The organism is Rhizobium sp. BK379, assembly GCF_014193955.1.
Lineage (GTDB): Bacteria > Pseudomonadota > Alphaproteobacteria > Rhizobiales > Rhizobiaceae > Rhizobium.
The window spans coordinates 52,977-108,706 of the sequence record NZ_JACIAD010000001.1; the positions used below are offsets into that span (position 1 = coordinate 52,977).

55 protein-coding genes, 2 tRNA genes and 1 pseudogene (2 of these 58 cut by a window edge) are annotated in these 55,730 nt (G+C 59.5%); 27 read left to right on the forward strand and 31 right to left on the reverse strand.

Going from position 1 to position 55,730, the window contains the following annotated elements:
- A protein-coding gene (locus FHT93_RS00350) for an FMN-dependent NADH-azoreductase (protein ID WP_018115464.1) crosses the window boundary here: on the reverse strand, positions 1-382 show its 5' portion. It extends 233 nt beyond the left edge of the window; the window shows 382 of its 615 coding nt (coding positions 1-382); it begins with the start codon at positions 380-382; the stop codon falls past the left edge of the window.
- A gap of 140 nt (positions 383-522) precedes the next feature.
- Between FHT93_RS00350 and FHT93_RS00355 the strand changes: the two genes are divergently transcribed.
- Both FHT93_RS00355 and FHT93_RS00360 read left to right on the forward strand, forming a co-directional pair.
- A complete protein-coding gene (locus FHT93_RS00355) occupies positions 523-1,491 on the forward strand; it encodes a LysR family transcriptional regulator (RefSeq protein WP_183845869.1) in 969 nt (322 codons plus the stop codon).
- Between the two features lie 188 nt (positions 1,492-1,679).
- Positions 1,680-2,237, forward strand: coding sequence for a DUF2087 domain-containing protein (locus tag FHT93_RS00360; RefSeq protein WP_029616513.1), 558 nt, complete (start codon positions 1,680-1,682; stop codon positions 2,235-2,237).
- 43 nt (positions 2,238-2,280) lie between these two features.
- Here FHT93_RS00360 and FHT93_RS00365 read toward each other — a convergent pair whose 3' ends face one another.
- The 4 genes and pseudogenes from FHT93_RS00365 to FHT93_RS00380 all read right to left on the reverse strand — a co-directional run bounded on the left by FHT93_RS00365 (position 2,281) and on the right by FHT93_RS00380 (position 6,222).
- On the reverse strand, positions 2,281-4,269 hold the full coding sequence (locus tag FHT93_RS00365; protein ID WP_183845870.1) for a bifunctional 2',3'-cyclic-nucleotide 2'-phosphodiesterase/3'-nucleotidase: 1,989 nt from the start codon (positions 4,267-4,269) through the stop codon (positions 2,281-2,283).
- A gap of 138 nt (positions 4,270-4,407) precedes the next feature.
- Positions 4,408-4,722: pseudogene (locus FHT93_RS00370) on the reverse strand (PilZ domain-containing protein); the annotation flags it as partial.
- Positions 4,723-4,809: 87 nt separating this feature from the next.
- Positions 4,810-5,691: a DMT family transporter gene (locus FHT93_RS00375; RefSeq protein WP_113203006.1), complete on the reverse strand. Its 882-nt coding sequence runs from the start codon at positions 5,689-5,691 to the stop codon at positions 4,810-4,812.
- 69 nt (positions 5,692-5,760) lie between these two features.
- Positions 5,761-6,222, reverse strand: coding sequence for an Lrp/AsnC family transcriptional regulator (locus FHT93_RS00380; RefSeq protein ID WP_018115458.1), 462 nt, complete (start codon positions 6,220-6,222; stop codon positions 5,761-5,763).
- Between the two features lie 158 nt (positions 6,223-6,380).
- Between FHT93_RS00380 and ald the strand changes: the two genes are divergently transcribed.
- On the forward strand, positions 6,381-7,499 hold the full coding sequence (ald, locus tag FHT93_RS00385; RefSeq protein WP_112545185.1) for an alanine dehydrogenase: 1,119 nt from the start codon (positions 6,381-6,383) through the stop codon (positions 7,497-7,499).
- A 16-nt stretch (positions 7,500-7,515) separates the two neighbouring features.
- Here ald and FHT93_RS00390 read toward each other — a convergent pair whose 3' ends face one another.
- The 5 genes from FHT93_RS00390 to FHT93_RS00410 form a co-directional block, all read right to left on the reverse strand.
- The gene (locus FHT93_RS00390; protein ID WP_183845871.1) at positions 7,516-8,025 is read right to left on the reverse strand and encodes a DUF1203 domain-containing protein; all 510 of its coding nucleotides are present in this window, start codon (positions 8,023-8,025) and stop codon (positions 7,516-7,518) included.
- Between the two features lie 99 nt (positions 8,026-8,124).
- Positions 8,125-8,685 (reverse strand): GNAT family N-acetyltransferase, encoded by a 561-nt coding sequence (locus tag FHT93_RS00395; RefSeq protein WP_112545183.1) that lies wholly within the window; start codon positions 8,683-8,685, stop codon positions 8,125-8,127.
- Positions 8,686-8,689: 4 nt separating this feature from the next.
- On the reverse strand, positions 8,690-9,559 hold the full coding sequence (gene sseA, locus FHT93_RS00400) for a 3-mercaptopyruvate sulfurtransferase (RefSeq protein ID WP_112545182.1): 870 nt from the start codon (positions 9,557-9,559) through the stop codon (positions 8,690-8,692).
- A 26-nt stretch (positions 9,560-9,585) separates the two neighbouring features.
- The gene (locus FHT93_RS00405; RefSeq protein WP_113117181.1) at positions 9,586-10,323 is read right to left on the reverse strand and encodes an alanyl-tRNA editing protein; all 738 of its coding nucleotides are present in this window, start codon (positions 10,321-10,323) and stop codon (positions 9,586-9,588) included.
- Between the two features lie 6 nt (positions 10,324-10,329).
- Complete coding sequence (locus FHT93_RS00410) at positions 10,330-11,370, reverse strand: cysteine synthase A (protein ID WP_018115452.1); 1,041 nt, start codon at positions 11,368-11,370, stop codon at positions 10,330-10,332.
- Between the two features lie 211 nt (positions 11,371-11,581).
- Here FHT93_RS00410 and FHT93_RS00415 point away from each other — a divergent pair, with 211 nt between their 5' ends.
- Positions 11,582-12,241: a ChrR family anti-sigma-E factor gene (locus FHT93_RS00415; RefSeq protein ID WP_183845872.1), complete on the forward strand. Its 660-nt coding sequence runs from the start codon at positions 11,582-11,584 to the stop codon at positions 12,239-12,241.
- A gap of 98 nt (positions 12,242-12,339) precedes the next feature.
- On the forward strand, positions 12,340-13,173 hold the full coding sequence (locus tag FHT93_RS00420) for an SDR family NAD(P)-dependent oxidoreductase (RefSeq protein WP_183845873.1): 834 nt from the start codon (positions 12,340-12,342) through the stop codon (positions 13,171-13,173).
- Here the strand turns inward: FHT93_RS00420 and FHT93_RS00425 are convergent, their stop codons facing one another.
- The 5 genes from FHT93_RS00425 to FHT93_RS00445 all read right to left on the reverse strand — a co-directional run bounded on the left by FHT93_RS00425 (position 13,174) and on the right by FHT93_RS00445 (position 18,610).
- Positions 13,174-14,433: a cyclopropane-fatty-acyl-phospholipid synthase family protein gene (locus FHT93_RS00425; protein WP_112545178.1), complete on the reverse strand. Its 1,260-nt coding sequence runs from the start codon at positions 14,431-14,433 to the stop codon at positions 13,174-13,176.
- A 78-nt stretch (positions 14,434-14,511) separates the two neighbouring features.
- The gene (locus FHT93_RS00430) at positions 14,512-15,372 is read right to left on the reverse strand and encodes a DUF1365 domain-containing protein (protein ID WP_183845874.1); all 861 of its coding nucleotides are present in this window, start codon (positions 15,370-15,372) and stop codon (positions 14,512-14,514) included.
- Positions 15,369-16,706 (reverse strand): FAD-dependent oxidoreductase, encoded by a 1,338-nt coding sequence (locus FHT93_RS00435; RefSeq protein WP_183845875.1) that lies wholly within the window; start codon positions 16,704-16,706, stop codon positions 15,369-15,371. Before FHT93_RS00435 ends, FHT93_RS00430 begins: the two co-directional genes overlap by 4 nt.
- Positions 16,703-18,157, reverse strand: a complete 1,455-nt coding sequence (locus FHT93_RS00440) for a deoxyribodipyrimidine photo-lyase (protein WP_183845876.1) — start codon at positions 18,155-18,157, stop codon at positions 16,703-16,705. The genes FHT93_RS00435 and FHT93_RS00440 overlap by 4 nt, the downstream gene beginning before the upstream one ends.
- Positions 18,158-18,286: 129 nt before the next feature.
- The gene (locus tag FHT93_RS00445) at positions 18,287-18,610 is read right to left on the reverse strand and encodes a hypothetical protein (RefSeq protein ID WP_112545174.1); all 324 of its coding nucleotides are present in this window, start codon (positions 18,608-18,610) and stop codon (positions 18,287-18,289) included.
- A 198-nt stretch (positions 18,611-18,808) separates the two neighbouring features.
- On the opposite strand from FHT93_RS00445, the gene FHT93_RS00450 reads away from it, so the two are divergent.
- From FHT93_RS00450 to FHT93_RS00465, 4 genes are all read left to right on the forward strand, one after another.
- A complete protein-coding gene (locus FHT93_RS00450; RefSeq protein WP_183845877.1) occupies positions 18,809-19,105 on the forward strand; it encodes a hypothetical protein in 297 nt (98 codons plus the stop codon).
- A gap of 127 nt (positions 19,106-19,232) precedes the next feature.
- Positions 19,233-19,820, forward strand: a complete 588-nt coding sequence (locus FHT93_RS00455) for an alpha/beta hydrolase (RefSeq protein ID WP_113147986.1) — start codon at positions 19,233-19,235, stop codon at positions 19,818-19,820.
- A gap of 88 nt (positions 19,821-19,908) precedes the next feature.
- Positions 19,909-20,472 carry a methylated-DNA--[protein]-cysteine S-methyltransferase gene (locus tag FHT93_RS00460; RefSeq protein ID WP_183845878.1) on the forward strand — a complete coding sequence of 188 codons (564 nt, stop codon included), beginning with the start codon at positions 19,909-19,911 and terminating at the stop codon, positions 20,470-20,472.
- Positions 20,473-20,547: 75 nt separating this feature from the next.
- Entirely contained in the window at positions 20,548-20,937 is a 390-nt protein-coding gene (locus FHT93_RS00465) for a RidA family protein (RefSeq protein WP_112545171.1), read from the forward strand.
- Between the two features lie 156 nt (positions 20,938-21,093).
- Here FHT93_RS00465 and FHT93_RS00470 read toward each other — a convergent pair whose 3' ends face one another.
- The 6 genes from FHT93_RS00470 to FHT93_RS00495 all read right to left on the reverse strand — a co-directional run bounded on the left by FHT93_RS00470 (position 21,094) and on the right by FHT93_RS00495 (position 27,158).
- Entirely contained in the window at positions 21,094-21,675 is a 582-nt protein-coding gene (locus FHT93_RS00470; RefSeq protein WP_183845879.1) for an NAD(P)H-dependent oxidoreductase, read from the reverse strand.
- Positions 21,672-23,081 (reverse strand): FAD-binding oxidoreductase, encoded by a 1,410-nt coding sequence (locus FHT93_RS00475; RefSeq protein ID WP_183845880.1) that lies wholly within the window; start codon positions 23,079-23,081, stop codon positions 21,672-21,674. Before FHT93_RS00475 ends, FHT93_RS00470 begins: the two co-directional genes overlap by 4 nt.
- Before the next feature lies 1 nt (position 23,082).
- The gene (locus FHT93_RS00480; RefSeq protein WP_183845881.1) at positions 23,083-24,396 is read right to left on the reverse strand and encodes a cytosine deaminase; all 1,314 of its coding nucleotides are present in this window, start codon (positions 24,394-24,396) and stop codon (positions 23,083-23,085) included.
- Entirely contained in the window at positions 24,396-25,250 is an 855-nt protein-coding gene (locus FHT93_RS00485; protein WP_113206773.1) for an ABC transporter permease, read from the reverse strand. The genes FHT93_RS00480 and FHT93_RS00485 overlap by 1 nt, the downstream gene beginning before the upstream one ends.
- The gene (locus FHT93_RS00490) at positions 25,250-26,074 is read right to left on the reverse strand and encodes an ABC transporter ATP-binding protein (RefSeq protein WP_112545166.1); all 825 of its coding nucleotides are present in this window, start codon (positions 26,072-26,074) and stop codon (positions 25,250-25,252) included. Before FHT93_RS00490 ends, FHT93_RS00485 begins: the two co-directional genes overlap by 1 nt.
- Positions 26,075-26,141: 67 nt before the next feature.
- Entirely contained in the window at positions 26,142-27,158 is a 1,017-nt protein-coding gene (locus tag FHT93_RS00495; RefSeq protein ID WP_112968593.1) for an ABC transporter substrate-binding protein, read from the reverse strand.
- 183 nt (positions 27,159-27,341) lie between these two features.
- Between FHT93_RS00495 and FHT93_RS00500 the strand changes: the two genes are divergently transcribed.
- The gene (locus FHT93_RS00500) at positions 27,342-28,292 is read left to right on the forward strand and encodes a LysR family transcriptional regulator (RefSeq protein WP_183845882.1); all 951 of its coding nucleotides are present in this window, start codon (positions 27,342-27,344) and stop codon (positions 28,290-28,292) included.
- Here the strand turns inward: FHT93_RS00500 and FHT93_RS00505 are convergent, their stop codons facing one another.
- A complete protein-coding gene (locus FHT93_RS00505) occupies positions 28,293-29,090 on the reverse strand; it encodes a creatininase family protein (RefSeq protein ID WP_113206921.1) in 798 nt (265 codons plus the stop codon).
- Positions 29,091-29,367: 277 nt separating this feature from the next.
- Between FHT93_RS00505 and FHT93_RS00510 the strand changes: the two genes are divergently transcribed.
- On the forward strand, positions 29,368-30,027 hold the full coding sequence (locus FHT93_RS00510) for a peroxiredoxin (protein ID WP_183845883.1): 660 nt from the start codon (positions 29,368-29,370) through the stop codon (positions 30,025-30,027).
- A 300-nt stretch (positions 30,028-30,327) separates the two neighbouring features.
- Here FHT93_RS00510 and FHT93_RS00515 read toward each other — a convergent pair whose 3' ends face one another.
- The 5 genes from FHT93_RS00515 to FHT93_RS00535 all read right to left on the reverse strand — a co-directional run bounded on the left by FHT93_RS00515 (position 30,328) and on the right by FHT93_RS00535 (position 33,665).
- Positions 30,328-30,876, reverse strand: a complete 549-nt coding sequence (locus FHT93_RS00515) for a nuclear transport factor 2 family protein (protein ID WP_183845884.1) — start codon at positions 30,874-30,876, stop codon at positions 30,328-30,330.
- A 78-nt stretch (positions 30,877-30,954) separates the two neighbouring features.
- Positions 30,955-31,764 (reverse strand): SDR family oxidoreductase, encoded by an 810-nt coding sequence (locus tag FHT93_RS00520; protein WP_183845885.1) that lies wholly within the window; start codon positions 31,762-31,764, stop codon positions 30,955-30,957.
- A 37-nt stretch (positions 31,765-31,801) separates the two neighbouring features.
- Positions 31,802-32,203 carry a heme-binding protein gene (locus FHT93_RS00525; RefSeq protein WP_112545160.1) on the reverse strand — a complete coding sequence of 134 codons (402 nt, stop codon included), beginning with the start codon at positions 32,201-32,203 and terminating at the stop codon, positions 31,802-31,804.
- Positions 32,204-32,368: 165 nt separating this feature from the next.
- Positions 32,369-33,256: an AraC family transcriptional regulator gene (locus FHT93_RS00530; RefSeq protein ID WP_112968589.1), complete on the reverse strand. Its 888-nt coding sequence runs from the start codon at positions 33,254-33,256 to the stop codon at positions 32,369-32,371.
- Positions 33,257-33,590: 334 nt separating this feature from the next.
- Positions 33,591-33,665: transfer RNA gene (locus FHT93_RS00535), tRNA-Asn, on the reverse strand.
- Between the two features lie 118 nt (positions 33,666-33,783).
- Here FHT93_RS00535 and FHT93_RS00540 point away from each other — a divergent pair.
- Positions 33,784-34,077 carry a hypothetical protein gene (locus tag FHT93_RS00540; protein WP_113013667.1) on the forward strand — a complete coding sequence of 98 codons (294 nt, stop codon included), beginning with the start codon at positions 33,784-33,786 and terminating at the stop codon, positions 34,075-34,077.
- A 54-nt stretch (positions 34,078-34,131) separates the two neighbouring features.
- Here the strand turns inward: FHT93_RS00540 and FHT93_RS00545 are convergent, their stop codons facing one another.
- Positions 34,132-34,509 carry a KTSC domain-containing protein gene (locus FHT93_RS00545; protein WP_348649766.1) on the reverse strand — a complete coding sequence of 126 codons (378 nt, stop codon included), beginning with the start codon at positions 34,507-34,509 and terminating at the stop codon, positions 34,132-34,134.
- Positions 34,510-34,978: 469 nt separating this feature from the next.
- On the opposite strand from FHT93_RS00545, the gene FHT93_RS00550 reads away from it, so the two are divergent.
- Positions 34,979-35,052, forward strand: a tRNA-Cys gene (locus FHT93_RS00550).
- 70 nt (positions 35,053-35,122) lie between these two features.
- On the opposite strand, the gene FHT93_RS00555 is transcribed toward FHT93_RS00550, so the two are convergent.
- Positions 35,123-35,413 (reverse strand): hypothetical protein, encoded by a 291-nt coding sequence (locus FHT93_RS00555; protein ID WP_112545157.1) that lies wholly within the window; start codon positions 35,411-35,413, stop codon positions 35,123-35,125.
- 468 nt (positions 35,414-35,881) lie between these two features.
- Here FHT93_RS00555 and FHT93_RS00560 point away from each other — a divergent pair, with 468 nt between their 5' ends.
- The 5 genes from FHT93_RS00560 (at position 35,882) to exoR (ending at position 43,818) form a co-directional block, all read left to right on the forward strand.
- Positions 35,882-36,547, forward strand: a complete 666-nt coding sequence (locus FHT93_RS00560) for a protein-L-isoaspartate O-methyltransferase (RefSeq protein WP_183845886.1) — start codon at positions 35,882-35,884, stop codon at positions 36,545-36,547.
- 232 nt (positions 36,548-36,779) lie between these two features.
- Complete coding sequence (locus FHT93_RS00565; protein ID WP_113013566.1) at positions 36,780-37,667, forward strand: DUF2497 domain-containing protein; 888 nt, start codon at positions 36,780-36,782, stop codon at positions 37,665-37,667.
- Positions 37,668-37,786: 119 nt separating this feature from the next.
- Positions 37,787-40,630, forward strand: a complete 2,844-nt coding sequence (locus FHT93_RS00570; RefSeq protein WP_113202971.1) for a valine--tRNA ligase — start codon at positions 37,787-37,789, stop codon at positions 40,628-40,630.
- A gap of 390 nt (positions 40,631-41,020) precedes the next feature.
- On the forward strand, positions 41,021-42,301 hold the full coding sequence (locus tag FHT93_RS00575; protein ID WP_183845887.1) for an OmpP1/FadL family transporter: 1,281 nt from the start codon (positions 41,021-41,023) through the stop codon (positions 42,299-42,301).
- A gap of 713 nt (positions 42,302-43,014) precedes the next feature.
- Positions 43,015-43,818 carry an exopolysaccharide production regulator ExoR gene (exoR, locus tag FHT93_RS00580; RefSeq protein WP_112545783.1) on the forward strand — a complete coding sequence of 268 codons (804 nt, stop codon included), beginning with the start codon at positions 43,015-43,017 and terminating at the stop codon, positions 43,816-43,818.
- 76 nt (positions 43,819-43,894) lie between these two features.
- Here the strand turns inward: exoR and xth are convergent, their stop codons facing one another.
- Together xth and erpA are read right to left on the reverse strand one after the other, a co-directional pair.
- Positions 43,895-44,686: an exodeoxyribonuclease III gene (gene xth / locus FHT93_RS00585; RefSeq protein WP_112545782.1), complete on the reverse strand. Its 792-nt coding sequence runs from the start codon at positions 44,684-44,686 to the stop codon at positions 43,895-43,897.
- 118 nt (positions 44,687-44,804) lie between these two features.
- Positions 44,805-45,137 (reverse strand): iron-sulfur cluster insertion protein ErpA, encoded by a 333-nt coding sequence (gene erpA / locus FHT93_RS00590; protein WP_112545781.1) that lies wholly within the window; start codon positions 45,135-45,137, stop codon positions 44,805-44,807.
- Positions 45,138-45,357: 220 nt separating this feature from the next.
- Between erpA and FHT93_RS00595 the strand changes: the two genes are divergently transcribed.
- The 9 genes from FHT93_RS00595 to tatC form a co-directional block, all read left to right on the forward strand.
- Entirely contained in the window at positions 45,358-46,575 is a 1,218-nt protein-coding gene (locus FHT93_RS00595; RefSeq protein WP_183845888.1) for a deoxyguanosinetriphosphate triphosphohydrolase, read from the forward strand.
- A gap of 62 nt (positions 46,576-46,637) precedes the next feature.
- Positions 46,638-48,395, forward strand: a complete 1,758-nt coding sequence (gene argS / locus FHT93_RS00600; protein ID WP_112968514.1) for an arginine--tRNA ligase — start codon at positions 46,638-46,640, stop codon at positions 48,393-48,395.
- 61 nt (positions 48,396-48,456) lie between these two features.
- The gene (locus FHT93_RS00605) at positions 48,457-51,813 is read left to right on the forward strand and encodes an SPOR domain-containing protein (RefSeq protein ID WP_112545791.1); all 3,357 of its coding nucleotides are present in this window, start codon (positions 48,457-48,459) and stop codon (positions 51,811-51,813) included.
- A 108-nt stretch (positions 51,814-51,921) separates the two neighbouring features.
- On the forward strand, positions 51,922-52,935 hold the full coding sequence (gene nagZ, locus FHT93_RS00610) for a beta-N-acetylhexosaminidase (RefSeq protein ID WP_112545778.1): 1,014 nt from the start codon (positions 51,922-51,924) through the stop codon (positions 52,933-52,935).
- A gap of 25 nt (positions 52,936-52,960) precedes the next feature.
- Complete coding sequence (locus FHT93_RS00615; protein ID WP_112545777.1) at positions 52,961-53,821, forward strand: ScpA family protein; 861 nt, start codon at positions 52,961-52,963, stop codon at positions 53,819-53,821.
- Complete coding sequence (gene scpB, locus FHT93_RS00620; protein ID WP_112545776.1) at positions 53,818-54,540, forward strand: SMC-Scp complex subunit ScpB; 723 nt, start codon at positions 53,818-53,820, stop codon at positions 54,538-54,540. Before FHT93_RS00615 ends, scpB begins: the two co-directional genes overlap by 4 nt.
- A 183-nt stretch (positions 54,541-54,723) precedes the next feature.
- A complete protein-coding gene (locus FHT93_RS00625; protein WP_007813596.1) occupies positions 54,724-54,915 on the forward strand; it encodes a twin-arginine translocase TatA/TatE family subunit in 192 nt (63 codons plus the stop codon).
- 51 nt (positions 54,916-54,966) lie between these two features.
- Positions 54,967-55,608 (forward strand): Sec-independent protein translocase protein TatB, encoded by a 642-nt coding sequence (tatB, locus tag FHT93_RS00630; protein ID WP_112545775.1) that lies wholly within the window; start codon positions 54,967-54,969, stop codon positions 55,606-55,608.
- On the forward strand, positions 55,605-55,730 hold the beginning of the coding sequence (gene tatC, locus FHT93_RS00635) for a twin-arginine translocase subunit TatC (RefSeq protein ID WP_183845889.1). The gene runs 702 nt beyond the window's last position; 126 of the gene's 828 nt are visible here — the first part of the coding sequence; its start codon is at positions 55,605-55,607; its stop codon lies off the right edge, out of view. Before tatB ends, tatC begins: the two co-directional genes overlap by 4 nt.

Below are 55,730 nucleotides of genomic sequence, written 5' to 3' on the forward strand. Positions count from 1 at the left end.
GGCCGACCGGGCCGCTTTCGGTATACTTGAAGGTCAGACCGGCGCGGGCCACATTATCGATCCAGGTCTTCAGCGAAGAATAGATGTTGAAATTGATAAGGCCGGTGCCGATGACGATGCTGTCGGCTGCGAGCAGTTCATTGACCAACTCGTCGGACGTTTTTACGGCAGCAGCTTCCTGAGCCGTGCGGGCTTCCGGCGGCTTGCGAATAGCGGCGGTGAACAGATCGTCGATGTGCGGAAGCGGATTTGCGGCAAGGTCGCGGCGAACGACGACGCTACCCGGGGCTTGGGCCTTGAGCTTGTCGGCAAGCTCGACAGCAATCGACGTGGAAAGCGACTCTGAACGCGGGCTGGACGTCAGAAGAAGGATGGAAGACATGGTTGAATTTCCTCTCGAATTGGGTTTCAGCGGCGTTTGGGAACGGCAAACCGCTGTGTTCGAGAAAAGAAATAAGACTGGCCTGCTATCGAAAAAACTGGGATAATGTCGATCAAAATTATCGATGGATTGGATGGACGATGCTTCCCAACCCGACACTTGATCAATTGCAGGTTTTCCTGACTGTCGCCGAAACCGGCAGTTTTTCGGCCGCGTCACGCGTGCTGAACCGCGCGCAGTCGGTCATCAGCTATACGATCGCCAATCTGGAAGCCCAGCTTGAAATACCGCTTTTCGAGCGTTCAGGCGCCCGCCAGCCGAAGCTGACGGATGCCGGCAAGGCAATGCTGGAAGATGCCCGCCGCCTGATGGCCGATCTCGAGGTGATGCGCGCCCGCGTCAAGAGCATCAAGCAGGGGCTGGAGGCGGAGCTTTCTCTGGCGATCAGCGTCATGGTCCCGGCCAATGCCGTCATGATGGAGTTGCGCGAATTTCGCGAGAAATTCCCGGGCGTTGCGCTGAACCTCAACGTCGGCGAGCTCGGAATGGTCATGGACATGGTGCTGAACGGCAAGGCCGATATCGGCATTGGCGGCGCGCTCGTGCGGCAGGGAGATTCGCTGGTAGCCGAAAAGATCGGCTATTCCTTTATGGTTCCTGTCGTTGCGCCCGATCATCCGTTGGCGCGCATCGAACGGCCACTGACGCTGGCCGATGTGCGCGAAGAAATCCAGCTCGTCGTTTCCGATGCCTCTGGGTTGACCAAGGGCCGGGATTTCAATGTCCTGTCCTACAGGACATGGCGCGTCAGCGACATAGCAACCAAGCACCAGCTCATCAAAGGCGGGCTTGGCTGGGGTGGATTGCCGGTCTCTCTCGTCGGTGACGACATCATGAAAGGCAACCTCATCGCCATCAAGCTCGATGCCTACGAACAGGGCGAATACCCGATCTATGCCACGCACAAGGCGGCCAATCCGCCGGGCCCGGCGGGCAGATGGCTGGTCGAGGCTTTTCGCCGGCGGCTCTCAATGTGCCCGAGCCATGGCGAAATGGTCAGCATGCTCGGTATAGACGAACTGCATGCGATGCCGGAGGCCGCGGAATAGTCACAAGCTTGACGGGTTTCAGGCCTTTGTTATAACGGCGCCACGGTCTGCAGTTCACCGAGGCGTCGCCGTCCCGCAAGGGAAGCTAAACCTGCTCCAGAAAGATCATCAGCACTTGTCCTGTGCCGAAGTCGAAAGCCGGCGACCACCGACACCCTTTTGCGGAAGCGGCGCGTTGAGGATGAGACGTGACCAGATCTACCTTTCCAATGGAAATCGCCGATCTTTCGGCTTTTGCCAAATCTCTCCGCAAGCAGATCGAAGCGCTCGCTGACAAGCCGAGCCATGTCGATATGCTCAATCTGCTGACGCGCGCGGCGGGTTATCGCAACTACCAGCATTTCCGCAGCATGGCGCAGTCCGCCGAAGTCCTGAAGGACTGGAACCTGAAGCAGGATCCCGAGCCCTTGCCGGACGAGGATCGCGTGCTGAAGGCATCGCGCCATTATGATGGCAGCGGCAGACTGATCCGCTGGCCGGGCAGGAGAGGGCTACAGGAGCTTTGCCTTTGGGTTCTGTGGTCGAAAATACCGGCGGGCACGGAACTGACGGAGCGTGAAATCAGCGATTTGCTGGACCGCCTGCATCTCTTCAGCGATCCGGCGCTCTTGCGCCGCGAACTCTTCGATTTCGGGCTTGTCCACCGTACGCGGGACGGCAGACGATATCACCGCCTCGAAAAGAAGCCGCCGGCCGAACTTGGCCTGCTTCTCCGGCGCGTTGAAGCCAAGGCAGAGACGGCTTGAGCGAAAAAAGGAGCGCGGTTGATGAAACCGCGCCCCTGCGGCTTCAGAGAACCAGCCTGAACTTCGTGAATCCCTCGGCGCCTTCGCCGGCATCCTCGATCTTCACGCTCTTGACGTCGGCGAGATACTGTTTGGCTTTAGGGCCGCTTTCGAAAACGACCGTCGTGCCGGGCAGGGGCTTGAAGGTCCAGTTGCCGTCGGCTGTTGGATTGATCGTGCCCTGATCATGGACATAGCGCACGATAACATCCCGGTTGGTGTCCGGCGCCTGGAAGATCACCTTGTCGGAAGCGATGTCAGGGAAGCTGCCGCCGCCGCCCGCACGATAATTGTTGGAAACGACGACGAATTTCTGCGCCGGATCGATCGGCTTGCCCTCGAAGGCAAGGTTCTGGATTCGGTTGGAAGTCGGATTGACGGCCTTGCCAGACGAATCATATTTCGGCGGCTGTGACAGATCGATCTGATAGGTCACGCCATCGATCACGTCGAAATTGTAGGACGGGAAGTCGTTGTTGAGGAGCGCCGCATCCTTCGCGCCGGGCTCGATGTGGTTGAACATGCCGGCGGACATTTCCAGCCAGTTCTTCACCTGCGCACCGGTGATGGCGACGGCTTGAACCGTATTCGGATAAAGATAGAGGTCGGCGACGTTCTTGATGGCAATATCGCCGGCGGGAACGTCTGTATAATAGTCGGCACCGCCGCGACCGCCGGCCTTGAAGGGGGCTGCGGCGGAGAGAACCGGCAGATCCTTGAACTGCGTATCGGCCAGCATCTGCTTGATGTACCAGGTCTGAGCCTGCGAGACGATCTGCACGGAAGGATCGTCTGCGACCAGCGCAAAGTAGGAATAGAGCGGCGCGGAGGTTTTGCCGACCGGCGTGCGGACATAGGCAAGCGTTGCCTCGTGCTCTGCCTTCGCCGCTTCAACGACTTCCTTCTTGTCGGCGACGTCGGCCACGACTTTTTTCTTGTCGTCGCGATGATAGATCGGCCGCGCTTCCGACGTGAAGTCGACGATTTTCCAGCTGTTGCCGTCTTTCTCCAGCAGCAGGTCGATCAGGCCGAGATGCGAGCCCCAGAAGCCGGCCATGACGGCGGGCTTGCCGTGCAGCGTACCCTTGACCGGATCGGCATTGGCAATGCCATCCCAGGTTTTCGGGCCGGGGAAGACAAGATGCTGGTGACCGGTGAAGATCGCGTCGATGCCTTCGACGGCAGCGAGATGCAGCGAAGCATTTTCCATTTTTTCGGATGGGCCGGAACCGTCGATGCCGGAGTGGGAAAGGGCGATGACGATATCTGCGCCGGCTTCCTTCATGGCCGGCACCCAGGCCTTGGCGGCCTGGACGATATCGCGCGTCTGTGCCTTGCCTTCGAGGTTCTTGATATCCCAGAGCATGATCTGGGGTGGCACGAAGCCGATGAAGCCGATCTTGACCGGGCTTTCATTGCCGGAGCCGTCCTTGATCTGTTTTTCGACGATGATGTACGGCTTGAAGAACAGCTCGTCCTGCTTGGGATCGGAGGCAAGCTGACCCTTGGTCAGGTTGGCGCAGACGAAGGGGAAGTTCGCACCGTTCAGCACCTTGAACATGAAGTCCAGGCCGTAGTTGAATTCGTGATTTCCGAGCGTGCCGACGGTATAGTCGAGCGTATTCATGGCCTTGATGACCGGATGCACGTCGCCATCCTTCATGCCGTGCTGATAGGCCATGTAGTCACCCATCGGATTGCCCTGCAGCACGTCGCCATTGTCGATCAGCAGCGAATTGGCAGCTTCCGCACGTATCGTGTCGATGATTGTTGCCGTGCGCGACAGGCCCATCGTGTCGTTCGGCTTGTCTGCATAATAGTCGTAAGGGAAAACGTTGACGTGAATGTCGGTCGTTTCCATCAGCCGCAGATGCGCCTGGTTTGCGGCAGCGCGGGCGCTGAACGGATGAAGCAGCACGAGAGCGGAAGTAGCGGCAAGGCCGCCGAGCAGGGAACGGCGGCTCATTGCAGGCGCATCGAAAATGGAAGACATGGAAACACTCCTTTTGACATTACGCATCACCCGGTTCGGCGAACTTAGGATGATTGGCGAAGGAGTACATCTTGAAAATGACAGAACGGCAAAGACGGTGCCGCGAATGCGGCAAGCCTGAGCCTACCGGACGCGCGGCACGTCGCGATGGAAGAAGCGGAAGTAGGAGGCAATGAGCGCGCGCGCATTGGAATTGACATCGAACTGGATGCCGACGCGGCCATTGTGTTTCCAGCGAACGACCCCATCGAGCAGGCCGAGGTCTTCCGCTTCGATGCGTACCTTGCTGCCGGCGGCCGCATAAAGCGGGGCTTTCACCTCGAGTGCCGCACCCGTGGCGGAAAGATCGAGGATGCGGGCGTCTATCTGGCTGTTCATATAGCTGATCTTGCCGAAGACGCGGCAATTCCTGCGGTCCGCCTTGCGGGCGGTGATCTTGAGGTTACGTGTCATGCTTGTCCCCATGAAGAATTCGGGAAAAGCATAAACGCGGAAAATTGAAATGCCTTTAGAGGCTTGTTTAAAATTGCGCCGAAAATCTCAATTCGGCACGGCCGCCCGTCGCGCCACGACATGCTCGCGCCAGACCGTGAATATACCGGCCGCAACCACGATGATCGAGCCGACGATCATATTCAGCGTCAGCGTCTCCCCGTAGATCAATACACCGAGGATCGAGGCGTAGACGAGCTGGATATAGGTGAGCGGCTGGACGGCCGCTGCATCGAGACTGTCATAGGCGCGGATCAGGAAATAATGGCTTGATGTACCGGTCAGGCAGACGGCGAGCATCCAGATCCAGTCCCAGCCCTGAATCGGCGTCCAGTAAAAGGGGCCAGCAAGCGTCATGACGAAAGCGCCGACGATGCCTGTATAGAAGAAGCTCGTCATCGCCGAATCCTGCCGGCTCACGTAACGCGTGGCGATCACGTAAAGTGCGAAGTTGAGGCAGGAGACCACCGCAAGAAGCAAGTTCACGTCAAAGAACCCGCCTTCCGGCTTGAGGATCAGCAACACGCCACAAAGTCCGACGCCGATGGCCGTCCAGCGGCGCCAGCCAACCTTTTCGCCGAGCAGCGGAATGGCAAGCAACGCGACGATGATGGGGGTGGCGGCAAAGATTGCCTGCGAATGCGCCAGCCCGATCAGCGAAAAACAGGTGATTGCCAGTACCACCTGCGTGGCAAGCAGGATGCCGCGTGAGACCTGCAGAAATGGGTGCTTGGTGCGGGCGGTTGCGGCGATGCCGCCGCGCATTTTCGAGGCCAGAACCACGGTGAACAACCCGAAGGCCCAATAGCGCACCATCGTCACGAAGATAGGCGAATAGGCTGAACCAAGATGCTTCGAGATCGCGTCCTGCGCAGAAAAGATCGTCAGCGCGAGGAGCAGGAAGATATAGCCGTGAGTCTTGGATTTCATGTCTTGCCGTTGAAGCGGAATACCCGCGACGTCAAGCTAGGACAGGATTCCGGGGGGCTTTGCAAGGGCTCAGAGGCCTACATTCGGCCTGTCGATGATTTCGCGCAGCGCAAAGCTTGAGTTGATCTTCACCACGTGCGGCAGCGCCGAAAGCCAGTCTCGGTGGATGCGCTCGTAATCTTCCAGATCGCGGGCGGCGACCCGCAGGATATAGTCGTACTCGCCGGACATCAGATAGCAGACGAGCACGTTCGGGCAGCGCTTCACCGCCGCTTCGAATTCCGACAATGTCTTGGCGAACTGGCCAGACAGCGAAATGTGCACGATCGCGATCATCTTGTAATCGAGCGCCTTGTGCGAAAGCCGCGCATGGTAGCCGCCGATGACACCGCTTTTTTCAAGAATGTCGAGCCGCCGCGAACAGGCCGAAGGCGACAGCCCGACCTTATCGGCGAGTTCCGCATTGGTGATGCGAGCATTGATCTGCAATGCCTTCAGAATCGCAAGATCGATATTGTCGAGGTCTGACATTCGAAGAACCTTCGAAAATTGGGGCGACAACGCAATAATCTTCGAAACTTCATGTTTATGCAAATCCTCTTTGCAAGGACATTTCGTTGCAGCGGTGGGAGGATTTATCAGCAAGAAAACGCTCTGCGAAATGCGGACATAAAATGAGAGGAACGCGTATGCGTGTCGGTTGCCCGAAGGAAATCAAGAACCATGAATATCGCGTCGGCCTGACGCCGGCTTCGGTCAGAGAATATGTCGCCCATGGCCATGAGGTATGGGTGGAAACGAAGGCAGGTGCCGGCATCGGTGCCGATGATGCCGCCTATGTGGCCGCTGGCGCGAAGATCGCCGCCTCCGCCAAGGATATTTTCGAAAAGTGCGACATGATCGTCAAGGTCAAGGAGCCGCAGCCCTCGGAATGGGCGCAACTCCGCGACGGTCAGCTCCTCTACACCTATCTGCATCTCGCGCCCGATCCGGAACAGACTAAGGGTCTGCTCGCATCCGGCGTTACTGCAATCGCCTATGAGACGGTAACCGACGATCGCGGTGGCCTGCCGCTCCTGGCGCCGATGTCCGAAGTCGCCGGTCGACTTTCGATCCAGGCCGGCGCCACCGCGCTGCAAAAGGCCAATGGCGGCCTTGGCATCCTGCTCGGAGGCGTGCCCGGCGTTCTCCCGGCCAAGGTTGCGATCATCGGCGGCGGCGTCGTCGGCCTGCATGCCGCCAAGATGGCTGCCGGTCTCGGCGCCGATGTCAGCATTCTCGACAAGTCGCTGCCGCGCCTGCGCCAGCTCGACGATATCTTCAATGGCCGCATTCACACGCGCTATTCCAGCATCCAGGCACTGGAAGAGGAGGTCTTTACTGCTGATCTGGTCATCGGTGCCGTGCTGATCCCCGGCGCTGCCGCACCAAAGCTTGTGACCCGCGAAATGCTCTCCGGCATGAAGAAGGGCTCCGTCATCGTCGACGTCGCCATCGACCAGGGTGGCTGCTTCGAAACCTCGCACGCAACGACGCATTCCGAACCGACCTATGTCGTCGACGGCGTCGTGCATTATTGCGTCGCCAACATGCCGGGCGCCGTTCCCGTCACATCAGCCCATGCGCTGAACAATGCGACGCTCGTCCACGGCCTCGCACTGGCCGATCGCGGCCTGCGCGCCATTGCCGAGGACAAGCACCTGCGCAACGGATTGAACGTCCACCGGGGCCGCATCACCAACAAGCCGGTCGCGGATGCGCTTGGTTACGAGGCAGTGGCTCCTGAAAGCGCACTGAACGTAGCGTAAACCAGCTGACTCAAGGTCAGGCAAGGGCGCCAGCTTCCGCAAGGGCTGGTGCCTTTATTTTGTCGATCCGGCACTGATAGCAATTGTTGCGTGCGGAGCGTACATGCACGTAGGCGATATCGGGCCGTGCGAGCAATTCGGCCGCATAGGAAGGAATTCTGTCGATCGGCGTCACCGCGCCGGTGCCGTAGACGATCCTGTCGCTCTCGCCGTAGCCGCGGACAATGAAATCCGGGCTCGTAGTCAGGACGGGAGGCAGGACCTCGTCGGAAGAATAGCGCTGACAGGGCTGCTTGTGCAGGAAGACCGGCCCGGTTTCGGCATAGGGCTGCAGTTCCGGAAAGGGGCGATAGGCAAAGACGAACAGCTCTTCGCCAGCGCCGATATTGCGCAGACAATGCCGGCACGGGTGGCCCGGACCATCGGAGATCATTGTTTCCGGCAGACGTCCGTAGGCATCGCGGCCGCCGCTCCACAGCGCTTCTGCATCAGCTGTCGGCATGGCTGAAAATTGAATGTTGTTCATGGCAAATCTCCTCATGAGCTTTGCCATAGTGTCTGCCCTTGCGGCCGTCCAAACCACCCGATTCTTGCCTGAAACCGGGAAGGTTTGGGCGCTGCTCGATCAGCCGCGTCGGGCTATTTCCAGCAGTTCCTTGTCGCTTAATGGTCTGACGATCCCGGTGCCGGTGGAGACGGGAGAAAAACCGAACATCTGGTAGAGCTGCAATGCCCGCGGATGGTCGAGATTGTTGGTGGTCGTCGTGACCTTTTGCGGGTTCAGCGTCCAGATCGCGTAGAGAGCCTGGAGCAGGAACCATTTGCCGATGCCGAGGCCGAGCGCGTGCTCGAAGAGCCCGAAATGGCTGAGCTCGATCGTATCCTCGTCCTCGCAGAGATATTCGTAGAAACCGGCCGGCGCGCCATTGACGTAGAGCACGCTGATATTGTTGCGCTTGTCGTGCAGGGCGGCGGTCAACTCCTCGTCGCTCATCCGCAGACGGTCGACCCACTGCCAGCGCGCCCCGACCTGTCGATAGAGATAGCGATAGAAAGGCAGTGGAATGGCCGGTGCGCGCATGATCGCCGTCTGGATATTGACGGGCACGGGCAGGCTTGCCTTCGGCGGCGCGACCATTTCAAGCCGCGTGATATGGGCCTTGAGCGAGGCGGGCGTCTTTCCCATGGCGTCAGGCTTTGACCGCTGCAGGAGGACCGGTAACGACAGGCGTATCCTCGCGGCTGCCCCATTCGCTCCAGGAGCCGTCATAGAGCTTGTTGTCGGTATGTCCGAGCGATTCCAGCGCCAGCGTGATGATTGCTGCGGTAATACCCGATCCGCAGGAGGTAACGACCGGTTTCGAAAGATCGATACCGGCATCCTCGATCGTCTGCTTCAGTTCCGGCAGCGATTTGAAACGGCCCTGGTTTGCGAAAACGCCCGAAGGCAGGCTGCGGGCACCTGGCATATGGCCGGAGCGCATGCCGGCGCGCGGTTCCGGTTCGCTGGCCGCGAAACGGCCGGCGCTACGGGCATCGGCGATCTGCAGGGCGCCGCTTGAAACGATATCGCGCATCTGCTCGAGGTGAACGACGCGGTCGGAATCGTAATTCGTCTTGAAACTCGCCGGCGCATATTGTGGCGTTTCGATTTCGAGCGGCCGGCCTTCAGCCTTCCATCCGTCCAGTCCGCCGTCGAGCACGAAGACATTCTTTGCACCCATGACCCGGAACAGCCACCACACACGCGGGGAGGCGAACATGCCGATGCCGTCATAGACGACAATACGGTCATTCTCGCTGATGCCGAGTTTGCCGACTTCGGCGGCGAAATGATCGGGCGAGGGGATCGTGTGCGGCAGGTTCGTCGAGTGGTCGGCGATTTTGTCCTGATCGAAGCGGATCGCACCCGGAATATGGCCGGCGGCATATTCTGCATCGGCATCGCGCTTCTGCGCCGGCAGATAGAAGGATGCGTCGAGCACGCGCAGATCGGATTTGCCGAGTTCAGCCTGTAGCCAGTCGGCCGAAACGACGAAACGGCTCTTGGTGTCGCTCATGATGATCTCCCCAAAAATATCGTCTATCAGGCTTCGTCGCCGGGCGTGCCGAAGCGAATGCGGAAGCGCCTGTTCTCTTTGCCCTTCTTCTCGATCTTGGCAATATGAATCTGGCCGACTTCCTGAGTTTCCGAAACATGCGTGCCGCCGCAGGGCTGGCTGTCAATAGCTGAATTCTCTCCGATACAGACGAGGCTGACACGGCCAAGACCAACAGGAGGACGCACATTCTTCGACTTGACGATGCCGGGATTGGCGGCGAGCTCCTCATCCGTGATCCACTGAACATAGACAGGATGGTTCTGGTTGACGAGGTCCATCAGCCTGGCCGTCACCTCGTCCTTGTCGATCGTGTCGCTCATGTCGAAATCGACGCGGCTTTCATCCTCGCCGACAGCAGCACCGGTAATCGGATAGGAGCAGACGACTGAAAGAAGATGGCAGGCCGTATGCATGCGCATCAGCCTGTAACGGCGCGGCCAGTCGATGTGCACAACCAGCTTTTCGCCGACCTCCGGCCGCGGCTCGCCCTCCTGCGGCACATGAATGACGATGTCCTTGGTCGCACCATGTTTCGCCTGGCCAAGCCCTATCCTGGAGCCGTCAGCCCGTTCGAAGAAGCCTGTGTCGCCCGGCTGCCCGCCAGACGTCGCGTAAAAGCAAGTCTGGTCCAGCTCGATGCCCCCGTCCTCGTGGACGGCCGTGACGACCGCTTCACATGTGGAAAGGTAGAAGTCGTCACGGTAGAGGGCATTGACTGGCATGGAGGCTCACGCTGCGGGTTCGTAGGGTATTCTGATATCCGTCGAGCCGACCATCCAGGCAGGAATGGGAAGACCCTTGGACGAAAGGAAGTCCGGATTGAAAAGCTTGGACTGATAGCGGTTGCCATAATCGCAGAGGATTGTCACGACCGTATGGCCGGGACCGAGATCTTGGGCGAGGCGAACCGCACCGGCAATGTTGATCGCCGTGGAGCCGCCAAGGCAAAGCCCCTCATGTTCGACCAGATCGAAGAGGTAGGGGAGCGATTCGGCATCGGTGACGTGATAAGAGAAATCGGGCGTGAAGCCTTCCAGGTTGGCGGTAATGCGCCCCTGGCCAATACCTTCCGTGATCGACGATCCCTCCGACTTCAGCGCGCCGTTCGCGTAGAATTCGTAGAGCGCGGCACCCTCGGGATCTGCGATGCCGATCTTGATGTCCTTGTTGAAGCCCCTGAGGCCCGCGGCAACACCGGCAAGCGTTCCGCCCGAACCGACCGAGCAGATGAAGCCGTCGACCTTGCCATCCGTATCTTTCCAGATCTCGGGTGCGGTGGTTTCGATATGGGCCTGGCGGTTGGCAACGTTGTCGAACTGGTTCGCCCAGATCGCGCCGTTCGGCTCGCTCTTGGCAAGCTGTTCGGCAAGGCGACCCGAAACCTTCACATAGTTGTTCGGGTTCTTGTAGGGAACCGCCGGAACTTCGACGAGCTCGGCGCCGAGCAGGCGCAGCGCGTCCTTCTTTTCCTGGCTCTGCGTTTCCGGGATGACGATGACGGTACGATAGCCGAGCGCCTTGGCAACGAGCGTCAGGCCAATTCCGGTATTGCCCGCCGTACCCTCGACGATGACACCGCCAGGCTTCAGCAGGCCCTTCCTCTCGGCGTCACGGATGATATAGAGCGCCGCTCGGTCCTTCACCGACTGGCCGGGATTGAGGAATTCGGCCTTGCCGAGAATGGTGCAGCCGGTTGCCTCGGAAACACCCTTGAGCTTGATGAGGGGCGTATTGCCGATAGCCTCGATTACGGAGGGGTGGAAGGTCATGGAATCTGCCTCGTTTACGCATAGTTTAGGAACGGTCTTTTCCCTTCACAAGGCGGCGTTGGCAAGAAATCCTATTCCATGCCTTTCAGGCACGCGATAAAATTAGTCTTTCCCTTCCAGCCCATTGCCGTCTCCAGGCGCGCCGGTGATCCGAAGATTGACTTTCGGCGTATGGATGACGACAAAGCAAGCACGGGCGCAGGAACAAGGCGTGACCGAATCTGACATGGTTCACGAGCATATCGACACGATCGATGCATTGATGGCGCATTATGTTGCCGGCTCCCTCCCGGAGCCGGCCCGCGTACTCGTGGAATCCCATCTCGAAATGAAGGCGGACAATCGCGGCCTTGTGGCCGACCTTGAACGGTTGGCCGGAGACGCTCTGGAAAGCACGCCGGCAAGCCCGATCAGCGACCGAGATGCGAAGCTTGCGGCAATCTTCGGCTCGAAGGCTCCTGCGTCCCCTCCGAAGCCCCCGTCACGTCCGCGGGGCGCTCTTTTTCCACGTGCCTTGCGCAATCTCGTCGGTTTCGAAGCTGACGACGTGCCGTGGCGCAAGCGCCTTCCGGGCTTCAAGGAATATGCGACCGATATCGACGGCTGCGAAGTCAGCCTGATGTGGATACGGCCGGGCCGAGCGCTGCCTGCCCACACGCATGCGGGCATGGAACTGATCCTCATCCTCGATGGCGCCTTCCACGACGAGCGCGGCCGTTTCGGGCCGGGAGATATCTCGGTTGCGGATGCCACGATCGACCATCGCCCCGTCGCCGAGAAGGATCGGCCCTGCATCGCCTTTGCCGTTTCGGACGGTCCGATCAAGCTCACCGGCTCCTTCCGGCAGATCATTGGCGATCTCATCGGCTGAAAGCAGCCACAATGCTGTGATAGAGCCATTGTCCCGGGAGAGATGGGGGAGCTTCCGGACTGTGTTCGTATTCAAATCGGCAGACCGGAGGAAGTGTCATGCGTAATTTCATCGCGCGCCCGGAGCATGGTATCGTCTGGATTTCCGGCGCGAGTTCCGGAATAGGCCGAGCGCTGGCGCTGAAGCTCGCAGGCGAGGGATACGGGGTTGCCGTCACCGCCCGCAATCACGAAAAACTGGTGGAATTGCAGGCCGAGGCATCAGGATTGCCCGGCAGCATCATCGTGCTCGACGGCGATGTGACCGACGCCGAAGACATGGAACATGTCATGGCCTCGATCGAATACGAGCATGGCGCGCTCGCCATGGCCATCCTCTGCGCAGGCGTCTATCAGCCCGTTCACGGCGAGGATCTGAACAGAGCCGATTTCGAGGAGACTTTTGCCGTCAACCTGTCAGGCGTCGTCAATTGCCTCCTGCCGGCGCTCCGCCACATGAAGGGGAAGGGGCAGGGACAGGTCGCCATCGTTTCCTCGGTGACCGGCTACACGGGATTGCCGACCAGTGCCGCCTACGGCGCGACCAAGGCTGCCCTGATCAACATGGCCGAAAGCCTGAAATTCGACCTCGACAAGATCGGCATCCGTATCCAGCTGATCAATCCGGGTTTTGTCGACACGCCGGCAACGCGCAAGAATGCCTTTCCGATGCCGGCACTGATTTCGCCTGAGGTCGCCGCGGAGCGCATTGCGGCAGGCCTGAAGACGCAGGCGTTCGAGATCACTTTCCCCCGGCATTTCACCTACATGCTGAAGTTCCTGCGGATACTGCCTTACGGTCTCTATTTCCCGCTGGTCAACCGTTTCACAGGCTGGCGAGAGCGGCCTCTAGATAGAGGCCACCGGCCGGCGACACCGCATCCGGCTGAATGATCAGCGGCGCGAAAAAACCACCTGCCGCACATCGATATTGCGGGCGCGGAAGCCGGCCTCACAATAGAACAGGTAGAATTCCCAGAGCCGCTTGAACCGGTCGTCGAAACCCATCGGCCGGAGCTTGTGCCACACGGACCAGAAGCGCTCGCGCCATTCCGCGAGCGTACGGGCATAATCGAGGCCGAAGCCGAAGTCCCTGACCAGTGACAGGTCCATCTTCTTGCCGAGTTCGGCAAGGTGATGACGCGTCGGCAGCATGCCGCCGGGGAAGACGTATTTCTGGATGAAGTCCGGATTGCTGCGATACTGCTCGAAAGATTCGGGCCGGATAGTGATGATCTGCAGCCCTGCCTTGCCGCCGGGCTTCAGACATTGTCTGAGTTTGGAAAAATAGGCCGGCCAGTATTTCTCGCCCACGGCCTCGAACATCTCGATGGAAACGATGCGATCGTAGACACCGGTCTCGTCGCGATAGTCCTGGAACCGGAAATCAACCTTGTCGCCTAGCCCTGCCTTGCTGATGCGCTCCTGTGCGAAGGCAAGCTGCTCACGGCTGATGGTCAGTCCGGTCACCCGGCAGTTCAGTTCGCTGGCCGCGAATTCCGCAAAGCCACCCCACCCGCAACCGATCTCGAGCACATGATCACCGGGCTTGATGCCGGTCGCTTCCGCCAGCGCCCGATACTTGGCGCTCTGTGCCGATTGCAGGTCATTGGCACCGGTCGAATAAAGCGCTGACGAATAGGTCATGCTCGGATCGAGCCATTGCTTGTAGAAGTCATTGCCGAGGTCATAGTGGGCCGAGATATTGCGCCTGGACCCGGCCTTGGTGTTGGCATTCATCCAATGGCGGATGCGTTCCACGAAGCGGCCGACACCGCTCGTGCCATAAGAATAACTGTATGCGGCCTCGCCGTTCACGAGAAACAGCTCGAGGAAGGCGGTGATATCGGGGCTATCCCAGTCGCCATCCATGTAGGTCTCTGCGATCCCGATGGTGCCGCTGGTCAGAGCCCGGTCGGGAAGGTTCCAATTCCGGAGCGTGAGCGCTGCATTCGGTCCGGCGGCCTCGCCCCTGATCAACACCTTGCGCCCGTCGGGCAGCGTGACGGCAAGGGACCCTTGCTGTATGCCCAGCAAACCGCGCAGCGCAAGCTTCGCCTTGAACGGCAGGTCTCTGACGATGCGCGAAATATTCTCCGCCGTCAGCGTTACCGCGTCCCGGGTCGCTTGGTTCAAGTCCTGTATATTGCTCACCGTCCGTCCTCCCGTATTTTGGGGCCGGTCAGGACAATGCTTGCGCCTCTCCTCCGGCGATTGCGACAAACGCTAAATTCATTCCGCAGCTTCTGCAAGCCGGCTTGCCGGCTTCACGCTGACAGGCGGAGGAGGTGGTGGCCGGCGAACGTAGATAGCGCCTTTCAGCCAGAGTTTCAGAGCCTCCCAGTGAATGCCGGCCATGATCTTGACGGTCAGGAAGGGAGTGGTTGTGAGAAGAAAACCGAGCGTCCGGCCAGTCAGCGGCTTTTTCCGGCCGGCGAACGTTGCGGCAAGAAGCGGTCCGTCCGCATCGGTTTCCAGGATGCGCCAGCGGATTTCCTGGCCGGGCGGCAGCATGCGGAAATGATAGCGCATTCCAATGCCAATGAAGGGAGAAACGTAAAAGAGCTTTTCGCAGGTCTGACGAAGACCGCTTTCGAAGATTTCATCCTCCTCGACGGGGCAGACATAGCTATGCCGCTCGCCGAACGTGTTGCGCACCTCGTAGATCAGCGCAATCACTGAATCCTTCTCGTCATAAGCATAATAGACGGAAAGCGGATTGAAGACGTAGCCGAAGATCCGCGGATAGCAGACGAGCAGGATTTTGGCCGGTCGCTCGACACAGGCATCTGCAAGCAGGCCATCGGCATGGGAGCGCAGCTTTCCACCTGCTGCATGGTCTTCTTCATGGAACGAGACGAGATTGCTTCGGTTGACCGAAAACAGCGTCGATTGCCTGTCGGCTTCTTCCAAACGGTCGAGATCGATAGCAAGCGAAAACACCCGATACTGGAAGCGATGGCCAAACGGTTTCATGCGCTGATGCATGACATTGCCTACATAAAGCACTGCCGCTGCGTCCGGCGGACGACCGTTTCGCGTCACGCTGACGCCATATCTCGATGCGTCGGGGCTTTTGCGCGATGCCATCATGCCATCGCTTCCAGTATCGTTTCACGGGGGGAGGGTCGGTTGGTTCGCCAGGGTGTGATGCCGCCCAGAGCTTCCGCCGCCGCAAGGCCGGAGACAAGTCCATCTTCGTGGAAGCCATATCCGGTCCAGGCGCCTGCGAAATAGCAATTGTTCTTTCCCTGGATGACCGCGATCGCCTGCTGTGCTGCCATCGCTTCGGCGGAAAACTGCGGATGCTCATAGGTAAACTCGGCAAAGACCTTGCGGCTATCGGGTTCGCGATCCGGGTTCAGCGTAACGAAGAGCGGGAAATTCGGATCGATGCCCTGCAGCCTGTTCATCCAGTAGGTAACAGCTACACCCGCCCCACCGTCGCCATGGCTCGAGCGCAGATAGTTCCAGGAGGCCCATATCTTGCGCCGCGTCGGCATCAGACTGGCATCACGGTGCAGGATAACGCGGTTAGGTTGATAGGGGACGGCAGCGAGCAGGCGCTTTTCCTGATCAGCCGCATCGATCAGCAGGCGCGAGGTCTGGTCGCTGTGGCAGGCGAAGATCACCTTGTCGAAGAAAGCCTCGCCGCCGGCTTCGTCGATGAGGATGACGCCCTTCGCCTTGCGTATTACGCCGCGCACCCCGCAGCCAAGTCTTACCTTGTCGCCAAGCGGTGACAGAAGCCTTTTCAGATAGTTGCGGCTGCCGCCGGTGACGGTGCGCCACTGATGCTGGTGGCGGTAGATCAGCCGGTGATTGTCGAAGAAATTGACGAAATGTTCGGCGGGAAATTGCAGCATGCGCGCTGATGGCGTCGACCAGATCGCCGCCGCCATGGGCACCAGATAGTTGTTGGTGAAACCGGGCGAGAAGCCGCGCCAGTCGAGGTAATCGCCGATCGAGCGCGAGGCGAGATGCCCGGCTGCCCGATCTTCCAGGCAGGTCCGGTTGAAGCGCAGGATCTCGCGGATCATCCAGAGGAAGGAAGGGTTCAGCAGATTGCGCTTCTGCGCGAATATCGACGAGAGCCCGCCGCCGCTCCACTCCAGCCTGCCCTGATCGAGCGACAGCGAAAAGCTCATGTCGCTGGCATGCGTGTCGACGCCGAGTTCCGCAAAGAGCGCGGTCAGATTGGGATAATTGTGCTCGTTGTAGACGATGAAGCCGGTGTCGACTGGAATGCTCAACCCGTCATAATCGACATCGACCGTTGCCGTATGGCCGCCCGGCCGGACATCCTTCTCATAAAGCGTCACGTCATGAACAGGATTGAGCGCCCAGGCAGCCGATGCACCCGATATGCCCGATCCTATGACCGCGACCTTGAGCCGGCGTGGCAGCGAAGGAACATGCGCGTTCATGCTGCATCCTTTATGGCGTTATAGACCTTCAGCGCCCGCCGGCGCGCAGTGGCATGATCGACGATGGGTTGGGGATAGGTTTCACCAAGCGTGACACCAGCTTTTTCAAGCACGCTCGCGGGTGCCTCGAACGGCCGGTGGATATATTTGTCCTCCAGATTTTCGAGCTCGGGCACGAACTGCCTGATATAGCTGCCGTCCGCATCGAATTTTTCGCCCTGCAGAACCGGGTTGAAGATGCGGAAGAAGGGAGAGGCATCGGCGCCTGAACCTGCCACCCATTGCCAGCTGGCCGCATTGTTGGCCGGGTCCGCATCGACGAGTGTGTCGCGGAACCAGGCTTCGCCTCGGCGCCAGTCGACCAGCAGGTCCTTGATGAGAAACGAGGCTGTAATCATCCGGACGCGGTTATGCATCCAGCCATGGCGCCAAAGCTGGCGCATGCCTGCGTCGATGATGGGATAGCCCGTCTGGCCGTTGCACCAGGCATGGAATCCGTCTTCATCCTGTCGCCAGCCGAAACCGTCGAAACTGTCGTTCCAGTTGGCGCTTGCAAGTTTGGGAAAATGGAAGAGCAGGTGGTAGGAAAACTCCCGCCATGCCAGTTCCTTGCGAAAGCGCACGATATCGTCGGATGGGATGCTGCGGGAAAGGCCCTTTGTCGCCTCCCAGATACGCGCTGGCGAAATCTCGCCGAGTGCCAGATGCGGAGAGAGCAGGGACGTTGCCGCCTTGCCGGGGAAATCCCGGTCAGCCGAGTAACCCGGAAGAGCGTTTTCGACGAACTCCCGGAGCTTTTGGTGGGCAGCGGCTTCCCCCGGCGTCCACATGTCGGGGAAGGACTTCGCCCAGTTCGGCTTGCGTGGCAGAAACTTGAAAGAGGCGAGCGTTTCAGATGCGGGAAACTCTTTGGGGAAGCGGAAGCGTTGAGGCATGTCGACAGGCGCTTCCGGCTCTCCATCTTCTTCGAGTGCCCGCCAGAACGGCGTATAGACGCGATAGGGCGTGCCGCCTGATGTCTTGAGTTTCGTCGGTTCATGCAGGAGCTGGCCGCCGAAGCTGCGCACCTCGATTGCCTGCTTTTCGAGTTCATGCTTGAGGCGCGTGTCGATCGCAATGCCGGGCGGATCGTAGCGACGGTTCCAGAATACCGCTTCCGCACCGCTTCGCCTGACGAAGTCGCCCAGCACGTTTCGGGCATGGCCGCTGGCCAGGACGAGCTTGCCGTCACGTTTTCTAAGCGCGCCATCGAGCGCATGCAGCGAATGGTGCAGCCACCATGCCTGAGCCGAACCGAGCGGCCCGGTGCCGTCTTCCCCGTGTTCGCGAATATAAAGTGGAATAACCGGCCGCCCCGATGCGCATGCCGCCTGGAGTGCCCTGTTGTCGTCAAGGCGCAGATCCTTGCGAAACCACACGATCACCGGTCTTGCAACAATATCCCGTGCCAATGGCTGCTCCCTGTCCTGCCTCTCCTGTCTGTTACGGAAGTACGGGGCAATCGGATCAGGAGTTTCATGAAGCACGCATGAAAAAGGCCGGTCGAGCCGGCCTCTCTCAACGAACGGGTCTTTGCCCGATCAGTTGTCGTATTCGCGGCATGCCTCACTGATCGAAGCGCCGCTTTCGCCGCCGCGCGTATCGACACCCGTGTTCTGCTGCGCCATGCCGGGGCAATCGATGGCCTGGCCGCCGATGCTCTGTGTCGTGGCCGGATCGACCGCGCTTGAGGGAACCGGATGAATGCCGTTGCTGTCACTCGTATAATCCGAGGAGTAATTGCCCGAGCCCGGGTCCGTGGAGCCGCCGTTGGTCGGGCCGATAGTGTCGGGATTGGACTGGGCAAATGCCGACGAAGCCATGCCGATGGCAAGCAACGAAGCGGCGATAAGGGATTTACGCATGGGAGCTATCCTCCTTCGATTTTCATCTTTGGTGACATGTGCCTAACCCGCGAGGCGATTGCTTGTTCCGAAATTTAAGCGGCGCGGTTGAAGTGATTGCGATGGTTACGCGTAAACCTTAACCGCGAAAGCCGCTTTGCCTCCGCCCTTCCTTGCCTTACCTGCGCAGTGAATCCCCGTTTACGGCATGAGGCCGCCATGTTCATTTCACTGCGCGAGGCAGGCGATCTCTGCCTTCAGATGGTACTTGCTCTCGCCTTGACCTTGGGCGGCATGGCGCTCGCTTCCACCGTCGTAAAGGCCACCGAGCAGCGGGTTGCCGCCATCGATGTCAACCGCCCGTTGCTCTGGTCTGCCGGCCCCGTCCGCGTCGAAAGCATTCAGCTTTTTGCCGGGCGAGAAATGGCTGCGGGCGAGAGCACAGGCTGCCACGATGCAATCGGCCTCAGAATATCCTGCGACCTGGCGACTTTTTCGTCGAGCAGCAATTTCTGATCCGGCGATGGATTTTCCAGCTTTCTTCCGGGTTTTGGAGCTTCATTTCTTTAGTCTATAAAATTTATGGATAATTCTGGCCGAGATGCGTTGCAGCAGCCTGCTGCGCCTGCGCCAGGAGACAGCAATGACAAAAATCCTGATCGTGCCGGGTCTGTTCGGTTCCGACGAGGGGCATTGGCAGCACTTTTGGCTTGATGATGTGCCGCAGAGCCGGCTGGTCGGCCAGGACGATTGGAATCATGCTCGTCTGGACCGCTGGATGGAGCGGCTGGAACAGGCACTGCTGGAAGCTGGAGAGGCCTATATCATTGCCCATAGCCTCGGCTGCATCCTGACGGCGAGGCTTGCCGACCGGCCAGTGGCACGCAGGATCAAGGGAGCGCTTCTGGTTGCCCCCTGCGATTTGCCGGCCACGGAAAGGCTGCATCCCGGGTCGCTCGCTTTCGGCCCCATGCCGACTACCCCGCTTCCCTTTCCGAGCCTCACCGTCGGCAGTCTCGACGACAAATACATGTCGCTCGACCGTTTGAGCTTCTACACCCGCCTCTGGAAAACCGAAGTTCGCAATATCGGGCTTGCAGGCCATATCAATATCGCCAGCGGTTTTGGCCGCTGGACCGGCGGCTATACGCTGTTTGATGTGGTGAAAGGCAAGGCGAAGGCAAAGAGACCACAGATATCCCCGCATGCCACGACCGCGGCATCGGCCTGACATTTTATCGGGATACGCGCAAGAAACGGGTTGAACTTGCACCCTCGCGATACGATTCTGATACCTGATGGAATGTGAGGGCTTCACCATGGCTCAGAAAGTGCATCAATACCTGATCTTTGAAACCGCAGGCGGCTTTTGCGGCATCGCCTGGAGCGATGCTGGCGTGACGCGGTTCCAGCTGCCCACGAAAAGCGCCGATTCGACAGAACGCTTGTTGCTGCGTCGTCTGCCGGCTGCCGAACCGGGCAAGCCGACGCCGCAGATTTTGGACGCTGTTGCTGCGGTAAAGCGTTACTTCGAAGGCGAAGAAATCGACTTCTCCAGTGTCGCCGTTGACCTTGACGGCCAAGACGCATTTTTCCGCGATATCTATGCCGCCGCGCGCCGTATCGGCTGGGGCCGCACGACGACCTACGGCACCCTGGCGAAGGAGCTCGGGGTGGGACCGGAGGCAGCGCGCGACGTAGGCCAGGCGATGGCGAAGAATCCTGTCGCGCTCATCATTCCCTGCCATCGTGTGCTGGCGGCAGGTGGAAAGATCGGTGGCTTTTCGGCGCCTGGCGGTTCGACGTCCAAGCTTCGCATGCTGGAGCTCGAAGGCGTGCATGTCGGTCCACCGCCTCCTGCCCAGCAATCCCTCGATTTCTGAGATCTATCGCAAGCAAGTGCTTGGAATACGGCGGAAAACCTCGCTATAAATCTCTGTCTATAGCGAGGTTTTTTCATGAAGAAGATTTTCAACCCGCCATCCGTCCGCCGTCCCTTCGGAAATTACAATCACGGTCTGCTCATACCGCCGGGCGCATCCTTGCTGGTCACGTCAGGTCAGCTCGGCATCGGCCTCGATGAAAAGATTCCTGAGGATGTGACGGCCCAGGCCGAGCTCTGCTTCGAAGCGATCAAGGCGATCCTCGCCGAGGCCGAGATGAGTTTTGCTGATGTCATCCGCATTTCCGGCTTCGTGACGAAGCGGGAAGACTTCCCGGCCTATATGGCGGTGCGCGACCGCTTCACGCTCGATCCGAAACCCGTTTCGACGCTCATTATCATCAACGGCTTTACCCGGCCGGAATTCCTGGTGGAAGTGGAAGTAACGGCGGCGAAGGTTTTCTAGGATTTGATCGCAAGCTCCGCGGTGATCACGACGGGGCAGCGCACCGGCGCGGCAGCAGCGCCCATGGCGGTGCGCGCATGCTGGCCGATATCGGCGCCGAAGAGATCGACCACCATGCGGGGTGCGCCCGGTGAGGTGTACCGATGCAAGCCGCCCCTAAAATCGCTCCATCGCGTCCTTCACTTTCGCCAGGAACGCTGCCCGTGTCTCCGGGGTGCAGTTGTTCATGTCGTAATGGGCGAGAAAGGTAACCGGCTTGAACGGGTCGATCTGCGCCCGCAAGACACGCTTCACGATCTTCTTTGGCGGATTGCCGGCAACGAAGGCGCGGAAAGGTGTCGCGCCATAGGTCAGCACCGCCCCAAGCTTCTTGATATGCCGCAGGCGGGATTCGACCTTGCCGTTCACGAGCGCGAAGGAAACGCCGGGAAGCCAGACCCGGTCGAAATAACCTTTCAGGATCGCCGGGAAGCCGAAATTCCAGACCGGTGTGCAGATGACCAGCGCCTCGGCCCGCTTCAGCCTGTCGACATAGGGTTTCACCAGCGAAATATTGTCGGGATAGTCGTGGTAGACGAGCCGATCATGTTGCGACAGGACGGGATCGAAATTCTCGGCATAGAGATCGCAGGCATCCACTTCATGCCCGGCCTTGGCGAGGCTCTCCAGGGTCTGTCTGTAGAGCGCCTTGCCGTAGCTTTCCTCGACCGGGTGCGAGTGGAGGACAAGAACCCTCATGAAGCCTCCATGACGGCGGCAAGGCCGGGGAAAAGGTAGTTCCTGCCGGCATCGAAATCGAAATTGGGATTCTCCCAGGCGATCATCTTGCCAGGATTGAGCAGCCCCTTCGGATCAGTCTCATGCTTGAAGGCGAGCTGCACCTTGTCGGTGCGCTTCATGCCGCCCTCTTCGAGCGTATAGCGGTGCGGGTTGAAGATCGGGCAGCCATGATCCTGATGGATCTTGATGATCTCTTCCAGCCGCTCCTCTGTCGTATAGCGTACCAGCGGCAGGCCCGAGCACTGGATCTGCCCATCGAACTTGATGAATTCGAGATGACCCGGCACCTCATCGCCGAAGATCTCCACCATCTTTTTCACCTTGGCCACATGATCCGGTCCCGGATACTGCACCTGCAGATAGGTGAAGGTGGGATCGACCTTGAGCGCACGCAGCGTTGTATGGTTCCAGGCTAGCTCATAGGCGTGCGGAATGCCACGCATGCTCTCGACCTTATCGGAGCGGAACATGATTTCGCCCTTCTGCGCTGCCGTGAAAGCCAGGAAAGCATCCATGGAATGCGGCGCGATCATCAGCACGACGATCGACTGGCCCTGGCGGATATAGGGCTTATGGCGGGTGAAATAGTCATGGGGGATAGGGGCCGCGATCGGCGCGATTTCCTTGACGAGAATGCCGTTGCATTTCGCCAGCGCATCGGAGAAGCGCACTGCATCCATGAAGTCATCATAGCCGACCAGCACATCCACCCAGTCATAGGCGGGCGCGAGCGGCATCTCGATTTCCGTGATGATGCCGTTGGTGCCATAGGCATGGCTGACCTTCTGCAGGTCCCAGCCGGTGAGATCGAGCACCCGCGGCTCCGCCTCCATGGTCACGACCCGCAGGCGCAGGATATTGCCGAGATCGCGCAAGCCGCCCCAGGTGATCGAGCCGACACCGCCGGACCCGCCGGCAATGAAGCCGCCGACCGTCGCCGTTTGGGCGGTCGAGGGATGGAAGCGCAACTCCTGGCCGGAATGCGCCTTGGTCTGCTTGTCGAGTTGGGCAATCACGATGCCGGGTTCGCAGATGACGCGGCCGGGATGGATTTCCTTGATCCTGTCCATGGCGGCAAGGTTGAGCACGATACCGCCTGAGAGCGGCATGGCCTGACCGTAATTGCCCGTGCCGGCGCCGCGCGGGGTGACGGGCACGCCATGGGCGAAGGCGACCTTTAGCGTCTGGATGACTTCGGCCTCGTTTTTCGGCGTGACGACGATATCGGCCGTCACATTATCGAGCTGCGCCTTCAGGATTGGCGAATACCAGTAGAAGTCGCGGCTCTTCTGGCGAACGAGCGCCGGATTGTCCTCGATCGCGATACCTTCGAGTTCTTTTTTGATCTTCTGATAATCGGCCATGTCAGGCTCCAACGACGCTATCGAGTTCACGGTAATCCGGCAGGCTGCGGTCGATCACCTTGCCGCGGCGAAGCACAACGCGGTCAGACTGCGGACGAGAAAGGAATTCGCTCCAGCGACGGGCGCTGAAGAGCACGAGATCGGCGGGGCTGCCGACGGCAATGCGGCTCATCTGCGGCCTGCCGGCAATCTTGGAAGGTGACGTCGTGACGACGCGTGCCGCGGTGTCGAGCGGATGATCGAGATGCAGGATGCGCACGGCCTCACGAAACACTTCGACCGGATCGAGATCGCCATAGGCGTAGAAGGGATCGCGTGTATTGTCGGAGGAGACAGCCGTCTCGACACCGGCAGCCGCCAGTTCCTTGAACAGCGTGACACCGCGCCAGCGCGGCGTGCGGCCGGGATAGCGATCCTGCAGGTACATGTTGCACATCGGCAGCGAGATGACCGAAACCCCGGCCTTTTGAACCAGTTCGACCGTCCGCTGCGCGATATCGTCATCGTGCCGCGCCAGCGAGCAGCAATGGCCTGCCGTCACCTTGCCTTCGAACCGGTTGCGCAGAACGGCTTCAGCGATCGCCTTCAATGTTTCTGCGCGTGGATCCTCGGTCTCGTCGACATGCAGATCGACATCGAGGCCGTTCTCCGCCGCGGCGCGCAAAAGCGTATCGAGCTGCCAGTCGAGTGCTGGTCCCATCTTGGTGACACCGCCAAGCAGTCCACCCTTGTCCTTTACGACAGCAACGAGATCAGCGAAAAATGCCTCGTCGACCATGTTGTCCAGCGGGAAGAGAGCGACCGCCTGCAAGGCGATTTTGTCTTTCCATTCCTCCCGGATCTCGGCAAAGACCTCGAAGGAGATACGGTGCTGGGGTGCCAGCGAATCCAGATGCGTGCGGATCAGGCCGGTGCCGTGCACATAGGCTGAGCGCAACGAAAATTCCATGCGCTTGCGCACATCCGCCGCCGACCAGTTTGCCTCACGGTCCCGGCCGACCGCCTCCAGCGCACCCATGAAGGTTCCGTCCGGATTGGGCTTGCGCGGCCAGATATGGCCCTTGTCCAGATGCGTATGGATATCTGCAAAGCAAGGCCACACCATGCCTTCCCGCATGTCGGACTTGGCGAATTCGGCTGGCGCTGTTCCGGGAGGCAGGATTGCCGAGACGAGACCGTCGGCGATCACGATATCCGCCTTGACGAGGCCTTCATTGGCGACGGCAGCAAAGCCGCTGATGGCGACAGCCGGAAGCGTTGCGTTGGCGAGCACGAAACGGCCCGCATTCGGGGGGGACATGAAGGAATAGGTCATCAATTTTCCCGCTTCAGGCTGCTCTCATGCCAGCGATGCAGGCTGAGCCATGAAATGAAGGAGGTAATGGCAAAGATCGCGACGCCGAGCATGGACAGCATGAAGAGCGCGGCAAAAAGGCGGGGAATGTTCATGCGATATTGCGATTCCAGCAGACGGAAGGCGAGGCCGGAACCGGCACCCGCCGAACCTGCGGCGAATTCGGCAACCACGGCGGCAATCAGCGCTAGGCCGCCGCCGATGCGAAGCCCGGTCATGAAATAGGGCTGGGCGGCCGGGATCTTCAGGTAGATCAGCGTCTGCCAGCGCGAGGCGCCGTAGAGTTCGAAGAGGTTGATGAGATTATGATCGACACTCTTCAGACCCTGGACCATGTTGGACAGGATCGGGAAAAAGGCGACGAGGAAGGCGCAGATCAGGAGCGCCACCTGCGTCGACGGCGCGTAGATCAGGATCAGCGGTGAGATCGCCACGATCGGTGTGACCTGCAGGATGACAGCGAGCGGATAGAAGGCGATTTCGATCCAGCGCGATTGCACCAGGAAGATCGCAAATCCCACGCCCCCGATCAGTGCCAGGACAAGCGATATCAAGGTGATCTGCGTGGTGACCCAGAGGGCAGGGGCAAGTGTGCCCCAATCGTTGATGAAGGCCGCTGCGACAGCGCCAGGGCCGGGCAGGATATAAGGCGGAACACCCGAGAGCACGACGTAGAACTCCCAGATGACGATCAGCACGCCGATCACCAGAAAAGGCACAGCGATGCGAAGCGCCAGATCGCGCCTCTTTGCGTTGATCGGATTGGGAACGGACAGGGGCGCGGTCTCGCTTGTTTCGATGCTCTCGACGCTCATCAATGTTCCTCCGCTCCGCCTATTGCCTCGATCAGCGAACGCGATGCCGTCTCGCAGGCCCGACGGTATTCTTCCGAAGTCCGGTAGTGCGAATCCCGCTCGAGGCTTGTCGTCAGCGGAAAATCCGCATGCACCCGGCCCGGCCGTGCCTTCATCACCACGATGCGGTTGGAAAGATAGGCAGACTCGAAGACGGAGTGCGTCACGAAGATCACGGTGATGCCCGTCGCTTTCCACAGCCGCAGAACGTCGTCATTGAGCTTCTGGCGCGTGATTTCGTCGAGCGCCGCAAAGGGCTCATCCATCAGCAGCAGTTTTGGTTTGGTCACCAGCGCGCGGGCAATCGACACACGCATCTTCATGCCGCCGGAGAGTTCCCGCGGATAGGCATCGGCGAAATCCTGCAGGCCGACGGTCGCAAGGACCTCCGTGATCCGATCCCTGGCCTGCGCCTTGGAAACGCCGCGCAGTTTCAGCGGCAGGTAGACATTGCCGAACACGGTCTTCCACGGCATCAGCGTCGGTTCCTGGAAGACGAAGCCTATATCGCCCTCCGGCAGGCCCTGCGAATTGATGCGCGAACTTGGCCAGTCGATCTTGCCCGACGTGGCGTCGCCGAGACCGGCGATGATGCGTAGTGCCGTGGATTTACCGCAGCCGGAAGGGCCGAGAAGGCTGATGAATTCACCGCTCTCGACCGTCAGCGACATGCCCGAAAGCGCGATCGTGCCGCTGGAAAAGACCTTCGAGACCGACTGCATGACGACCAGCGGCCGCTTGCGAGTCTCCTTCGAAGGCGCCGCCTTGGTTTCCGCTAGGGACATTCTCTCGCTCTTTTATCGAAGGGGAAGCGGCCCGCCGCCGGGTGGCGACAGGCCCGCCTTGGGAGGCTTATTTCTTCAGCGATGCGCCGACGTTCTTGCAGACGAATTTCGTCGTAAAGGCTTTGGTATAGTCGGTCTCAGGCTTGAAGACCTTGATCGCTACCATTTCGTCGAAGAACTTCTTGTAGTGAGCGTCGGTAATGCAGCCGATGCCCTTGTCCAGGCCGTCGCCGGACTCGATGATGCCGTATTCCTTCATCTTGGCGATCGAATAGGCGATCTGGCCATCCGTCATTTCCGGATTGTCCTTCTTGATCAGCGCATTAGCCTTGCTGTTGTCGCCGTAGAGATAGCTGTACCAGCCCTCGATAGAGGCATCGACGAAGCGCTGCACGACGTCAGGCTTGGTATCGACCATCTGCTGGGTCGTGGTGATCATCGTCGAATAGGGCGAATAGCCGTTGTCGGCGAGCAGGAAGACCTTCGGCTCCCAGCCGGTCTGATTCTGGATCTCGTAAGGCTCCGAGGTCAGGTAGCCCTGCTGGGCGGATTGCTTGTCGGCAAGAAACGGGCCTGGATTGAAGTTGTAGGGCTTGTACTGCTCGTCCTTGAACCCCGGAAAATTTGCCTTCATCCACTCGAAATAGGTGAGGTAGCCATCCTTGCTGAGGAACAGGCTCTTCAGTTTCGCAAGATCCCCGAACTTGTCGATGCCGACGTCAGGATGAGCGATCAGGATCTGCGGGTCCTTCTGAAAGATCGCGGCAACGTCGACAAGCGGAATACCCTGTTCGACGGCGGAGATTTCGCCCTGCGGCCCGCCCATATAGAAGTCGATCTTGCCGGAGATCAGCAGCGCGTTGTTGGCGGCATTCGGCCCGCCCTGCACGATAGAGACATCAAGGCCGTATTTTGCATAGGTTCCGTCGGCGACTGCCTGATAGAAGCCGCCATGCTCTGCCTGTGCCAGCCAGTTGGTGCCATAGCTGACCTTGTCGAGCGCATGGCCCGGTGCACTGGCGACAAGCATGCCGCCAAGCCCAAGAAGGGCAGAAAATACGGATGTTTTCAATCTGTTGGACATGGCGGCGTTCCCCTTCTGGTGCCTTGGAAGCTCGTTTTCGGCCCCCGATTTTCTTCATTTGAGCGATTGCTTCGCTCTTTGAAAAGCATCAAAATTCGTGCGCAACGATGCCTTTTTGGCATCTCACCTGATGTCTGTGCCTAATTTGGGCGCCGTGCTTAAAAACGATGCAACGAGGTCTCGATGCTGCACTCCAGAAAGCTTCTGTACATCAACGAGATCGCCCGCACCGGCTCGATCCGGAAGGCTGCAGCGCGTCTCAACGTCGCTTCTTCGGCGATCAATCGGCAGATACTGGCTCTCGAAGAGGAAATGGGTGCGCCGCTCTTCGAGCGCCTGCCGCGCGGCTTGCGGCTGACGGCCGCCGGCGAACTCTGCATCGAGCATATCAGAGAGGTTCTGAAGAATTACGAGCGGCTGGAAGGTCGCATCAAAAGCCTGAAGATGCAGCAGGCCGGCAAGGTGCGATTGGTGACGACCGTCGGCCTTGCCGCGGGACCGTTGCCGGAAATCATCGCCCGCTTCCAGTCCGAGCATCCGCGCGTTTTCATCCATCTGCGCAACGATGCCGGCACGATGACCGTCAATCCGGTTCTGTCGGGTGAGGTGGATATCGGCCTCGGCTTCAATATTCAGGCCACACCCGGCATCCGCACGCTCGGCAATTTCGATATCCCGATCGGCGTCGTCCTTCCGCCTGGCCATCCCCTGATCGGGTCCGGTCCGATCAGCCTTGCCGATGTCGTGCAGGAGCGGCTGGTGCTTGCGCAGCAGGGCACCAGCCTGCGTGAGGTCATCAACCTCGCAATGGCGAGGCTCGATATTCCTGTCGAGCCGGTTCTGGAGACCAACGCTTCGGAAATGCTGAAGAAACTGGTCAAATGCGGGGCAGGGCTCTCCATGCTGAACCCGCTTGATGTCATCACCGAATGCCGCCAGGGCGAACTGGTATTCCGCCCGATTGCCGAGCCGCACAGCCGCCATCAGCCGATGAAGCTCTTTGCCCGTGCCCGGGCGCCGCTCGATTCCGCCACCAGCCTCTTCGTTGAATACTTGCTGGCCGAGCTTGCCGGCCTTGTTCAGGAACTGCAGGCCAAGGGACACATCCCGCTCGAGCGTCCTGTCGTTGCCTGACTATCGCGAATAGAGGTTGGAGAGCGGATAGCGCTTCAGGTCACGGAGAAGCTCGATAAAGCCCTTCACCTGATGGCGGCAGATCGCTTCACCCTTTTCGGCCGTTCCCTTCGAGGCGTCGCCGACAACCCCGTTCGGATTGAGATCGTGCGCGATCCAGGCGAGCGAATGCGGCGGCAGCGGCTGGATATACTGCGATTGCTCGCGCATCCATTCAGCCTTCGATGTGAAATTCTCAGCCTTCTCCATCCGCACCAGTTCCGGCCGGAAATGCAGCATCAGCGAGGTTTCCACCTCGCCGCCATGAATGCCGTAGCGTGTCTCGTGCTCGCTGATCATGCCGTCAGGATTGCCGAAGCGGCCCCATTGTGTCGAAACGACGGCCATCTGGTGGCGCACGCGCAACTCGCGCGCGACGATGCTCATGATATCGACATTGCCACCATGCGAGTTGACGATGACGAGCTTGCGCAGCCCGGCCTCCGCCACCTTCGCGCCAATCGCCGTCCAGACGGGGATTAGCAGCTCGGCGCCGAGGGAAAGCGTGCCTGGCCCATAGACATGCTCATTGGCCTTGCCGATTTCCTGGGTTGGCAAGACAAGGATATCGAGGTCGTCGGGCCGTTGTCGGCGCAGTTCCGCCAGCATGCCCTCGGCGATCGCCACATCGGTTGCTATGGGCAGATGCGGACCGTGTTGCTCTGTCGAAGCAATCGGCAGGATGGCGATGGTCGTATCAGCGGAAAGAGCGGCAAAATCATAAGTGTTCAGTTCATTCCAATAGAATGGTGTCGCCATCGCCGCTTCCCTCTTTGTCATTCTTCGATAGTGAGTAGGGAATAACGCGGCATGCGAAAAGCATCGATTTGTGCGCGCGCCGCTGCCTTTTTGCGTGCATGATGCCGGCAGTCCGATGTCAGGTCATCTTTGGAGCTGGAAATAAATATTCCGCCGCTTGCCCATTCGAGGAAGGCTTTCGTTTGACCGCGCTCGGCGCAGGTCTGTAGATAGTCATCTGCACGCAGAACTGCCTGTGAGTGCTCAGATTTAACGATCCGCAATTGGAGGGCCGACCATGAGCCTACGTATCAACGATATTGCTCCCGATTTCACCGCCGACACCACCCAGGGCCCCGTTCAGTTCCATGACTGGATCGGCAGCGGCTGGGCGGTTCTCTTCTCGCATCCGAAGAACTTTACGCCGGTTTGCACGACCGAGCTCGGCACCATGGCTGGCCTCGAGGGTGAGTTCAAGAAGCGCGGCGTCAAGATCATCGGCATTTCCGTCGATCCGGTCGAAAGCCACGGCAAGTGGAAGAACGACATCAAGGCGGCAACCGGCTTCGATGTCGAATATCCGCTGATCGGCGACAAGGACCTCAAGGTCGCCAAGCTCTACGACATGCTGCCGGCTGGTGCCGGTGAAAGTTCCGAAGGCCGCACGCCCGCAGACAACGCCACCGTGCGCTCCGTCTTCGTCATCGGCCCGGACAAGAAGATCAAGCTGATCCTCACTTACCCGATGACGACGGGCCGCAATTTCAACGAGATCCTGCGCGCCATCGACTCCATCCAGCTGACCGCCAAGCACCAGGTTGCGACGCCCGCCAACTGGAACCAGGGCGACGACGTCATCATCACCGCCGCCGTCTCCAACGAAGACGCCATCGCCCGCTTCGGCTCCTTCGATACGGTTCTGCCTTATCTCCGCAAGACCAAGCAGCCGTCTGCGTAAGTTTGCGCGGGAACGACAATCCGATTGAATCAAAAAAGACGCCCTGGTTTCCGGGGCGTCTTTGTTTGTCGGCGACGGTGTCTGCTGCTGACGCGGTTTCTGAGCCGGACGATTGCTTTCCGCCTATTTGCTGGAAGTGATGCTCGCAAAGGCGAGACCGGCTGCAAAAAGCGCGAATGCTGCGACAACGCCACTGACGATAATGATGGTCTCTGTTGGCATGGGGATCTCCGTTGGCTGTGAACGGAGGTTACGTCTGCTTCGTCGCGCGTCGTTTGAGCGAGATCAAGTTCTTGACGTCTATTCTGAAGGCGTCACACGCGTCCAGAACTCGTTGAACGCGACGGAATCGAAGAAGGCCGAGGCACGCACGATACGGTCGTCGCGCATGTCGAGGAACCAGGCATAAGTATTGACATAAGGTTTTCCGTCCCGGGCGATGCCGCGGGCATCGAAGAAGACGATCACGGTGTCGCCGTCGGCATAGACATTGCGGATCACGGGCTTCAGCGGTGCCTTCATGCGGGCGTTGAACGGCCGGATCACCTCGCGCAGGAACGCCTCGCGGCTCGGATAGGTCTTCGATGCCAGCGAGTAGCCCTCGATCGTCCAGCGGGCGTCGTCGGCGAGAAGGTCGTAAGGGCTGCCTGTGCCTGATGCCCATGCCTCAAAGCCGGCCTCGACCGCCGCCTTGTTGCGGCGCTCGGTTTCGGTGAGCGTCTGCGAGGCGGCGCGGGCTTCGAGCCCGACCAGGGCGAGGATCGCGGCTGCGATGCCGAAGGCAGCGTTGAAGATGCGACGAACAAAGGGTGCCGGGCTGCGGAGCGTTGCGCTTGCGGTGATGGACATGGCTTCCTCCTGAGTTGGATCGACGACGCGGCACCCACTGGGAGGTGCCGCTTGCGGCGCTTGCCGCCGGTGATCTGCTTAGATCCGGTTTTCCCAGGCCTTGAGCTGATGCTCCTTAAGCATGTCCTCGATGACCTTCGGGACGACGTTGCGGAACTTGCCGGTATCGGCCGGGACGATCTCGATCATCCGCTCGATCATTTCCGCCGGGTCCATCTTGCCTTCGGGTGTGGCAAAGAAGTCGTCGAAGCCGCTGCGCAGTTCGGCCCGCTTGGTAAAGTTCTTGCTGTCATCGAGCCAGCGGAACGGATTGTCGGCCATCGTTTCGTTGTAGCCGGTGTAATAGGCACCCGGATTGATCGTCTGGATCTTGATGCCGTAGGGGCCGAGTTCCTGCTGCAGCGCTTCGGCGATCGATTCCAGAGCGTGCTTGGTAGAGACATAGGTCCCCCAGTTGGCCGGAGTGAACAGGCCGCCCATCGAGGAGGTGAAGACCACCTTCTTGCCATGGTTCTTGCCTTCGCGGATCCAGCGCTGAACGACGCCCTGGGTCAGTACCAGCGGCAGGAAGACGTTGACTTCGTAGTTCTTGCGCACGAGCTCGACCGGGATTTCCCAGACCGGGCCGGCTTCGCCCATGCCGGCATTGTTCCAGAGAACGTCAAAATCCCAGCGTTGCGCCTGCTTGATATCGTAGGGGTCGGTGAGGTCGAGGCGTTCGACGTGGAAGTTTTTCAGGCCGAGGGCGGCGGCTTCTTCGCGCAGCGGCGTGACCTGCGAGGAGACCTGCGCCGTCGCGATGATGTTGTGGCCGTTCTTGGCCATGCCGAGGGCGGCAGCCTTGCCGAAGCCTGAGCCTGCGCCAGTAATGAGAATGGTCTTCGTCATGATGACTTCCTTCGATGCGCTTGGGGTTGAAAATACTTCAGACGGCGATGGCGGCTGCTGCAGCCTGGGCAATGTCGAGGTCCTGAGCGACTGCCCCTCCGGACACGCCGACGGCGCCGATCACGATGTTGCGTCCATCGGTAAGGGGGATGCCGCCTGCGAAGACGACGAGGCCGCCATTGGTCTGCTCCAAGCCGAACGATGTGCCGCCGGGTTTGCAGAATTCGCCGATCGTTTCCGTGGGCATGGAAAATAGCGCAGCAGTCCGGGCCTTATTGACGGCGATGTCGATGGAGCCGAGCAGGGCGCCGTCCATGCGTGCAAACGCCTTTATGTGGGCGCCCGCATCGAGGACTGCGATATTGGCCGGAACGCCGATTTCCCTTGCCCGCGCCTCACCGGCGGCGATGACTCTGCGGGCCTCTTCGATGGTGATCATGTCCCTGTCTCCTCTCCTCGTTGGGGGCGGGCCCGTTCGATGCGACAGGTTTAGGCTGGAAGTCGCGTGCCGTATTTCCATCTCTTGCTGCACTATGTGCAAATCTTGCGCCCGACGGACGCGCAAGGGTAACAGGCAAGCGCCTCAGGAAGGTGGATGGGTCGCTTATGAGGTGAAAAGCGCGCGGTACTGGCCCGGCGTCAGCCCCGTCATCTTGCGGAAGACGCGGGTGAAGTTTGCCTGCGAGCCGAAGCCGGTATCGATGGCGATCTCCACCAGCGAAGACTGCGCGAGCCGCAGCTTCTCCTTGGCTGCCTCGATCCGTCGCTCGGTGACATAGCGATGCGGCGCAAAGCCGGTGGCGGCGCGAAACACGCGGGAAAAGTGGAAGGGGCTGAGGCAGGCCTCAGCCGCAAGGTCCTCCAGCGATATCTCCGCCGCGATGCGCGCCTCGATGAAATCGAGGACGCGCCTCAGCCTCTTCGGATCGATGGTGGGTGTCCGCGTCGGCGGATGCCAGCGGGCGGACGAATAGGTCCCGAGCAAATGCGCCGCCAGCGCCAGCTGGATTCCATCGAGAAACAACCGGTCCGTTGCTTCCAGTTTGCGATTCAGCACGCCACGAAAGAGCTCGCCCAGTTGCAAGATTACCGGATCCGGGACGCCGCCCGCATACGCGATTTGCGCCCTGGCCGGGTCGATATCAAAGTTTGAAAGTGCACTCTCGGCAACGAGTGATGGCGGCAGGAAGATGTGCAGGGACTCGGGCATGGTGCCGACAATCTCAACAGCGCTCTCATTGACGCCAGCTGGACATACCCAGGCAATGCCCGGTCGGGCGATAGCCTCCCGCCGGTGACCGTCGCCTGTCCATCTGATCTTCGACTGACCCGACAAAAGGACGGCTATCTCCGTGCATTCGAGCGTAAGGTCGACCTGCCAGCCCGGATCGAAACGCCGCAGCTCGACCTGCAGGCCCGAACATTCAACAAGCCCGCCCACCTGCTGACTGGTCGGATATTTTCTGTCGCCTTGCGATGCGTCGAAATCCATGTCACATCCTCGTCGTGAAGATAGGCTGGAAATTTGGACTGATAAGCGCGAGGGGCTGAGTGCCGCCACCACGTTGCGATCTGCAATTCTTTTTTTGATTTATGAATGAAAATTTCGGGCACAGGCGCGCTGATATCGGGAGCCCGCGCACTGCAATCAGGATTTTGACGAAAATTCAGGCGAGCGCAAGTGCGATAGCCGAAAGGGCTGCTGTCAGCATGTCGGCGACGGACGTCGAGATTTTATCGGCTGATCGGCGAAAACTGCTGCGAGAGGTATCGAGAAAGCGCCTGCTTCGGAATATTCTACGAAAACAGGCGCTTATCTCTGAAACTGGCTCCCCGGGCCGGATTCGAACCGGCGACCTGTCGATTAACAGTCGAATGCTCTACCGCTGAGCTACCAGGGATCACCGCTTGGCCGCGGCGTGAGCGGGGTAATACAAATGCTTTCCCGATTTGCCAAGCAGTTTTTTCAAAAAAATGAAATCAGCTTGTATTTGCAGCGCTTGGGACCATCTCTTGTGGATGACTAGCAGCAAAAATGGGCCGAAAAAGGCCGGAGAAAAGCGTTTCGGTATCGATCACAGGGATGGCAAGCTTGTTCTCGGCTCGCTGCGGGTGCCGATGCCGCGCTCGCGTATCGCACGCATGATGACTGGAATGGTCCTCATTTTCGGCGGTTTCCTTGGCTTTTTGCCTATTCTGGGATTCTGGATGCTGCCGCTGGGCTTCATCGTCCTGTCTCACGACTTGCCGATAGCACGCAGATGGCGGCGCCGTTTGGCCGTCTGGTGGCATCGCCGGAAGCGGCCCGTGTAAGTTCGTAAGCGGCTACACCGAGAGGATCGGCGCCGCAGCGCAGCCCTGGATCCGTCAGTGCGGTGAGACAGTAGGGCTTGCAGTCGGAGCTGGAGAGATTGCTCCTGTTTCAGTAATCTCCGACAGGTGAATTGGCAGCTCGCCATTTTCCTCGAGCGCCGTCGCCGTTATCGCGAGCACGCCGATGAGAATGATCAGCAGCTTTACCGCGTGGGAGCTGAGATTGGCTTTCTGCCAGCCGCTCTCGATACGCGAAGGCTCCAGATAATATTTATAGTAAAATTCCGGGTCGCTGGTTTCGACGAGGTTGTCATAAATATGCGGCGGCACCCCGACATGCCGCACCGAGCTGCGGCCGGCGAATTTGGCATGAAGGACCTGAGTCTCTGGGTCGTAGGAGACAGCGCGAATCTGCTTGGAATTCAAAGGCACCCAATTCATTTCAACTCCTGTCTCTCCCAGAGGTAGGATGGAATGACGATTCTGAAAGTCAAGTTAAGAGTTTGTTACTAATGTTTGAAGCTAAATTTCGGTTTAGCTAATATAGCGAAGATGAAGGCGATCATTGTGATCGCAGATCGTGTCCCAGGGATAAATATAGGCGACAGGCTAATCTCGCTGAGATCTGTCTTTTGCGCGGCCGATAGACTTATGGTTGCGGAATGGGCAGCTGTTAGCCTAATTGTTGTTCAGCGCAGCCCGAATTTCCATCACGATGGACCTTTTATCATCAGCTGCGCGTGCGGCTGTCGCGGCGTCCTCAGACACCGGATCGGTCTTGATCACTACGAGCTCTATGTGGCCGGAGTTTGAAATTGCAGGAAATGTTTTTGGAAAGCCCTCTTGCGATTTCCTTACGATCATTCTAAACGCTCGCCACGGCTAGCATGACAGCCTGTGAGGCCTCGTGGCGGAGTGGTGACGCAGAGGACTGCAAATCCTTGTACCCCGGTTCAATTCCGGGCGAGGCCTCCAAAAATTCCACCGACATAGAAATCCGATCCGCCTCGTAAATGAGGCGCGGCACCAATTCAGCAGTCTCGCGTCACCAGATGCCGGGAACCTTTGCGAAATCGAACTGGGCTGGCGTGATCCCGGTCAGGCAGTAAAGCGCCCGCAATCCACCGCTGCGCAGGCCAGCCAGATAGCTGGCATCGTCTGCTGCAGTGTCGTTCTCTATCTGCACATCGGGGCCGAGCAGTCGCCGCAGCCCCTGCGCCGAAATACGCGTGAAATTGCAGATCGCGCCGCTTTTGAATTTCACGAGCAGCAGTCGAGCCTCCGGATTGTAGTGGAGTGTCTCGATATCCGATGATTGAATGGCGAATGTTTGCATGCCGCCAACCTAGCGAAAGCTATGGCCTGCGCAACAATATGGTTGATATAGAGTTAATTGCGCAATCAACTGTGCCGGCTTGATCCGAATGGACACGGAAATCCATTCTTCCCGTGCGCCAGCGGGCAGCTGGAAGATTTTCGCCGGGAGGGCGATCTGTCAGTTCGTCTCGTGGTCCAGCATCCCGCAGCAGAATATGCCGACGAGCGCTGCGACGATGAAAAAGTCGAACAGCGTGAAATATTCCAGAATGGCAGACATGGCCTGCTCCTCCTCATTTCCTCCGTTTAAAACAATATCATGAATTCGTAATTTGCTCCACGCGGAAGTTGCAGCTTTCGTCTTTCACCTGTTGCATGCGGGGAGGGGCCTGCGGGATTCTTCAAACGGGCCTCCGGCAAGCCTTGAAAGCATTCGTGCCGGAGATTAAGAGACGGAAGACAGAACCGATTTCATCGGCGAGAGGATATGATGGATTTCGAAGCAGCACGCGTAAAGATGGTCGACAACCAGGTCCGCACCACGGACGTTACCTCGCATTCGGTGCTGACGGCCTTCCTCACCGTCCCGCGCGAAGCATTCGTGCCGGAAAAGGCGAAGGTGCTGGCCTATATCGATAACGACATCGAAATTGCTCCAGCAGCTGCCGGCAATCCGGGCCGCTTCCTCATGGAGGCGTCGCCACTCGCCAAACTGCTGCAGCTCGCCGCCGTCACCAAGGATGATGCCGTTCTGGAAGTCGGCGCGGGCACGGGCTACACTTCCGCACTGCTGTCGCTGATCGCAGGCTCTGTCGTGGCGCTCGAATCGGATGAGACCCTTGCTGCTGAAGCCAAGGCAAATCTCGCCGGTTATGCAAATGTGCAGGTGGTGACTGGCGCGCTTGAAAAGGGCAATGCTGCCGGCGCACTCTACGATCTGATCTTCATCAACGGTTCCGTAGAAGAAGTTCCTGCCGCACTTCTCGGCCAGCTGCAGGATGGCGGCCGTCTCGTTGTCGTGCAGGGTTACGGCAATGCGGCCCGCGCGAAGGTCTTTGTCAGCGAGCGTGGTGCTGTTTCCGAAAACGTCTTCTTCAATGCTTCGGTCAAGCCGCTGCCCGGTTTCACCAAGGCTCGGGAATTCGTATTCTAAGGCGTTTCTGGCGCGGTTTTTATGGAGCGGGCGCCATCGGCGCCCGTTTTCGTTTCGGCTGTCTTAAAAGCCCTCACAGACTTCGCTTACACTCGGGTAACAAAACTGTGCATGGCTGCATTTGTTTGATTCGCGCTGATTTTTTTCCCCTTTGGGGTATTCTAAGGTCATGGTGATTCGGATGCATGCTCCACGCCATCCGGTCGTTGTTTAAGGGATAACGGGGATAGATATGGCTCAGCCAGGTGTAGTGCGTGAACCGTCCATGGAAGAGATCCTGGCCTCCATTCGTCAGATTATCGAAAGCAATGAGCCGGGCGCCGGAAAGGCGATTTCAACCTCTCTTCCTCCCGTATACGGCGCGGAAGAGGAAAACGACTCCGAAATCCATCTGACGGTCGACGAAACCTATGCCGGCGTCGAATTCCCCGAGCCGCCTGCGCTGCGTTCCGATCCGCGTTTCGTCGCCGCAAATTCTGCCGGCACGGCGCCCGAGCCGGAAGTGCCGGCCCGCGCCATGTCCCTAGCCGATGTTGCAGCCCGCGTCCGTGCCGCTTCCGAGCGCAGCGCCGTCCAGGCAGGACAGGCTCTTCGTGACGTGCCCCAGGTATTCCGCGATCCTCAGCCGCAATTCGAGCCGCAGTCGGCTTATGAAGCGCCGCGCGCAGCCGCCGCTCCCCGCCCGGCCGAGTCGGCGCCCCTCGTTGCCCCGATTGCTCCTGCTGCCCAGTATGCACCAGAGCCGGCGCCCGTTTTTGCCGAGCAGCGTCTGCCCGAGGTTCTGCGGCCTGCGCTCGTCGAGGAGGCACCAGCGCTTCCCGCGGTCGAGCAGCGTATCGAGCCGGTGGCATACCAGCCTGCCGACGTCGCGCCTGTCAGCGTTACGGAAGAAGTACAGCCGTCACTTCTGTCGCAGAACACCGGCCTGCAGGTTGCCCGTTCCTTCGAAGAACTTGCCGCTGCCATCGATGGTGCAGCCGAGCGCCGCTCGCTGGATGAGATTGCCGAAGACATGCTGCGGCCGATGCTGCGCGAATGGCTTGATGACAATCTGCCGACGCTGGTCGAACGTCTCGTCCGCGAAGAAATCGAACGCGTGGCGCGCGGCCCGCGCCGCTGACCGGAAACGCTTTTTCCAGACAAGAGCCGCTCCGGTCTCCGGGGCGGCTTTTTTATTGACTTGGCCGTAGCCATCCTATTTACAAAACGCCCATCCTCGAACCTCGAATTGGTCAGAAAATGCTCGAAAAGACCTACGATTCCGCTGCCGTCGAACCGAAAATCGCCGCGAAATGGGATGAGGCGGACGCCTTCCGTGCCGGTGTGAACGCAAAGCCGAATGCGGAAAGCTTCACCATTGTCATCCCGCCGCCGAATGTCACAGGCTCGCTGCACATGGGCCACGCGCTCAACAATACGCTGCAGGACGTCCTGGTGCGGTTCGAGCGCATGCGCGGCAAGGATGTTCTCTGGCAGCCGGGCATGGACCATGCCGGCATCGCCACGCAGATGGTTGTCGAGCGCAAACTGATGGAACAGCAGCTTCCCGGCCGCCGCGACATGGGCCGGGATGCCTTCATCGAAAAGATTTGGGAATGGAAGGCTGAATCGGGCGGCCTGATTTTCAATCAGTTGAAGCGTCTCGGCGCTTCGTGCGACTGGTCGCGTGAGCGCTTCACCATGGACGAGGGCCTGTCCCAGGCTGTCCTCGAAGTCTTCGTCACGCTTTACAAGGAAGGCCTGATTTACAAGGACAAGCGCCTCGTCAACTGGGATCCGAAGTTGCTGACCGCGATCTCCGACATGGAAGTCGAGCAGATCGAGCTCAAAGGCAATCTCTGGCATCTGCGCTATCCGCTGGAAGAGGGCGTCACCTATCAGTACCCGATCGCTTTTGACGAGGAGGGCAAGCCCACCGAATTCGAAACGCGCGACTACCTCGTGGTTGCGACGACGCGGCCGGAGACGATGCTTGGCGATACCGGCGTTGCGGTCAATCCCAAGGACGAGCGCTACAAGTCGATAGTCGGCAAACACGTCATCCTCCCGATCGTTGGCCGCAGGATTCCGATTGTTGCCGACGACTATGCCGATCCGACAGCCGGCACGGGCGCGGTCAAGATCACACCCGCGCATGATTTCAACGACTTTGATGTGGGCAGGCGTGCTGGCCTGCGCGCCATCAATGTCCTCAACGTTGATGCTTCGGTGACCATCAAGGAAAACGAGGACTTTCTGGAAGGTCTCGATCATCCGGCCGCCTTGCATGGCGCGTGGGACCGGCTGGAAGGCCAGGATCGCTTCGTCGCACGAAAGATCATTGTCGAGATTTTCGAGGAAGCAGGCCTGCTCGACAAGATCGAGCCGCATAAGCATATGGTTCCGCATGGCGATCGCGGTGGCGTGCCGATCGAGCCGCGTCTGACCGAACAATGGTGGGTCGACAACAAGACCCTTGCCAAGCCCGCGATTGCTTCCGTTCGCGAAGGCCGGACAAAGTTCGTTCCCAAGAACTGGGAAAACACCTATTTCCAATGGATGGAGAATATCCAGCCGTGGTGCATCTCCCGTCAGCTCTGGTGGGGTCACCAGATTCCGGCCTGGTACGGTCCGGATGGTCAGGTTTTCGTCGAAAAGACCGAAGAAGAGGCGCTGCAGGCCGCCATCCAGCACTATTTGTCGCATGAAGGGCCGATGAAGGCCTATGTCGAGGACCTGCTCGAGAATTTCCGGCCGGGTGAGATTCTGACACGTGATGAAGACGTGCTCGACACCTGGTTCTCCTCGGCACTCTGGCCGTTCTCGACGCTTGGATGGCCGGACAAGACACCCGAACTGGAGCGATATTACCCGACGAGCGTTCTTGTCACCGGTTTCGATATCATTCCGTTCTGGGTTGTCCGCATGATGCAGATGGGCCTGCATTTCATGAAGGACGAGGACGATAACCCCGTCGAACCGTTCCACACCGTCTATATTCACGCTCTCGTGCGCGACAAGAACGGGCAGAAGATGTCGAAGTCCAAGGGCAACGTCATCGACCCGCTCGAACTGATCGACGAATATGGTGCGGATGCGCTGCGTTTCACGCTGGCGATCATGGCGGCCCAGGGCCGCGATGTGAAGCTCGACCCGGCGCGCATCGCCGGTTACCGCAATTTCGGCACCAAGCTCTGGAACGCCACGCGCTTTGCCGAAATGAACGGTGCCAAGAGCGATCCGCATTTCGTGCCGGAAGCAGCCGAACTCACCATCAATCGCTGGATCCTGACCGAGCTTGCCCGTGCGGAACGTGACGTAACGGAAGCGCTTGAAGCCTACCGTTTCAACGATGCCGCTGGCGCGCTCTACCGTTTTGTCTGGAATCAGTTCTGCGACTGGTATCTCGAACTTCTGAAGCCGGTCTTCGGCGGAGAGGACGCAGCCGCGAAGGCTGAAGCCCAGGCCTGCAGCGCCTATGTCCTGGAAGAGATCTACAAGCTGTTGCATCCCTTCATGCCATTCATGACCGAAGAGTTGTGGGCGCATACGGCGGGTGAGGGCCAGGAACGTGACGGATTGCTCTGCCACGCCGAATGGCCGTCGCCGTCTTACACCGACAATGCTGCCGCCGATGAGATCAATTGGCTGATCGACCTCGTTTCCGGCATCCGCTCGGTCCGCTCGGAAATGAACGTGCCGCCGTCGGCGACCGCGCCGCTCGTCGTCGTCGGTGCCAACAGCCTCACGCGTGAACGGCTGTTCCGTCACGACGCAGCCATCAAGCGCCTGGCGCGTGTCGAAGCGATCTCGCTTGCCGAATCTGCCCCGAAAGGTGCCGCACAGATCGTCGTCGCGGAAGCGACTGTCTGCCTGCCGCTTGGCAACCTGATCGATCTCACGGCGGAAAAGAGCCGCCTCGAAAAGGCGATTGCCAAGGCCGAAGGCGAAGTTGCACGCATCGACGGCAAGCTGTCGAATGAGAAGTTCGTGGCCAATGCCAACCCGGAAGTGGTGGAAGCCGAGCGTGAGCGTCATGAAGAGCTGACAAGCCAGATCGCGAGTTTGAGGACTGCTCTAGCGCGAGTTAGCGAAGCGGGATAATCGCGGTTAACGAGTATATTTTTTCTGGAGGCGCGTTCCATCGGAGCGCGCCTTTTGCATTAAAAAGTATGACGATTCGACGGAAATCACGTTCTTTTTCGGTTTCCGCCTGTGGATATCACCCGTTTGGGCGATGCTGCGTGCGAAAACTGCCACTGTTGTCGCTTTGATACAGATAGCGCCTTTTGTGGAATAAAAATCTAACGGGTCCCTTAAAGCCAATAGATAGAAGAATAGAATTTTATCTATCTGATTTTTTGACGTGCCCGTCAATTAGTTACGTAAATTAGCCATAACGCAACTTCGCGTCGCAGCGGCGCGCTTCGTTGCGATTTATTAAGTTCACTAGCACAGTGTAGTTACATCAATTGCTTGAGTGGGGGAGACACAATGGCAGCGCGTATGTTTTCCAGGGGCGTAACATCGCTCATTGCATTTCCGGCACTGGCTTCGCCGTCCTTCGCGGGCGGCCTGGAGCGCGGTGGCTACAATATCGATCAGCTGTTCGATACCTCACCCTTCTCGTTCCAGTCGGGCATCATCTATGTTACCCCCCAAGGTAAGCTGAAGAATGTTCGCGACACAGATACTTCTGTGTCTCCAGGCGGCGGCAATCTGAACAACCGTCCGAACACCGCTGACGATACTGCGAATTACGCCATCCCTTATTTGGGGTTCAAGGGCGGCTTCGGCGATGTGGTCGACTGCCTCGTCGATTATTCCGAGCCGTTTGGCGGGCATACCAATCCCGGTTTGAATTGGGCTGGTGCAAACAACAATATCGAGACGGAGATCAAAACCCGCAATTATGGCGGTACTTGCTCCTATCGTTTCGATGTCGGTCCGGGACAGCTTCGTATCATCGGCGGTGCCTTCTACCAGGAAGTCGAGGGCTTCAAGGAACGGCTGGTTTCGACGGTTCCGCTTCTGGTCGGTACGGGTGACGGCGTCGGTCGTCTCGATCTCGAAGACAATGGCTGGGGCTGGCGCGCTGGTCTTGCCTACGAGATTCCGGAATATGCGATGCGAGCGAGCCTCGTTTATAATAGCCGCGTAAAGTACGACAACCTCACCGGCACGGTGGACCTTACCCAGGTTACTGCACCCGTTGGACAGCTGAGCGCTGCTCCCTATGGAAGGATAACGCCCGTTTTCGGTTCCGCCGAAGCGCCGGATTCGCTGGAACTGAAGTTGCAGAGCGGCATTGCTCCGGATTGGCTCGCTTTCGGTTCGGTCAAGTGGACGAACTGGAGTGTTCTGCAGTCCGTGCCTTTTTGCCCGACATCGACGAAGGGCCTGGTCGCTTGCACTTCGGGCGGCGGGACGGAACTCACGTCGCTCGATCTTCTCTATCGTGACGGCTGGACGATTACCGGCGGTGTCGGCCACAAGTTCAACGATCAGTGGGCGGGCGCAGTCAGCCTGACATGGGACCGCGGCACCAGCCAAGGCTACGGGGCACAGACCGATAGCTGGACGCTGGGTGTCGGCGCAGCCTTCACGCCAACTGAGCATATCGAGTGGCGCGTCGCCGGTGCTGTTGGCTTGCTGACGAGCGGTTCGTCAGGCGTGGTCACCCAGAACGGCGTCACCTTTGGAGATGATGTCTCCTATTCCTTTGGCAACGACCTTGTTGCCGCATTGTCGACCAGCCTAAAGGTCAAGTTTTAATTCCCTGATTTGAAGAATTGAGGAGCCCGGCAATGCCGGGTTCTTCTTTGTTTGCCGCCATTAATCATCCATCTTCTCGTCTCGTTTTGTGACGATTCAGCAACACTTTTTTACGATGGTTCGCGTATGGTGTCGGTAGGGCGAATTTGTCCATTTCCCGCCACAAAGAGGGCGCAGCGCTATTAGCGGGCGAGGAGATGACAAGCGTAGGGTGTGCGTAAGCAGTAGCATGGGTCGAATTTTTTCCGGCAACGCCAGACATCGCGACAGCAGGGGCGAGAAGCCAGCGGCAACGGCCGCTTTGCTTTTCGCCAAAGGCATTTCCGGCCAGAAATCCGCCCCTTCGGTAGTGTTGCAGATTTGCTCGCTTCGATCATTTTTAGTCCCCCGGCATGACGCTTCGTCCTCCCGGCACGGTAGCGATACCGGTTTGGTCACATTTGCTGTTTACGAAGACGATAAAGGCGGACGGGCGGAAACCTGGACCGCAAAGGGAGTACCTAAGGCATCATATGCGGGCCGTGCCGGGAGCCGGGTGGTTCGCAAGGATGTGCTGGTTTTGAAAGAGGGGCATGGGGCTGGAAGCGACGCGGGTAAAGGGGCCCTGGAGCCCGCCGCGGGATCGCTCGCCTGGAAGGAATGCATCCACGCGGGCAGAACGGCAAAAAAAGCCGCCGCCAGGCGTCTGTGATGAACGAAAGAAACCGGTAAAGATGGTAACGTCCGAGTTCAGATTGTTCAAATTCATGCTGCTCAGCATGTCGATGGCCGTTTCCCTGGCTTTGGCCTGTCCGGTCCTGGCATTCGACATCAAAACGGGCGTCACGAAAGAATCGGGACCCTTCGATCTCTTCAAATTCGGTTTTAAGGCATACAAGAACGGTCAGAAGGAAGAGGCGGTAGAAGCCTATAAATACGCCGCCGAAAAAGGCCACACCGGTTCGCGCTGGGCACTCGCCAACATGTATGCTGACGGCGACGGCGTGGCGCAGGATGATTTCGAAGCCTTCAAGATCTACAGCGAGATTGCGCAGCAGGGCGTGGAGCCCGGCTCGGAGGATACCGGCTTCTTCATCAATGCGCTGCTGTCGCTCGCCAACTATTACAAGCACGGCATTGCCGGCAGCCCGGTGAAGATCGATCTCAACCAGGCGCGCCAGCTCTATTTCCAGGTCGCCTCCACCTTCGGTGTTCCCGAGGCGCAGTTCCAGCTTGCGCAGATGATGCTTGCAGGCGAGGGCGGCAGCGCCAATATCAATCAGGCCAAGAAATGGCTCAATCAGGCCCGCAAGAGCGGCCATCCCGGCGCCATGGCAGTGTTCGGCAATATCCTCTTCGATGAAGGCCAGTCCGCCCGCGGTCTCGCACTGATGACTGCGGCTCTCGATCGCTGCAAGCCGAAGGATTGCAGCTGGATGCAGTCGCTGCAGGAAGATGCCTTCTCGGTTGCCAGCGAAGCGGATCGGCGCACGGCAGTCTCCCTGTCGCACTCGATCGCGACAGGCTCGGACGACTGAGTTCTTCGAGCAATTCCAGCAAAAGTGCGTAGCGGTTTTGCGTCCGGAATCGCGTAAAACGGAAATGCCTTAGATCTCAGGCAGCGAAATCGAAGTAAGCCACCACGGGCACGTGGTCGGACGGCTTTTCCCAGGCACGCACATGCTTTTCGATCGCCGCTGACACCATGCAGTCGGCAGCTTCCGGCGACAGCATCAGATGGTCGATGCGGATGCCGTTGTTCTTGGGCCAGGCGCCGGCCTGGTAATCCCAGAAGGAATAGAGCGTCGTCGCGTCGGTTGCCGAACGTACGGCATCGACGAGACCGAGATTTTCCAGCCGACGGAAGGCTTGGCGCGTCTGCGGCAGGAAGAGTGCGTCGCTTTCCCATACCTTCGGGTCGAAGCAATCGTGCGGTTCGGGAATGACGTTGTAATCACCGGCCAGAATGAAAATTTCCTCATACTCCAGACGCTCGGCCGCGAACTTCTGCAGGCGTTCCATCCAGGCGAGTTTATAGGGATATTTTTCGGTTTCCGGCGGATTGCCATTGGGCAGGTATAGGCAGCAGACGCGTGCCACCTTGTTGCCGGGAAGCGAGAAGACCGCTTCGAGGAATCGTGCTTGCTCGTCGAGCGGATCGCCCGACAGGCCGCGATTGACTTCGGAAGGCGTGCTCTTGGAAAGAATGGCAACGCCGTTGAAGCCCTTCTGCCCATGCGTTTCCACATGGTAGCCGAGCGCTTCGATTTCGAGCCGCGGGAAGCCTTCGTCGATTGTTTTGATTTCCTGCAGGCAGACGATGTCTGGACTGGAATCCTTCAGCCATTGCGTCAGGTTGTCGATACGCGCCTTGACGCCGTTGATGTTCCAGGTCGCTATCTTCATGGCTTTATCCTGCTAACTCGCTTCGGCTCTTTTATCGCGCTCCCACGTTGGCGGACAAGACAGGAAACCGGCCGGAAGAAAATCTTCGGCCGGTTATTCGTGGAAAGTCGGTTTTGGATCAGATTGCGAAGCTGGTGCCGCAGCCGCAGCTTGCCACCGCATTCGGGTTCTTGATCTGGAAGGACTGGCCGAGCAGGTTGTCGACAAAATCGATCTCGGAGCCGGCCATGTAGACCAGCGAGAGACTGTCGATCAATACCTTCGCATCATTCTTCTCGACGACGATGTCGTCATCAGCCGCGTCGTCCACGAGATCGAATTTGTAGGAAAAGCCGGAACAGCCGCCCCCTTCGACGGAGACGCGCAACGCGCTCTTGCCGGGATCGCCGCCGACGATAGCGGCAATACGCTTTGCCGCGGCATCGGAAAGGGTTACATTCGCTTCAGTCATTTTTCCTCCTGCCGGGGTCAAGATCCGGAGAGAATCCAATTTGGACGTTTGATATTCAAACGCATGATATCAAAGAAACTTATCATGATCCTTCCATAAAGGACAGGATCTGGCGAAGCGGTCGACAAAGCGCCTCTTTGCCGTTTCTGTAAGCTATAGGTATGAAGAGCGGAAAGCGGCGTCAATGGGCAAGGTCGCAACGCGTTAGTGACGGTGAAGAATGAGCTTCGACAGGCATGCATTGGGTTTCGGTTATGGCGAACGGGCGGTCTATGCGGCAGATCCATGGAATTCGCGCGGGCGTCTCTATCCGGAGAGCGGCAGCCCGACACGGTCCGATTTCCAGCGTGACCGTGATCGCATCGTCCATACGACGGCCTTCCGCCGCCTGAAGCACAAGACGCAGGTCTTCATCGCCCAGGATGGCGATCACTACCGAACACGCCTCACGCATACGATCGAGGTGGCTCAGATCGCCCGCGCGCTTGCCCGCGCTCTCAAGGTCGACGAGGATCTCGCGGAGGGCGTGGCGCTCGTCCATGACTTCGGCCACACGCCCTTCGGTCATACCGGAGAAGATGCGCTGCACGAGGAATTGCTGCCCTATGGCGGCTTCGATCACAATGCCCAGTCTTTGCGCATCGTGACGAAACTCGAGCGACGCTATGCCGATTTCGATGGCATCAACCTGACATGGGAAAGCCTGGAGGGTCTCGTCAAGCACAACGGTCCGCTGCTGACGGCCGATGGTGTTGGTACGCGAGGGCGGGTGCCGCAGCCGATACTCGACTATTGCGAACTGCATGACCTGGAATTGGCGACCTATGCGAGCCTCGAAGCCCAGGTGGCGGCGATCGCCGACGATATTGCCTACAATACGCATGATATCGATGACGGGCTGCGCTCGGGCTATCTCAATTTCGAGATGCTGGAGGAAATCCCGTTCCTTGCCGGGCTGATGGCTGAGGTGAGGGAGCGCTACCCGCATCTGGAGGCGAGCCGCTTCACGCATGAAATCATGCGCCGTCAGATCACGCGCATGGTGGAGGATGTTATCGGCGTAGCGCAGAAGCGCCTGGCAGAGCTAAACCCGCAAAGCGCCGACGATATCCGCAATGCGGATCACGTCATGGCAACTTTTTCTGATGAGATGGCCGAGACCGACAGGCAGATCAAGGCGATGCTCTTCAAGCGCATCTACCGGAATGCCGATATTATGCGCATCCGTGCCGGTGCCGCTCAGATCGTCAAGGATCTCTTCGGTGCCTACATGGCCAATCCCAAGGAGATGCAGAGCCATTATTGGGTCGACCATATCGCCGGTCTTTCCGACGCGCCGAAAGCCCGCCATGTCGGGGACTATCTGGCCGGCATGACGGATACCTATGCCATCAGTGCCCACAGGCGATTGTTTGACCACACTCCGGATTTGCGATAGGCAGCGGGCGCCCGGCAGCCGCCGGCAAACCTGTTGGCACAGCCTGTGCATGGAAGAGTGCGATGAACCTTTTTACCGATTTTGAAGCCAGGATTAAAAACGCTCTTGAACAGCTCGATCTGGTCAAGGAAAAGCGATCCGAGCTCGATTTCGGTCGCATTGCCGTGGAGCCGCCGCGTGACGCGACCCACGGCGATGTCGCGACCAACGCCGCCATGGTGCTTGCCAAGCCGCTCGGCACCAACCCGCGTGCGCTTGCCGAAATCATCATTGCCAAGCTGCAGGAAGACACCGACGTCGCCGAGGTTTCGGTCGCCGGTCCGGGCTTCATCAATATCAGGCTGTCCGTCGGCTACTGGCAGCGCCTGCTTGCCTCGATGATCCAGTCGGGCACAGGCTACGGCCGCTCCGGACTGGGGCAGGGCAAGAAGGTCAACGTCGAATATGTCTCGGCCAATCCAACAGGCCCGATGCATGTCGGCCATTGCCGTGGCGCCGTCGTCGGTGATGCGCTCGCAAATCTGCTTGCCTTTGCCGGCTATGACGTCGTCAAGGAATATTACATCAACGACGCCGGCTCGCAGATCGATGTGCTGGCTCGTTCTGTTTTCCTGCGCTACCGCGAGGCGCTTGGCGAGAAGATCGGCGAGATCCCGTCCGGCCTTTATCCCGGTGACTATCTGGTCCCGGTCGGAGAATCGCTCGCCGCCGAATACGGCGTGCGCTTGCACAACATGCCGGAAGAGCAATGGATGCCGATCGTCAAGGATCGCGCCATCGAGATGATGATGGTGATGATCCGCGAGGATCTGGCTGCGCTCAACGTCCATCATGACATCTTCTTCTCGGAGCGCACGCTGCATGCCAATGGCGCGGCAGCAATCCGCACCGCCATCAACGACCTGACCTTCAAGGGCTATGTCTACAAGGGCACGCTGCCGCCGCCGAAGGGCCAGCTTCCCGAAGATTGGGAAGACCGCGAGCAGACGCTTTTCCGCTCGACCGAAGTCGGCGACGATATCGATCGTGCTCTGATCAAGTCGGACGGCTCCTATACCTACTTCGCTGCCGACGTCGCCTACTTCAAGAACAAGTTCGACCGCGGCTTCGATGAGATGATCTATGTGCTCGGCGCCGACCATGGCGGCTACGTCAAGCGCCTCGAGGCGGTCGCGCGTGGCGTCTCCGACGGTAAGGCGAAGCTGACGGTGCTACTCTGCCAGCTCGTCAAGCTCTACCGCGATGGTGAGCCGGTTAAGATGTCGAAGCGTTCGGGCGATTTTGTCACATTGCGCGATGTCGTTGAAGAAGTCGGACGTGATTCGGTTCGCTTCATGATGCTTTACCGCAAGAATTCGGAGCCGTTGGACTTCGATTTTGCGAAAGTAACGGAGCAATCCAAAGATAATCCGGTTTTTTACGTGCAGTATGCGCATGCCCGCTGCATGTCCGTCTTCCGGCAGGCGAGGGAAGCCTTCCCTGATCTCGCCCCGACACCCGAGCTTTTGGCGCAATCCGTTGCAGGCATTACGGATTCCACCGAATTGCAGCTGATTGCCAAGGCTGCAGAATTCCCGCGTATCGTCGAAAGTGCAGCCCAGTCTCAGGAGCCGCATCGCATCGCTTTTTACCTCTATGATCTTGCCAGCGCCTTCCACGCCCACTGGAACAAAGGTAAAGATCAGACGGAATTACGATTTGTTAACGATAAGAACCGAGAATCAAGTATTGCCAGACTTGGGCTGGTGTACGCCGTCGCGTCGGTTTTGAAGTCGGGACTTGCCATTACAGGCACTGCCGCACCGGACGAAATGCGATAACGTCACCATTTCCCCACAATGCGCTGGCATTTGAGTGTTTGCGTTTTTGAGTGGGATGGGCATGGCTGATAAACGACTTGCGTATGACACGCGTGGTAAAGACGATATGTTTGCCGACGACGATCCGTTGGCAGAACTCGCTCGTATTGTTGGCTTTGAACCTCGCGTCGCGGCCAATACCGTAAGCGAACCCACACGGCAGGAGCCGGCTCTCAACCTCGAGGACGAGCTTCTCCGTGAGTTCGAGCGCTATGATGCGCCGCGTCCTCTGGCCGCTCTCGATCATCCGGTGGAGCCGATCGCTCAGGCAGCTGAGACTTACGATTATGTCGAGCCGGTCCAGGAAGATGTGCCTTCCATTGGCGAAGAGCTCGCCCCCTCGGTCATGTCCGGTTTCGAGACGCCTGCCGTTGAGCCTGAATTTCCAGAGAGCGTTGCTGTGGCCCCCGAAGTGGAGGCGCCTGAGCCGGTTGCAGCCGAATGGGAAGCGTCCGTCGCCACCGACTGGGCTCCCACGCCTTCGAAGCCTGTCGCCGTTCCCCCAGAGCCTCCAGTCACCTTCACGGCCTATGGTGGCGCCCGCGATCTGATCGAAGAACTCGAGCTTTCGATCGGTAACGCTCTTCCTGCGGCTCCGGTCGTTCAACCGCCGGCCAAGGCGCCGCAATGGTCGGCCGCCAGCATCCGTCTGCCGCTCGCCAATTTTCACGCCCCACGTCGCGAAGAGCCGGTTCTTTCCGAGCCGGTCGTCGAGGCACCAGTCGTCGATTCATCCGTTCTTGAGCCGGCTCAGGCTCCCGTCGAAGCCTTCACTGCCGAGCCGGAATTTGTTGCTGAGCCGGAAGTGCTTGTCGAACCCGAAGTGGTTGCGCCTCAAGTGGCTGACGAGCCTCTGCCGGTCGCCATGGTTGAAGCGGCAGATTTCGAGCCGGTTGCGGCCTCCTTCGGTTTCCCAGCCGAGATTGACCGCCACGAAGAAGTTGCCCTTCCTGAAGAGCCTGTCGCAAGGTTCGAAGGGGCTGCTGCCGTCGAAGAGCCGGCCGAGCCTGACAATGCAGGTTTTGACCTGATCGCCGCTACGGCCGAAGGCGATGTTCATGCCGACGCGGCGCTGACGGAAGCGCTGCCGGAAAGTTTCGATGCGGATGCCTTCGATCTCGACGATCTCCTGGCGGATGTCTCCCGTTATCCGGTGCCGCAGCGCGCTGCTGGCTCCGTCGCATCAGAACCTGTTGCCGCGGCACCTGAGCCCGTTGCCGAGCTGCCGCCGGCCCCGGCTCCTGCCGCGCCTGTTTTCCAGGCTCCCACGTTTGACGCTCCTGTCTTCGAAGCACCTGTCTTCCAAGCCCCCGTCTTCGAAGCGCCCGTTGCTCGTGCACCTGCGCAACCGACAGTGATCGCGCCCGTGCCGATGAGCCGTGCGACGCCTGTTCTTCGTCAGCCCGAAGCACCGAAACCGGTCGTTCGGGAGCCGGTGGAGCCGATTTCGACGCCTATCGCACCCGCACCGGTCGTCGCACGCCAGCCGGAACTGGACGCCGAAGATCCTTTTGCCGGCCATGATTTCGAGCTGGATCTTGCCGGCATAGAGCTTGAGCTCGCCGATCTCGATTTTTCCGAACCACAGGCTCCGCAGCCGAAGCCCGAGCCGGTACGTGCAGCTCCGGTGGTCGCGGCACAGCCTGCGCCGCGTCCTCAGCCGCAACCAGCACCGGTTTTCGTGCCTGAGCCGCAGCCAGCTCCGGTGAGCTACAGCAGACCGGCGCCCGCAAGCGAACCCACCGACGATCTGCCTTTCGATCCCTCGATGATCTCCGACCCGGAGGATCGTCCCGAGACGGTCGAGGACATGCATGTCCCGACGCTGCCGCCGGTCGAGCATCCGGAACCGGTTGCCAAAACCGCCGACTTCGATTTCGATCTCGATGCCGAGATTGCAAGCTTCTTCGAGCCCGCCAAGCGGCAGGAGAAACCGCAGGCTGCGCCCGCCTGGGCGCCTCCGGCCGCTGCCGCAACGGCAGCAGTTGCAGCCAAGCCGGCAAGCACTGTGTTCGCCGACGGTCTTGATGACTTCGAACGCGCGCTGGAAGAGGATTTCCGCCGCAGCGTGCGTGAGCCCGTCGAGCGCCGCGAGAGCGTTTCCGAAGTCCATATCCAATCCGCAAGCCAGGCGGCGGATTTCAATCGCGCCCGCTCCATGCGCCGCCTTCTGGCCGCAGCCGCCATGCTGGTCGTTTTTGCCGGCGGCGCTTACGGTATCTACAGCTGGGTGTCCAATGGCTCTGGCCTTAGCATCGTCAGCTCAGGCGAGCCGCGGGTCATCGCTGCTGACAAGGATCCTGTGAAGGTCGTTCCGGAAAATCCGGGCGGCAAGACCGTGCCGAACCAGGACAAGGCGGTCTATGACCGTGTTGCAGGTGCTGCCGAAGAGCCGAAACAGAAGGCCCTGGTCTCGTCCGACGAACAGCCGGTCGATGTCGTCCAGCGCACGCTGACGCCTGAAGTTTCGCCCGATGACGACGAGGGTACGGGCGATTCGGTCCTGCCGACTGCCGTCGGCGAGACGCAGGATCCGCGCCTGCTGCCGGACCACAACGCGTCTGCGGATGCCTCCTCTGCCGATGACAATGGGACGCCATCCGTTTCGCCACGCAAGGTCCGCACGATGATCGTCAAGCCGGACGGCACGCTTGTTGCCCGCGAAGAGCCGGCACCTGCCGAGCAATCCGCGCCGGCAAAGGAAGTCGCATCGGCAACGCCTGCAGCCCAGCCGGCCGCGACGCCGTCTGCTGCAAGCTTCCCGGCCAGCGCCGGCAATCAAAACGGCAATCAGGTTGCATCCGCCGCCATTCCGCCTGTCGGAGCAGCGCCTGCAGCCCAGCCGGCTCAGACCACCGCCAAGATGGCTGAGGTGAACGCCGCAAACGCAAATCAGGTCGACCCGCCAGTTCGTGCAGTCAAGACCACACCGATCACCGACGCAGCCTCCGCTGCGACGACCGATACGGCGCCTGTCCCGACGGCCCGCCCGGCCGAACAGCCGGTCAATGTCGTCGGCACGGTAACCGAAAACGGTAATGTCCGCCCGACGGCACAGCAGAAACCGACGCAGGTCGCCTCTGCACCGGCAGCGTCCGCTGCCCAGCCGGCACAGCAGGCTCCGGCCGCTGCAAGCGGCGGCTACGGCATCCAGATCGCATCGCTGCCGTCAGAAGATGAGGCAAAGAAGTCCTATGCCAGCCTGTCGAAGAAGTTCGCAGGCGTGCTTAGTGGCCGCGCTTACGAAATCCGCAAGGCGGATATCGCCGGCAAGGGCACGTTCTACCGCGTCCGCATCCCGGCCGGTTCGAAGGACGAGGCAGCCGCTCTTTGCGAGAAGTATCGCTCGGCCGGCGGAAGCTGCCTGATCTCCAAGTAGGCTTTCCGGCTTCCTCTATCGCAACGGCGGGCTTGTCCCGCCGTTCTTTTTTGTGGGATCGCGCTTGACCTCGCTCGCAATTCGCCGGGCGACCCTTATGATTCGGGTATGACCGAATCAAAAGCAATGATCCTTGGCTGCAGCGGCCTCAAGCTGACCGACGAAGAGAAGGCCTTCTATAGGGCAGAGCGCCCGTGGGGCTTCATCCTTTTCGGACGAAACATTTCCGAAGCCCAGCAGATCAGCGATCTTGTTGCCGAGCTGCGCGATTGCGTCGGCTGGCATGCGCCCGTGCTCATTGATCAGGAAGGCGGTCGCGTCCAGCGCATCCGCCCGCCGATCCTGCAGCACTATCCGCCGGGGCAGGCGCTTGGCGATCTCTATCGCCGCGACCGTGCGCTTGGCCTGCGCGCCGCCTGGCTGATGTCGCGTCTGCATGCTTTTGATCTCCAGAAATTCGGGATCAATGTCGATTGCCTGCCGGTGCTCGACGTGCCCGTCGAAGGCAGCAGCAATGTTATCGGCAACAGGGCCTATGGCGGCGATCCTGTTACTGTCACGGAAATGGGCCGGGCTGCTTCCGAGGGGCTGAAAGCCGGTGGTTTGCTGCCGGTCATGAAGCACATGCCGGGCCACGGGCGCGGCTTTGCAGATTCGCATCTGGAACTGCCGGTCGTCGCCGTATCGCGCGAAGAACTGCAAGTTCACGACTTCCCGCCCTTCATCGCGATGAAGGATGAGTTGATGGCCATGACCTGCCATCTCGTCTTCACTGCCATCGATCCGGACAATCCGGCAACCACATCCCGCAAGGTGATTGACGAGGTCATCCGCACCGAGATCGGCTTCAAGGGGCTGCTCCTGTCGGACGATAGCTCGATGAACGCGCTTTCGGGCACGATCGGCGAGCGCGCGGCGAATATCATTGCGGGCGGTTGCGATATCGTGCTGCATTGCAACGGCCATATGGACGAGATGCTTCAGGTCGTGGCAAATGTTCCGCCGCTGGCAGGTCTTGCGCGCGAGCGGGCACGGCTGGTCGAGGATGGCTTCCCGACCGCCGATGCTGCAGACGAGACGACGATAAGGGCAGAATTCGACGCCATGTTTGCGACGGCTTGAGAAGAGGCCGGAAAGGCAGGGTAGGGTGAACACGATCAAGGGCACGGAGCGGTCCCAGGCGGCGTCAACGCCGATGGACAAGCTGTGGCAGGAGAACGGTTCGGAACGCGCCACCCACGAGCCGGCATTGGTGATCGATGTCGCCGGCTTCGAAGGCCCGCTCGACCTCTTGCTCTATCTTGCCCGCAACCAGAAGGTCGACCTGTCGCGCATTTCGGTTCTGGCCCTTGCCGAGCAATATCTTCAGTTCGTCGAAAGCGCGCGGCGGATTCGCATCGAGCTTGCCGCCGACTATCTCGTCATGGCCGCCTGGCTTGCCTATCTGAAATCGCGATTGCTGATCCCGCAGCAGGTCAAGGACGACGGTCCCTCGGGTGAGGAAATGGCGGCAACGCTTGCTTTTCGCCTGAAGCGGCTGGAGGCGATGCGCCAGGTGGCCGACGGCCTCGTCAATCGCAACCGGCTCGGCCGGGACATTTTCGCCCGCGGCGCCCCCGAACATATCCCGCATCGCCAGCAATCGGCCTATGAGGCCAATCTCTACGATCTCCTGAGCGCCTACGCTGCCCTGCGACAGCGTCATGCGATCACCCAGGTGACGATCGAGCGGCGCAACGTCTGGTCACTCACCGACGCCCGCGAACTGCTGACCCAGATGATCGGCGACATCGTCGACTGGACGGCGCTCGAGCAATATCTGCTGCGGTACCTTGCAAGCCCCGCCGAGCGCGTCACGGCCGTTGCCAGCGCCTTTGCCGCCTCGCTGGAACTGGTGCGCGAGGGCAAGCTGGAGATCCGCCAGGATGGCGCCTTCCAGCCGATCTATATGCGCCGCGGCCCGAAACATGCCACCCTTCAGGTGGTCGAACAGGAGCAGTCGGATTGATCGGCGCGCAGGACGATGACTTTGAAGGTGAAGATGGGGAGGGCGAAGACGCTTCCCGCAATCTGCAGGCCGAGATCGAAGCGGAGCGTATAGCCGAAGCGCTGGTCTTCGCCTCCGCCCAGCCGGTATCCGAAGGCTTTATCACCGAGCGTCTGCCGAAGGGCTTCAATGCGCGCGAGATCATGCTGCGCCTGAAGGACCACTATGCGCCGCGTGGTGTCAATCTCGTGCAGGTCGATGATGCCTGGGCCTTCCGCACCGCCGCCGACCTATCCTTTTTCATCCGTCGCGATGAGAATGAGGTCCGCAAACTCTCCCGCGCAGCCCTCGAGGTGCTGGCGATCATTGCCTATCACCAGCCGGTGACGCGTGCCGAGATCGAAGATATCAGAGGTGTGCAAACCTCGCGCGGCACGCTCGATGTGCTGATGGAGGCGGGCTGGGTACGTTTCCGCGGCCGCCGTCGCACACCGGGCCGGCCGGTGACGCTCGGCACGACGCGTGATTTCCTTGATCATTTCGGCCTTGAGGAATTGCGCGACTTGCCGGGACTTGAGGAATTGAAGGGCGCCGGCCTGCTGTCCGGCCGAATCCCGGCGAATTTCAACATTCCGTCGCCCCTCATGAACGACGAACTGGCCGAGGATGAGGATCCAATTACACAACTGGACCTTGAAGAGCTTGGACTGCTCGCCCCGGGTGGCGCCTCCGAGGAATGATGAAGGTTGGTCTTGCTTTTGCCACGGCCGCGCAAAACAATGTCAATCACGATTTTTCGATGGACGAATGGCTTGTCACAAAGGCCGATACCGTGACATTAAGCTCAATCCAGAAGGATTGATGTTGGAAACCGGATCGGAAATTCTTACATCGAGGGAACATCGAAACAGGGAGTATGCGTAATGGGTTCTTTTAGCATGTGGCACTGGCTTATCGTTCTGGCCATTGTGCTTTTGTTGTTCGGTCGCGGCAAGATCCCGGAACTGATGGGCGACGTTGCCAAGGGCATCAAGAGCTTCAAGAAGGGCATGACGGACGAAGACGCGCCGGAAGCAGCAAAGACCGTCGATCACAAGGCCGACGAAACGAAGTAATCACGTACGGGAAAGGGCGCTGCCCCCGCGCCGCCCGTTCAGGAGCCTTGCATGTTCGATATTGGCTGGACCGAACTCTTGGTTATCGCGGTCGTTCTGATCGTGGTTGTCGGTCCCAAGGATCTGCCGCCGATGCTGCGCGCTTTCGGCAAGATGACAGCACGTGCCCGCAAGGTCGCGGGTGAGTTTCGTGCCCAGTTCGACGAAGCACTGCGCGAAGCCGAGCTTGACGATGTGCGTAACACGATCAGCGACGCCCAGAAGCTCAACCCGGTCAACAGCCTGCGCGAGGCGATGAACCCGCTGCGCCAGATGGGTAACGAGATCAAGGCCGACCTGCAGAATTCGACGAAGGTCGACAACCCCGCAGAACAGCGCCCGCTGGAGCAGGGTACCGGGACTGTGACGGAAGCGCCGCCTGCGGAAGTTTCCGCGCCGGCGCCGTCAATGAGCCTGCCGGAAACGCCGCCGGTCGTTCCTGCGCCGCAGCCGGTCGCTGCCGCTACCGTTGCTCCGGTCGCCGTGGCTGAAAAGCCGAAGGCCGTCCGCAAGCCGCGTGTGAAGGCTGCGGACAAGGCTGACGCGGTTGCGTTGGTCGCGGCACCGGTCGAGAAGCCGAAGCGCGCTGCCGCGACGAGGAAGCCGGCCGCCGTCGCAAAGCCTGCCGCCAAAAATAAGAAGGATGAGGCATGAGCGGTGATATACAAGACAAGCCGCAGCCGTTGATCGAGCACCTGATGGAGCTGCGCACGCGGCTGATCTGGTCGATCGCTGCGTTCTTCATCGCCTTCATCGTGTGCTTCATCTTCGCCAAG

Excerpts from the sequence above, each read along its gene's own strand:
- FHT93_RS00355 (WP_183845869.1), top strand. The coding sequence starts at position 523 with ATGCTTCCCAACCCGACACTTGATCAATTGCAGGTTTTCCTGACTGTC.
- FHT93_RS00365 (WP_183845870.1), bottom strand. The coding sequence starts at position 4,269 with ATGTCTTCCATTTTCGATGCGCCTGCAATGAGCCGCCGTTCCCTGCTC.
- FHT93_RS00375 (WP_113203006.1), bottom strand. The coding sequence starts at position 5,691 with ATGAAATCCAAGACTCACGGCTATATCTTCCTGCTCCTCGCGCTGACG.
- FHT93_RS00380 (WP_018115458.1), bottom strand. The coding sequence starts at position 6,222 with ATGTCAGACCTCGACAATATCGATCTTGCGATTCTGAAGGCATTGCAG.
- ald (WP_112545185.1), top strand. The coding sequence starts at position 6,381 with ATGCGTGTCGGTTGCCCGAAGGAAATCAAGAACCATGAATATCGCGTC.
- FHT93_RS00390 (WP_183845871.1), bottom strand. The coding sequence starts at position 8,025 with ATGAACAACATTCAATTTTCAGCCATGCCGACAGCTGATGCAGAAGCG.
- FHT93_RS00395 (WP_112545183.1), bottom strand. The coding sequence starts at position 8,685 with ATGGGAAAGACGCCCGCCTCGCTCAAGGCCCATATCACGCGGCTTGAA.
- sseA (WP_112545182.1), bottom strand. The coding sequence starts at position 9,559 with ATGAGCGACACCAAGAGCCGTTTCGTCGTTTCGGCCGACTGGCTACAG.
- FHT93_RS00405 (WP_113117181.1), bottom strand. The coding sequence starts at position 10,323 with ATGCCAGTCAATGCCCTCTACCGTGACGACTTCTACCTTTCCACATGT.
- FHT93_RS00410 (WP_018115452.1), bottom strand. The coding sequence starts at position 11,370 with ATGACCTTCCACCCCTCCGTAATCGAGGCTATCGGCAATACGCCCCTC.
- FHT93_RS00420 (WP_183845873.1), top strand. The coding sequence starts at position 12,340 with ATGCGTAATTTCATCGCGCGCCCGGAGCATGGTATCGTCTGGATTTCC.
- FHT93_RS00430 (WP_183845874.1), bottom strand. The coding sequence starts at position 15,372 with ATGATGGCATCGCGCAAAAGCCCCGACGCATCGAGATATGGCGTCAGC.
- FHT93_RS00435 (WP_183845875.1), bottom strand. The coding sequence starts at position 16,706 with ATGAACGCGCATGTTCCTTCGCTGCCACGCCGGCTCAAGGTCGCGGTC.
- FHT93_RS00445 (WP_112545174.1), bottom strand. The coding sequence starts at position 18,610 with ATGCGTAAATCCCTTATCGCCGCTTCGTTGCTTGCCATCGGCATGGCT.
- FHT93_RS00450 (WP_183845877.1), top strand. The coding sequence starts at position 18,809 with ATGTTCATTTCACTGCGCGAGGCAGGCGATCTCTGCCTTCAGATGGTA.
- FHT93_RS00455 (WP_113147986.1), top strand. The coding sequence starts at position 19,233 with ATGACAAAAATCCTGATCGTGCCGGGTCTGTTCGGTTCCGACGAGGGG.
- FHT93_RS00460 (WP_183845878.1), top strand. The coding sequence starts at position 19,909 with ATGGCTCAGAAAGTGCATCAATACCTGATCTTTGAAACCGCAGGCGGC.
- FHT93_RS00465 (WP_112545171.1), top strand. The coding sequence starts at position 20,548 with ATGAAGAAGATTTTCAACCCGCCATCCGTCCGCCGTCCCTTCGGAAAT.
- FHT93_RS00470 (WP_183845879.1), bottom strand. The coding sequence starts at position 21,675 with ATGAGGGTTCTTGTCCTCCACTCGCACCCGGTCGAGGAAAGCTACGGC.
- FHT93_RS00475 (WP_183845880.1), bottom strand. The coding sequence starts at position 23,081 with ATGGCCGATTATCAGAAGATCAAAAAAGAACTCGAAGGTATCGCGATC.
- FHT93_RS00480 (WP_183845881.1), bottom strand. The coding sequence starts at position 24,396 with ATGACCTATTCCTTCATGTCCCCCCCGAATGCGGGCCGTTTCGTGCTC.
- FHT93_RS00485 (WP_113206773.1), bottom strand. The coding sequence starts at position 25,250 with ATGAGCGTCGAGAGCATCGAAACAAGCGAGACCGCGCCCCTGTCCGTT.
- FHT93_RS00490 (WP_112545166.1), bottom strand. The coding sequence starts at position 26,074 with ATGTCCCTAGCGGAAACCAAGGCGGCGCCTTCGAAGGAGACTCGCAAG.
- FHT93_RS00495 (WP_112968593.1), bottom strand. The coding sequence starts at position 27,158 with ATGTCCAACAGATTGAAAACATCCGTATTTTCTGCCCTTCTTGGGCTT.
- FHT93_RS00500 (WP_183845882.1), top strand. The coding sequence starts at position 27,342 with ATGCTGCACTCCAGAAAGCTTCTGTACATCAACGAGATCGCCCGCACC.
- FHT93_RS00505 (WP_113206921.1), bottom strand. The coding sequence starts at position 29,090 with ATGGCGACACCATTCTATTGGAATGAACTGAACACTTATGATTTTGCC.
- FHT93_RS00510 (WP_183845883.1), top strand. The coding sequence starts at position 29,368 with ATGAGCCTACGTATCAACGATATTGCTCCCGATTTCACCGCCGACACC.
- FHT93_RS00515 (WP_183845884.1), bottom strand. The coding sequence starts at position 30,876 with ATGTCCATCACCGCAAGCGCAACGCTCCGCAGCCCGGCACCCTTTGTT.
- FHT93_RS00520 (WP_183845885.1), bottom strand. The coding sequence starts at position 31,764 with ATGACGAAGACCATTCTCATTACTGGCGCAGGCTCAGGCTTCGGCAAG.
- FHT93_RS00525 (WP_112545160.1), bottom strand. The coding sequence starts at position 32,203 with ATGATCACCATCGAAGAGGCCCGCAGAGTCATCGCCGCCGGTGAGGCG.
- FHT93_RS00530 (WP_112968589.1), bottom strand. The coding sequence starts at position 33,256 with ATGGATTTCGACGCATCGCAAGGCGACAGAAAATATCCGACCAGTCAG.
- FHT93_RS00540 (WP_113013667.1), top strand. The coding sequence starts at position 33,784 with ATGACTAGCAGCAAAAATGGGCCGAAAAAGGCCGGAGAAAAGCGTTTC.
- FHT93_RS00555 (WP_112545157.1), bottom strand. The coding sequence starts at position 35,413 with ATGCAAACATTCGCCATTCAATCATCGGATATCGAGACACTCCACTAC.
- FHT93_RS00560 (WP_183845886.1), top strand. The coding sequence starts at position 35,882 with ATGATGGATTTCGAAGCAGCACGCGTAAAGATGGTCGACAACCAGGTC.
- FHT93_RS00565 (WP_113013566.1), top strand. The coding sequence starts at position 36,780 with ATGGCTCAGCCAGGTGTAGTGCGTGAACCGTCCATGGAAGAGATCCTG.
- FHT93_RS00570 (WP_113202971.1), top strand. The coding sequence starts at position 37,787 with ATGCTCGAAAAGACCTACGATTCCGCTGCCGTCGAACCGAAAATCGCC.
- FHT93_RS00575 (WP_183845887.1), top strand. The coding sequence starts at position 41,021 with ATGGCAGCGCGTATGTTTTCCAGGGGCGTAACATCGCTCATTGCATTT.
- exoR (WP_112545783.1), top strand. The coding sequence starts at position 43,015 with ATGGTAACGTCCGAGTTCAGATTGTTCAAATTCATGCTGCTCAGCATG.
- xth (WP_112545782.1), bottom strand. The coding sequence starts at position 44,686 with ATGAAGATAGCGACCTGGAACATCAACGGCGTCAAGGCGCGTATCGAC.
- erpA (WP_112545781.1), bottom strand. The coding sequence starts at position 45,137 with ATGACTGAAGCGAATGTAACCCTTTCCGATGCCGCGGCAAAGCGTATT.
- FHT93_RS00595 (WP_183845888.1), top strand. The coding sequence starts at position 45,358 with ATGAGCTTCGACAGGCATGCATTGGGTTTCGGTTATGGCGAACGGGCG.
- argS (WP_112968514.1), top strand. The coding sequence starts at position 46,638 with ATGAACCTTTTTACCGATTTTGAAGCCAGGATTAAAAACGCTCTTGAA.
- FHT93_RS00605 (WP_112545791.1), top strand. The coding sequence starts at position 48,457 with ATGGCTGATAAACGACTTGCGTATGACACGCGTGGTAAAGACGATATG.
- nagZ (WP_112545778.1), top strand. The coding sequence starts at position 51,922 with ATGACCGAATCAAAAGCAATGATCCTTGGCTGCAGCGGCCTCAAGCTG.
- FHT93_RS00625 (WP_007813596.1), top strand. The coding sequence starts at position 54,724 with ATGGGTTCTTTTAGCATGTGGCACTGGCTTATCGTTCTGGCCATTGTG.
- tatB (WP_112545775.1), top strand. The coding sequence starts at position 54,967 with ATGTTCGATATTGGCTGGACCGAACTCTTGGTTATCGCGGTCGTTCTG.